Annotated in this window: 39 protein-coding genes and 1 tRNA gene; 16 read left to right on the top strand and 24 right to left on the bottom strand. The window is 59.6% G+C overall.

Annotated features, from left to right (window positions below):
• Both O7A70_RS30705 and cysD read right to left on the bottom strand, forming a co-directional pair.
• The coding region (locus tag O7A70_RS30705) for a GTP-binding protein (RefSeq protein ID WP_337143688.1) at window positions 1-269 on the bottom strand (269 nt) is incomplete at its 3' end.
• Between the two features lie 2 nt (window positions 270-271).
• On the bottom strand, window positions 272-1,177 hold the full coding sequence (cysD, locus tag O7A70_RS30700; protein ID WP_337143687.1) for a sulfate adenylyltransferase subunit CysD: 906 nt from the start codon (window positions 1,175-1,177) through the stop codon (window positions 272-274).
• A 446-nt stretch (window positions 1,178-1,623) separates the two neighbouring features.
• Between cysD and O7A70_RS30695 the strand changes: the two genes are divergently transcribed.
• The gene (locus O7A70_RS30695) at window positions 1,624-2,949 is read left to right on the top strand and encodes an O-antigen ligase family protein (RefSeq protein WP_337143686.1); all 1,326 of its coding nucleotides are present in this window, start codon (window positions 1,624-1,626) and stop codon (window positions 2,947-2,949) included.
• Window positions 2,950-2,966: 17 nt separating this feature from the next.
• Window positions 2,967-3,914: an NAD-dependent epimerase/dehydratase family protein gene (locus tag O7A70_RS30690; RefSeq protein WP_337143685.1), complete on the top strand. Its 948-nt coding sequence runs from the start codon at window positions 2,967-2,969 to the stop codon at window positions 3,912-3,914.
• A gap of 45 nt (window positions 3,915-3,959) precedes the next feature.
• On the opposite strand, the gene O7A70_RS30685 is transcribed toward O7A70_RS30690, so the two are convergent.
• From O7A70_RS30685 to O7A70_RS30675, 3 genes are all read right to left on the bottom strand, one after another.
• A complete protein-coding gene (locus tag O7A70_RS30685; RefSeq protein WP_337143684.1) occupies window positions 3,960-4,499 on the bottom strand; it encodes a sugar transferase in 540 nt (179 codons plus the stop codon).
• Window positions 4,500-4,620: 121 nt separating this feature from the next.
• A complete protein-coding gene (locus O7A70_RS30680) occupies window positions 4,621-5,553 on the bottom strand; it encodes a glycosyltransferase family 2 protein (RefSeq protein ID WP_337143683.1) in 933 nt (310 codons plus the stop codon).
• Window positions 5,554-5,611: 58 nt separating this feature from the next.
• Window positions 5,612-7,600, bottom strand: coding sequence for a nucleoside-diphosphate sugar epimerase/dehydratase (locus O7A70_RS30675; RefSeq protein WP_337143682.1), 1,989 nt, complete (start codon window positions 7,598-7,600; stop codon window positions 5,612-5,614).
• 316 nt (window positions 7,601-7,916) lie between these two features.
• On the opposite strand from O7A70_RS30675, the gene O7A70_RS30670 reads away from it, so the two are divergent.
• The 4 genes from O7A70_RS30670 (at window position 7,917) to O7A70_RS30655 (ending at window position 13,645) form a co-directional block, all read left to right on the top strand.
• A complete protein-coding gene (locus O7A70_RS30670) occupies window positions 7,917-8,804 on the top strand; it encodes an ABC transporter permease (RefSeq protein ID WP_337143681.1) in 888 nt (295 codons plus the stop codon).
• Window positions 8,726-9,511 carry an ABC transporter ATP-binding protein gene (locus tag O7A70_RS30665; protein ID WP_337143680.1) on the top strand — a complete coding sequence of 262 codons (786 nt, stop codon included), beginning with the start codon at window positions 8,726-8,728 and terminating at the stop codon, window positions 9,509-9,511. Before O7A70_RS30670 ends, O7A70_RS30665 begins: the two co-directional genes overlap by 79 nt.
• A gap of 196 nt (window positions 9,512-9,707) precedes the next feature.
• Window positions 9,708-10,628: an NAD-dependent epimerase/dehydratase family protein gene (locus O7A70_RS30660; RefSeq protein ID WP_337143679.1), complete on the top strand. Its 921-nt coding sequence runs from the start codon at window positions 9,708-9,710 to the stop codon at window positions 10,626-10,628.
• Window positions 10,628-13,645: a glycosyltransferase gene (locus O7A70_RS30655; RefSeq protein WP_337143678.1), complete on the top strand. Its 3,018-nt coding sequence runs from the start codon at window positions 10,628-10,630 to the stop codon at window positions 13,643-13,645. The genes O7A70_RS30660 and O7A70_RS30655 overlap by 1 nt, the downstream gene beginning before the upstream one ends.
• 10 nt (window positions 13,646-13,655) lie before the next feature.
• Here the strand turns inward: O7A70_RS30655 and O7A70_RS30650 are convergent, their stop codons facing one another.
• The 12 genes from O7A70_RS30650 to O7A70_RS30595 form a co-directional block, all read right to left on the bottom strand.
• A complete protein-coding gene (locus O7A70_RS30650) occupies window positions 13,656-15,152 on the bottom strand; it encodes a class I SAM-dependent methyltransferase (protein WP_337143677.1) in 1,497 nt (498 codons plus the stop codon).
• Window positions 15,153-15,188: 36 nt separating this feature from the next.
• The gene (locus O7A70_RS30645; RefSeq protein WP_337143676.1) at window positions 15,189-17,012 is read right to left on the bottom strand and encodes a rhamnan synthesis F family protein; all 1,824 of its coding nucleotides are present in this window, start codon (window positions 17,010-17,012) and stop codon (window positions 15,189-15,191) included.
• A gap of 82 nt (window positions 17,013-17,094) precedes the next feature.
• Complete coding sequence (locus tag O7A70_RS30640) at window positions 17,095-18,255, bottom strand: acyltransferase family protein (RefSeq protein ID WP_337143675.1); 1,161 nt, start codon at window positions 18,253-18,255, stop codon at window positions 17,095-17,097.
• Entirely contained in the window at window positions 18,231-19,271 is a 1,041-nt protein-coding gene (locus tag O7A70_RS30635; protein WP_337143674.1) for an NAD-dependent epimerase/dehydratase family protein, read from the bottom strand. Before O7A70_RS30635 ends, O7A70_RS30640 begins: the two co-directional genes overlap by 25 nt.
• Window positions 19,272-19,301: 30 nt before the next feature.
• Window positions 19,302-19,733, bottom strand: a complete 432-nt coding sequence (locus O7A70_RS30630) for a DNA-binding protein (protein ID WP_337143673.1) — start codon at window positions 19,731-19,733, stop codon at window positions 19,302-19,304.
• A gap of 306 nt (window positions 19,734-20,039) precedes the next feature.
• The gene (gene rfbD / locus O7A70_RS30625) at window positions 20,040-20,918 is read right to left on the bottom strand and encodes a dTDP-4-dehydrorhamnose reductase (RefSeq protein ID WP_337143672.1); all 879 of its coding nucleotides are present in this window, start codon (window positions 20,916-20,918) and stop codon (window positions 20,040-20,042) included.
• Window positions 20,915-21,985: a dTDP-glucose 4,6-dehydratase gene (gene rfbB, locus O7A70_RS30620; RefSeq protein ID WP_337143690.1), complete on the bottom strand. Its 1,071-nt coding sequence runs from the start codon at window positions 21,983-21,985 to the stop codon at window positions 20,915-20,917. Before rfbB ends, rfbD begins: the two co-directional genes overlap by 4 nt.
• A gap of 29 nt (window positions 21,986-22,014) precedes the next feature.
• Window positions 22,015-22,569 (bottom strand): dTDP-4-dehydrorhamnose 3,5-epimerase, encoded by a 555-nt coding sequence (rfbC, locus tag O7A70_RS30615; protein ID WP_337143671.1) that lies wholly within the window; start codon window positions 22,567-22,569, stop codon window positions 22,015-22,017.
• Window positions 22,570-22,571: 2 nt separating this feature from the next.
• Window positions 22,572-23,453: a glucose-1-phosphate thymidylyltransferase RfbA gene (gene rfbA, locus O7A70_RS30610; protein WP_140717955.1), complete on the bottom strand. Its 882-nt coding sequence runs from the start codon at window positions 23,451-23,453 to the stop codon at window positions 22,572-22,574.
• Between the two features lie 239 nt (window positions 23,454-23,692).
• Complete coding sequence (locus tag O7A70_RS30605; RefSeq protein WP_337143689.1) at window positions 23,693-24,505, bottom strand: class I SAM-dependent methyltransferase; 813 nt, start codon at window positions 24,503-24,505, stop codon at window positions 23,693-23,695.
• Window positions 24,506-24,606: 101 nt separating this feature from the next.
• A complete protein-coding gene (locus O7A70_RS30600) occupies window positions 24,607-25,632 on the bottom strand; it encodes an NAD-dependent epimerase (RefSeq protein ID WP_337143670.1) in 1,026 nt (341 codons plus the stop codon).
• Window positions 25,633-25,727: 95 nt separating this feature from the next.
• Window positions 25,728-26,318, bottom strand: coding sequence for a biotin transporter BioY (locus tag O7A70_RS30595; protein ID WP_027145919.1), 591 nt, complete (start codon window positions 26,316-26,318; stop codon window positions 25,728-25,730).
• A gap of 113 nt (window positions 26,319-26,431) precedes the next feature.
• Between O7A70_RS30595 and O7A70_RS30590 the strand changes: the two genes are divergently transcribed.
• Window positions 26,432-27,340, top strand: coding sequence for an MBL fold metallo-hydrolase (locus tag O7A70_RS30590; protein ID WP_337143669.1), 909 nt, complete (start codon window positions 26,432-26,434; stop codon window positions 27,338-27,340).
• Window positions 27,341-27,408: 68 nt separating this feature from the next.
• Here O7A70_RS30590 and O7A70_RS30585 read toward each other — a convergent pair whose 3' ends face one another.
• Entirely contained in the window at window positions 27,409-28,194 is a 786-nt protein-coding gene (locus O7A70_RS30585; RefSeq protein WP_337143668.1) for a DUF1499 domain-containing protein, read from the bottom strand.
• An 80-nt stretch (window positions 28,195-28,274) separates the two neighbouring features.
• Entirely contained in the window at window positions 28,275-29,903 is a 1,629-nt protein-coding gene (locus O7A70_RS30580) for a fatty-acid--CoA ligase (RefSeq protein WP_337143667.1), read from the bottom strand.
• A 321-nt stretch (window positions 29,904-30,224) separates the two neighbouring features.
• Here O7A70_RS30580 and O7A70_RS30575 point away from each other — a divergent pair, with 321 nt between their 5' ends.
• The gene (locus O7A70_RS30575) at window positions 30,225-30,578 is read left to right on the top strand and encodes a hypothetical protein (protein ID WP_140510466.1); all 354 of its coding nucleotides are present in this window, start codon (window positions 30,225-30,227) and stop codon (window positions 30,576-30,578) included.
• Window positions 30,579-30,708: 130 nt separating this feature from the next.
• Window positions 30,709-31,098 carry a DUF427 domain-containing protein gene (locus O7A70_RS30570; protein WP_337143666.1) on the top strand — a complete coding sequence of 130 codons (390 nt, stop codon included), beginning with the start codon at window positions 30,709-30,711 and terminating at the stop codon, window positions 31,096-31,098.
• A gap of 94 nt (window positions 31,099-31,192) precedes the next feature.
• Here the strand turns inward: O7A70_RS30570 and O7A70_RS30565 are convergent, their stop codons facing one another.
• The 4 genes from O7A70_RS30565 to ppdK all read right to left on the bottom strand — a co-directional run bounded on the left by O7A70_RS30565 (window position 31,193) and on the right by ppdK (window position 36,005).
• On the bottom strand, window positions 31,193-31,933 hold the full coding sequence (locus tag O7A70_RS30565) for a polysaccharide deacetylase family protein (RefSeq protein WP_337143665.1): 741 nt from the start codon (window positions 31,931-31,933) through the stop codon (window positions 31,193-31,195).
• Window positions 31,933-32,073: a hypothetical protein gene (locus tag O7A70_RS30560; protein ID WP_181166758.1), complete on the bottom strand. Its 141-nt coding sequence runs from the start codon at window positions 32,071-32,073 to the stop codon at window positions 31,933-31,935. Before O7A70_RS30560 ends, O7A70_RS30565 begins: the two co-directional genes overlap by 1 nt.
• 29 nt (window positions 32,074-32,102) lie before the next feature.
• Window positions 32,103-33,203, bottom strand: a complete 1,101-nt coding sequence (locus tag O7A70_RS30555) for a glycosyltransferase family 9 protein (RefSeq protein ID WP_337143664.1) — start codon at window positions 33,201-33,203, stop codon at window positions 32,103-32,105.
• A 123-nt stretch (window positions 33,204-33,326) separates the two neighbouring features.
• Complete coding sequence (gene ppdK / locus O7A70_RS30550) at window positions 33,327-36,005, bottom strand: pyruvate, phosphate dikinase (protein WP_337143663.1); 2,679 nt, start codon at window positions 36,003-36,005, stop codon at window positions 33,327-33,329.
• A gap of 224 nt (window positions 36,006-36,229) precedes the next feature.
• Between ppdK and O7A70_RS30545 the strand changes: the two genes are divergently transcribed.
• The 6 genes from O7A70_RS30545 to O7A70_RS30520 all read left to right on the top strand — a co-directional run bounded on the left by O7A70_RS30545 (window position 36,230) and on the right by O7A70_RS30520 (window position 42,858).
• Window positions 36,230-36,574, top strand: coding sequence for a VOC family protein (locus O7A70_RS30545; protein WP_337143662.1), 345 nt, complete (start codon window positions 36,230-36,232; stop codon window positions 36,572-36,574).
• Between the two features lie 127 nt (window positions 36,575-36,701).
• Window positions 36,702-36,776: transfer RNA gene (locus O7A70_RS30540), tRNA-Gln, on the top strand.
• A gap of 490 nt (window positions 36,777-37,266) precedes the next feature.
• Window positions 37,267-38,715, top strand: coding sequence for a TolC family protein (locus O7A70_RS30535; RefSeq protein WP_027145931.1), 1,449 nt, complete (start codon window positions 37,267-37,269; stop codon window positions 38,713-38,715).
• A gap of 39 nt (window positions 38,716-38,754) precedes the next feature.
• Window positions 38,755-40,887, top strand: a complete 2,133-nt coding sequence (locus tag O7A70_RS30530; RefSeq protein WP_337143661.1) for a type I secretion system permease/ATPase — start codon at window positions 38,755-38,757, stop codon at window positions 40,885-40,887.
• Window positions 40,888-40,937: 50 nt separating this feature from the next.
• A complete protein-coding gene (locus O7A70_RS30525) occupies window positions 40,938-42,227 on the top strand; it encodes an HlyD family type I secretion periplasmic adaptor subunit (protein ID WP_337143660.1) in 1,290 nt (429 codons plus the stop codon).
• The gene (locus O7A70_RS30520) at window positions 42,217-42,858 is read left to right on the top strand and encodes a ribbon-helix-helix domain-containing protein (protein ID WP_140718022.1); all 642 of its coding nucleotides are present in this window, start codon (window positions 42,217-42,219) and stop codon (window positions 42,856-42,858) included. Before O7A70_RS30525 ends, O7A70_RS30520 begins: the two co-directional genes overlap by 11 nt.
• Before the next feature lie 132 nt (window positions 42,859-42,990).
• Here the strand turns inward: O7A70_RS30520 and O7A70_RS30515 are convergent, their stop codons facing one another.
• Complete coding sequence (locus tag O7A70_RS30515) at window positions 42,991-43,944, bottom strand: transglutaminase-like cysteine peptidase (protein WP_337143659.1); 954 nt, start codon at window positions 43,942-43,944, stop codon at window positions 42,991-42,993.
• A 323-nt stretch (window positions 43,945-44,267) separates the two neighbouring features.
• Here O7A70_RS30515 and O7A70_RS30510 point away from each other — a divergent pair.
• A partial coding sequence (locus O7A70_RS30510) for a beta strand repeat-containing protein (protein WP_337143658.1) occupies window positions 44,268-49,668 on the top strand: 5,401 nt, incomplete at its 3' end.

Below are 49,668 nucleotides of genomic sequence, written 5' to 3'. Positions count from 1 at the left end.
TCGCGCTCGGCCTCGAGGCCGTCGACCAAGAGCGCGAAGTCGATGTCGTCGCCCGTCGTGCCGTGCTTGCGCGAATCGCGTTCGAGCGCGGCGAGCTGGTCCTCGAAAATCTGCTTGGTGTCGGACAGCAGGCGTCCGATCAACGTCGACTTGCCGTCATCCACCGAACCGCAGGTCAGGAAGCGCAGCAGCGACTTCTTCTCCTGCGCGGCCAGATAATCGCGGACGCCATCCGTGGGAGCGAGGCTCTTCGCCATGATGTGGCGCATGGTCAGAAATACCCCTCGCGCTTCTTCTTTTCCATCGAACCGGCTTCATCGCGGTCGATCAGGCGACCCTGCCGTTCGGATGTGCGTGCCGTCAGCATCTCGCCGACGATGGCCTCGAGTGTGTCGGCGTCGGATTCGATGGCGCCGGTCAGCGGATAGCAGCCGAGCGTGCGGAACCGCACCAACCTGTCCTCCACGACCTCGCCGGGCAGCAGCTTCATGCGATCATCGTCCTTGAGGATCAACATGCCATCGCGTTCGACAACCGGCCGCTGCTTGGCGAAATAGAGCGGCACGATCGGGATGTCTTCCTGCAGAATGTACTGCCAGATGTCGAGCTCGGTCCAGTTCGACAAGGGGAAGACGCGGATCGATTCACCCTGCGCGATGCGAGTGTTGAAGATCTTCCACATCTCGGGCCGCTGGTTCTTCGGATCCCACACATGCTGGGCATTGCGGAAGGAGAAGATGCGCTCCTTGGCGCGCGACTTTTCCTCGTCGCGGCGGGCGCCGCCAAAGGCGGCATCGAAGCCGTATTTGTCGAGCGCCTGGCGCAACGCCACGGTCTTCATCACATGGGTGTGGGTGTTCGAACCGTGATCGAACGGATTGATGTTGTCGCGCACGCCGTCTTCGTTGACATGAACCAGAAGGTCGAACCCCAGCTTCTGCGCCATCTGATCGCGAAATGCGATCATCTCGCGAAATTTCCAGGTGGTGTCGACGTGAAGAAAGGGGAATGGCGGCTTGGCCGGATAGAACGCCTTCATCGCCAGATGCATCAGCACCGACGAATCCTTGCCGACGGAATAGAGCATAACCGGCTTGGTGAAAGCGGCCGCGACCTCGCGGAATATGTGGATGGACTCGGCTTCAAGCCGCTGCAGATGCGTAAGCGCTGATATCATGGACCGTGAGCGTTCTCTCGTGCCTTGCAACAGAAGTTCCCGCGTCAATCATCGAGCCTTTTTGCGCCCGCTTCAAGCTTCGCTTCTGGACAAAGTGTTTCGTGCGGGCGTTCTAGCAGATCGTCGCGGCCCAGAACAATGCAGGACGAGCCCGGCAGCAGTCGGTTCGGGAATGAATTTTCCATGCTTGTGGCAAAACCCGGAAATTTCTGCTTGAAGGGCCTTCAGCTGGGAAAAGGCAGGAAATATATTGCGTGTGAGAGCGCCGCGGCGGCGCCGCAGGGGTCAACTCGCGGGATTTCGGCGGGCGCACTATCGAAACAGCGACCCAGCCGCTATACGCTTTTCGAGAGTGGGCAAGTGCGTGATGAAGCATGGGCAGTTTCGAGGCGAGCACTTTCGAAGATGTGCCGCATAAAATCTCTCTGGAATAGCAGGTCCGAAAATTGAACCGGCTTTCATCCATTAGGCAGCAATTCACGCCTTCGCGGATCAATATCTACTTCTCCATTCTCTGTTTCTTTTCTCCCCCGGTCCTGGGATCGGTGGTTAGCTTCGTGTTCAATGGCGGCGGCTTGTGGTCCGTCCTGTTGATCGCCTTGAAGAGAAGACGCTTCAATGTCGACCGGGCGATGATGCCGCTGGCGATCGCGATCTATGCCTATTGCGCAAGCAATGTCCTGGCGTCCCTCGTCAACCACGCGATCGTCAAGGACGCGCGGCATCTTATCCCGCTGATCACCTTTCTGTTTTTTCCCATCTCCTATTCGACCTGGAGCATTACGCAAAAGACAACGCTCGTCCGCATCATTGTGCTGGCCAGCATGGCTGCCTGTTTCGGGGCGCTGCTGCTGGCGGTCTATCAGCAGTATCGGCTTGGCATACGCGCCGAGGGCGGGGCCGGGAATGCGATCGTTTTCGCTGAGGTCCTCTGCCTTGCAGTGGTGACCTGCGTGGCTGCTGCCCTGTCCGGCATAGAGAGGTACAGGATCGCCCTCATCTGCGCTGCACTCGGCGGAACGGTCGCCATCATCTACTCCGGTACGCGCATCGTCTGGCTGGCGCTGCTGATTGCCGGTATCGCCGTTCTGCTGATCAACCAGCAGAGGCTGAGAGGGAGAAATGCCGTTCGCGTGCTTTTGCTGCTGGCCGCGATCGGAGTCACAATCGCTTTTTTCGGGTTCCAGACGATAGCGGGGCGTGTTGCATTTCTGCACTCCGACTGGGATGCGCTGGCGGCCCATGGTGACCACACGACTGCTCTGGGATCGCGCGTCGCGCTTTGGGATATCGGCCTGAAGGCATTTCGGGAGATGCCATTTTTCGGACACGGAGTGGGGGCCACTCACGTCTTGATCAAGCAGGGCTTTCAGGACCAGTTCGGGATGGACGAAGGTTTCAGTCATTTCCATAACGGCTTCCTGACCGCCTTGGTGCAAGCGGGAACCCTGGGTGCGGTGACGCTGGCGGCGATCTTTGTGGTTGCCGCCAGAAATGCCGCCCGGGTCCTTCGCGACAGCGCCGATCCGATCGAGCGGTTCGGCGCCACCATGATTGTCGCCGTCGTGATCACCTATCTGACCGCCGGAATGACAGGCATCCTGATCGGCCATGACATTCTGGACTCGGTCTTTATGGTCTTCCTGGTGTCGGGAACATATCTTGCATGTGGGCGCCAGGCCGCGTTGGTGGAAGCACGGACGGTTTCACCAGCAAACAGCCAAGCCGTTCCATCAGTAGAAGGCCTGGCACCCCGGCCAGCCGCTCGATAGCCGGTCCGGGCAAGACAATGAAAGTCCTGGTTACGGGCGCGACGGGCTTCATCGGCTGCCAGGTGGTCCACCGGCTTCGTGAGGCCGGTGTCGAGCTTCGCCTCGCCTCCCGCCGGCCGGAGAGACTTGATGCGGGGTCCGACGCCATGCCGATGCCGGGTTTCGATGCGCCGGCCGCGGCTTTCCTGGCGCTGACCAGGGATGTTACGGATATCGTCCATTGCGCGGGTCTGAACAATGATCGGGGCAATGCCACCGAAGCCGATTTTCGGGCAGGCAATGCGCAATTGAGCGCACGTCTGGCACATGCCGCCGCCACGCAGGCAAGTGGACGGCTCATCCATCTTTCCTCGATCCGGGCCGTGATCGGCGCGCGTGCCAGCGCAACGATCGGCGAAAACACGGTCCCCGAACCGCAAGACGCCTATGGGCGCTCGAAGCGCGAAGCAGAAATCGCGGTGCTGGATGCCTACGCCTCGCATGGCCGTGCCGACGCCGCCATATTGCGGCTGCCTCCGGTCTACGGGATCGGCATGAAAGGAAACCTGGCGACGCTGATGCGGCTCGCCGATACGGCTCTGCCGATCCCGACAGGCGCGTTGACGGCAAACCGCTCGCTGCTGTCATCGCAATCGGCGGCACGGGCGGTGTGGCATCTGCTTTGCCATTCGCAGCCGCTTCATCCGGTCTATACCGCCAGCGACGTGCCGCCGGTTTCCGTCGCTGCCATCATCGGTGCCTTTCGCCGCGGTTTCGGGAGGCCGACGCGCCTGGTGCCAATGCCGGCCGGACCGATGCGGGCGGCCGCCATACTGCTTGGCAAGCGGCCGTTCTGGGACAGCCTGACGGCGACACAGATATGCGACCCTTCCCTGCTTGCCTCGGAAGGCTGGGCACCGGAATCCGGCACACTGGAGAGGCTGACCGAGATAGCGCGGCTCCGAAAGCCCCGGCTTCCCGTTTGACCACGGGTCCAAGGACTGGTTTTTTGCTTCTGGAGCACGGCGCGCTCAGCCGCGATAAAGCGTTCCGAACAAGATCCGAAGGTCGAGCCAGAACGACGCGGTCCTGAGATAGCTGGCATCGATTTCGGCCAGAAGTTGCGGGTTCGACATGTCGATGCCCCTGATCTGGGCCAAGCCTGTCATCCCAGGCAGCACCTGCAAAACCCCCAACCGCTTGCGGCATTCGATCAGTTCCGTCTGGGTCGGCAGGCAGGGACGCGGTCCGACCAGGCTCATTTCGCCGCGCAGAACATTCCAGAGCTGCGGCAACTCGTCGAGCTTGAATTTCCGCAAGCCCTTTCCAACCGATGTCACGGCGCTCACGGGGGTTTCATGCGAGGGCAAGGATGGCGTTCCCTGGTACATCGTCCTCAACTTATGGCAGCGAAAAAGCGCACCTTCGCGGCCAATCCGTGTTTGGGAAAAAATCACCGGACCAGGCGACGATGCGCGGACGGCAAGAATGGCAAGAAACAGAATGGGAGAGGTTGCCACCAGCAGCACAGCCGCGCCGGCGAGATCGAAGATTTTCTTGGCTGTCGTCATGAGTGGCCGATGGGCTCCCTGCCAGGGCTTCACGCGGCAACCGCGAGCGAAACCCGTCAATCCGGTCGGCGTAGCATGAGGTCGCCTTCCTGGCCAAGCGCCGCCACGCGGTCCGCAATATTCAGATACGACCCAGGATGAAGGCGAGATAGAGCCCAAGGGTCCCGGCAACAGTCTGTCGATAAACGCCGCTTTTGTGCAGAGCGCCCAGGCGTTGGAAAAGGCTACCTTGCCGACCCTTCGCGAACAAATCGAGGCATGTCAGCGCATCCGTCGTAAGGAGGTCGCGATTGACGGCAAGGCCGGCGAGATTGAGATCGGTCCAGTCCGCGAACTGGCCCTTGAAGAGGCGGCCGAGCCGCGAGATCCGTGCCTGCCACGATGCATTGGCGCCGACCAGGTTTGCCGCATGCTGGCGGTAGCGCACCAATGGTCGCGGATCGTAGCGGACGACCCCGCCGGCACCGGTGACGATCAGATAGGCCCACCAATCATGGCTGACGAAACCGGTGCGGGCGGAGGCCTTGGCCAACAGATCGCGGGCGGCGCGGTTGAGCAGGATGGTGTTGCCGCCGGCAATGCTTTGCACCAGCGCGTTGCGGAAGGCCGGCGGACGGCTAAACAGCGGCGAATGGCCGACCAGGCTTCCGGTTTCGGTCATGGTCGCGGTTCGCGAGCAGAACATCAGCGGTTGCGCCACGTCAAATGTCCGCATCCAGCCAAGGGCGCTCTCAAGCCTGTCGGGCTCCCAGACATCATCCTGATCGCTGAAGGCGTAACAATCCGCGTCAATGCGCGGGTCGAGGATCATCGACCGGAAATTGGCGGCAAAGCCTTGCCGCGGCCCTTCCACCAAATTTATCCGACCTTTTGTCCAGCGGGGCTTCCAGGTTTCGACGATGGCAACCGTGCCATCGACGGAGCCGTCGTCGGATATCCAGAGGTCGACCAGAGGATGGGACTGGTCGAGCAGCGACTGCATTTGCTCGTCGATGAAGGCGGCGCCGTCCTTCGTGGCCATCAGGACGGCAATGCGCAGATCTGTCTTACCCACTGATGTCAAACGCCTTGCTGCGCGAGGAAAACCGCTACGCACTTTTCCCGGAATTGCTTTAGCTCGCCTGCCCGGCCGTCTTCGGGACCGCGGCCTGCCGCGCGTTCGCCCTTGTCTTCGTCGCGCGGTCGAGATCGGCCAGGATGGTGAGCGAGGCGGCCTTGTCCTGGCTCTTCATGGATTGCTGCAATGCCGCAAGTGCTGCCTGGACATCCGACCACTGCGCCACATCGGTGCTCAGGCCAAAAATCTTGGCAATGCTGAGCTCGACCAATACCTCGTCTTCGCCGTGAAGGGTCTCGTGCAGCTTTTCGCCCGGCCGGATGCCGGTGAAGCGGATCGGAATATCCGTATAGGGGCTTTTTCCCGCCATGCGGATCATCGTTTCGGCCACTTCGACGATCGGCACGGGCTTGCCCATGTCGAGCATGTAGACGGCGTAGTCCTGGTCGGCCGGCCGCGACGCGGCATCGGCCGCCGACATGATGACGAGATCGACGGCCTCGGCGACAGTCATGAAATAGCGCGTCATGCGGCGGTCGGTTATGGTGACCGGCCCACCGGCCTCGATCTGCGCCTGGAATATGGTCGCCACCGAGCCATTGCTGCCGAAGACGTTGCCGAAGCGCACCGCGATGAACTTGGTGGCGGCGCGGCGGCCGCCCGGTTCTCCGGCCGGCGTTTCATGCAGGGCGCTTACGATCTGTTCGGCGGCCCGCTTGGTCATGCCGAGCACGGACGTCGGATCGACGGCCTTGTCGCTCGAAACCATGACGAATTGCGCCACGCCGCATTTGGCGGCGACCTCGGCGCAGACGAGCGTGCCGAAAACGTTGGTCTGGATGGCCGATTCCCAGTTCTCCTCCAGCAGCGGAACATGCTTCAGCGCCGCGGCATGGAAGAGGATGTCGGGTTTGAACTCCGTGACGACGCGCGTCATCTGGCGCCTGTCCGCGACATCGACGATGCGGACCTTGAGGCGGTCATGGTCTTTCTCGTCGACATACTGGCTCAGCTGGAAGATGCCGAATTCGGAATTGTCGGCGACCAGCACGGCCTCGGCTCCAAGCTCCAGCGACCGCTTGACCAGCGTTCGCCCGATGGAACCGGCGCCTCCCGTGACCAGGACGCGCTTGCCGCCGACAAAGGCGCCGATGCGCTCGATGTCGGATGGCACGGTCGGGCGGCGCAGGATCGTCTCCATCTCGACGGCATCGAGAACGAGCTTTCCCTCCTGGCCCACCTGCGAAAGCCCAGCGAACTGCACGACCCCAATGTCGCCGTGACGCGCGACGCGGACCAGCTCGGAATATTCCTCGATCTCGTGTTCGGCGCCGCTGCCGAAAATCAGCAGATCGAGGCTCTTGCTGCCGGTCGCATAGTCCTCCAGGACATCGATCAGGCGCGGCCGGGTCGCCACCACGGGAACCCCTTGAATGCGCGTGCCCAGCGGCGCGCCACGCTCGGTCGCCATGATGCCGACGATGGAATGCTCGGCGGGGTGCGCCGTACGCGTGAAACGAATGATCAGGTCGGCCTCGCCGAGCCGCCCGACGAACAGGGCCTGCTTGGTCCGCGCCGTGTCCGCCTTGCGGTTCAAAATACCCCAGCTCGCGCCGTCACGCAGGAAGCGGTAGAACAGCCGGGGCGCCGAGATGATGGTGAAGGAGACGAGCAGGAAGACGATGAACTGGCGCTCGTTGAGGCCAGCGACCGGCTGGAAGAAACGCACGACCAGCGAAACGGCGTAGAGCACGAAGGTCAGGATCGCGCAGCTCTTCAGGATGTTGAAGAAATCAGGCGTCGAGGCGAAGCGCCAGACCGTGGTGTAGAGGCCGCAATACCTGAACAGAAGATGGCTGATGAGCACGATGCCGGCCCAGGTGAAAAGACCCTCCGTGGAGAGCGCGCCGAACGAAAGATCCGACCGCGACAGGACAAGGCTGAGCGCGACCGCGACCAGGACCATGACCACGTCCTGGACCATGATGAAGGCGCGCCGCATCCCGGGCCTGAGTCCGAACACAGCTTCCAGGGAAGTATTCATTAGGCAGTACTAAACTCCAGACTGTCGGCATGACTACCAGCAAAGTGTGAACACGAGAAATCATTCGTGACCGTCACACTTCCAAGTAGCATCTCCGGCCCTCGCCTGCTGTATCGCATACTGCGGGGGACGAGGCATAGCCAGATGTTTTTTTGGAAGAATGAGGGGCAAGGGAAGCATGAAGCTCGATTCGTGGAAAACTGCCGCGAAGTCCACATTAGCGATTGCTTATAAACAGTGCGTCATCAGCACGTGTGTCCAGTTTTGCCGCAGTTGACTCTGCTCCAGACCTCGCTAGGACGCAATGCGTTGCCATATGTCCATCGAAACGGCTATTAGACAGGGGCTTGGTGGTTCGCTATGGCCAGCGAAGGTCAATGCGCCGAAACAACAGATTGCGATACTCCCAGCTATGATTGCTGCACTAAACGGGGCTTTTGACGACATCTCAAAAGCCATGAAATTACACCGGGTCTGGGTGGCGCTTGCCCATGAAGACATTGGCGACCAGCACAGACGCACGACACTCGGCCCGCTTTGGATGCTGGTCAACTATTTCGCTTTCGTCGGCACGTTTGTCTTTGTTTTCGTCACCAAGGACGCGAGCAACCCCAGCTACATAGCCTACGTAGCCATCGGCATGCTGGTATGGTTCTATCTCAGCGAAACCATCATCGTGAGCGTATCGCTCTTCCAGCGCGAGGTGAGCTTCATTCAAGGCACGACGCTGCCGTTGTTCGTGTACGTGATGCGATTGACGATGCAAAGCGTCATCCGGGCTGGTTATTCGCTGGCGGGATGCGTTCTTATTCTGTTGTTGAGCGGTTACGGCATCAACACGAACTGGCTGCTGTCGTTGCTGGGTCTGCTGCTCATCGTCTGGGCAACGCCTGCATTTATCCTGGTTTTCGCGTTCTTGGGCGCCTTTTTCCCCGACAGTGAGTTCATCGTCGGCAACATGATGCGGGTGGGCATGTTCTTCACGCCGGTCTTCTGGGTCTATAGCGGGCAAGAAGGCATCCAAAAGTATGCCTATCATTGGAATCCGTTCACCTATTTCCTGGCGGGTGTGCGCGAGCCGATCACCGCGGGCATCTTTCCGATGCATGCCTTGGTGGTGACTGGTTGCATCTGTCTCGGCGTCTGGGCTCTTGCGTTGCTGCTGCTGGGCCGTTATCGCAAGCACGTCGTTTTCCTGATCTGAGCCTAATGACCTCCATCAAACTGAACAATGTCAGCCTCGTCTATCGGCTGTTTGAAAAATTGACGCTTTCGGCGCCCGGCCGGCGTCGCAGCGCTCTCGGCGGCAATATAGCCAAATCGGGCACCAAACAGGTCGTGCAGGCGCTCGACGGTGTCAGCTTCGAGCTCAAGGCGGGCGACCGGTTAGGGCTCGTCGGCCCGAATGGCGCCGGCAAGACCACCCTGCTCAAGGTTCTATACGGAATCTACCAGCCATCGGGCGGCACGATGGCCATCACCGGCAAGGTCGACGCGCTGTTCAACATCAGTATAGGGTTTCGCCCCGAGGCCACTGGGCGCAGGAACATCGTGCTGAGGGGATTGATCAGCGGCTGGACGAAGGCCGAGATCGAAGAGAAGATGGAAGAAATAATCGATTTCAGCGAACTCGGTGATTTCATCGACCTGCCGTTCAAGGCGTACAGCCAAGGCATGGCGGCACGCCTGGCATTTGCGGCAGCGACCACGCTTGAGCCTGAAATTCTGCTGATGGACGAATGGATCGGCGCCGGCGACGCGTCATTCCAGGACAAGGCCAAACGACGGATGGACGAACTGGCGGAAAAGGCCGGCATCATCGTGCTGGCCAGCCACGACGATGCGCTGATCCAGCGCGTCTGCACGAAGAAAATGACACTTCGCGCTGGCCGAGTGGAATCGCTTACTTAAAGCGCGTGATAGGTAACGTAATCTCGCTCGCCCGAGCGCGAAAGAGCTACCTCGACACGCGGCACGCCATTAGCGAAGGACGATCACCTCGGTAGAGAACCTAATCTTGCCGTGGGCAGCTCGAAGACGGACTTGCCAAGGTTGCTATGTTTGCGCAAAATTTGGTGGTGCCGCGTGGAATTGGAGATTTTTCTGAATGCGGTACCCTAAATGCGTTGTGCTGGGTGGAGGTGGATTTTTAGGCAGCCACGTTTGCCGAAGTCTATTTCGGATAGGATCGACTGTCCGGTCTTTTGGTCGCGGCCTACCGCTCCATAAAATAGAGGGTGTCGAGTACATTCTAGGTGATTTCACCGATGAGTCTTCGGTCGCAAATGCAATCGCCGGATTCGACGTGGTCTATCATTTAATCCACGCCACGACTCCTGCAACCGCAAACGTCGAGATGGTCGGCGATGTGCAGCGAAGCGTGATGAGCACTATTAAGCTCTTAGACGCGTGCGTTTCGCTAGGTATTAAGAGGGTGATTTTCGTATCTTCTGGCGGGACTGTCTATGGTACTAATGTCAACATACCACTGAAGGAAGACCAACCGACGTCACCAATCAGCGCGTATGGCGCCAATAAAGTTACGATCGAAAACTACCTGCGCGTGTTTTACCAAATTCATGGTTTGCAGTACTACATCGCAAGAGTTTCGAACCCTTTTGGCCCTCTACAGACAGGCTCCAAGAATCAAGGCCTTATACCCACTGTGGCAAAGAGCATTATAAATGGTGATCCGATAAACATATTTGGAGACGGCAGCAATGTCCGAGATTACATATTTGTAGACGATTTGATCCAATTTTTCGAGAAGCTAATTGGGTACGAGAGTAACGAACGAGTTTTCAATGTCGGTGGCGGACAAGGTAAATCCATTCTTGAGATAGTTCACGCGGTTGAAAGGCGATTGGGGAAACCGGCCGACCTCAAGTTTTTGCCTGCGAGGCCGTTCGACGTTCCATCGAACGTGCTTTGTATCGAGCGCGCAAAACAGGAGGTTGGATGGAGTCCGGAGACCGATTTCGATCACGCTTTAGACCTTACAGTCGACTGGATTAAAGAGAATCATTGATGGCGAAGATGATATCTGGCGCAGTCGCATTCGAAATGCCCGAGCGGAAGCCTATCATTCCATGGGACGCGCTCCCAGCAACGATTAAGCCCGACAAATATATTGCAACTCCGGGCGCGAACTTCGGATGTGCCGGAAACTCTCGATATATGAACGAGATATTCGATGACAGCTCGCACACTGAGGTTGTCTGGCAGCCAGATGTCTATCATGAAGCCGCTGACCTGGCCATCACGAACAAATTGAAACGGGTTATAGACTTAGGATGTGGCAATGCTTTGAAGTTGAAAGCTTCTTTTGACGTCAATTCCTTCGAGATTGTGGCAGTAGATTTCAAAGCATCGTTGGCGTCTGCGAAAGAGAACTTTCCCAAGGCCACGTTTGTAGAGTGCGATTTCTCGGAATGGAGCGAAGCGGTCGGCGTGGCCGTTCAACTGTCAAAGATCGATGTGCCCACTGTCATTATCGTAAGTGACGTTATCGAGCATCTCCTTGACCCCCGCCCGTTACTGGCATTGGTGCGCACCATTCTGGCGAGCAATCCATCCAACAGGGTGCTATTCTCTACTCCCGATCGAGGAGAATTGGAGTACGCCGCTCCCAACAGTTTTCCTGCTAATAAGGCTCATGTCCGAGAGTGGACGCTAGAGGAACTGTGCGAATTTCTGACTGCTGCTGGCTTTCATGTTAACCGTGCCGGACACACTCGGCCAAATAAGTTCGATCCTATCTATTCAACCAGCTTTGTTGAATGCTCTTTCCGTAAAAAGGAATATGAGAATTTCTTGGTTGGTATGGGTATCCCGGCCGGAATGGCAACAACTGCGCTCCTCGTCACAACCGAGTATCCGGGGATAAACAGAGCTGGGGGAATCGGAACATTCGTTGCTAGCCAATTCACCCTCGATTCGCAGTCGGCGGTGCTGATAGTAGATGAGAACGCCGATGCCTCGCAGCAACGGCTGCTATTTTCAAAGGCGCTCTTTTCTATTGAAGATCTGAAAGATCTTCCTTCCGAAGACATCGCTCTTAAATGCGTCGAGCAAGTTTTGTTCTTCGTGCCCACGCTACAGTCTGTTGAATTCCAGGATTATACCGGAGTGGGCTGCCGACTTGCGCAAGCGAAATCTAGTGGACTGCTGCCAGACAGCTTGAGAACGATCGTCCATTGCCATGGCAACCTCTACTATATCGAGAACGCCAGCGAACGCTGGTTCAACATCGACCAAGATACGATCGCGGAGCGCGAAAAGATCTCCATAGAGCTCGCAGACAAAATTATTTTTCCTACGACATATCTCAGGAATTTGTATATTGAAAATGGGATTGCTGTAGACAGCTTCCGGGTAGAAATCATCCCATACTGGTACGATACTCCAACCGGTGCCGATATTAACTATTCTGATGTGGATACATTGGTATTCATCGGCAAGCAGAACCGGATGAAAGGGTTCGATCTATTTTGCAACGCCCTGTCGGCTAATATCTGCGAAAAGCTGCAAGAGGCAGGAATCTCGAAAATTGTCATCATCGGCCCTAAGGTCCCTAACGAGGAACCGTGTGATACCGATAGTATCCGCCGCAGCTTTATCGTAGAAGAGCACAACCAGTTCGACCATGCTCGATTGTTGGAGTTTATTGAAGCCAATCGCGAGTCGTCTCTATTCATTCAGCCTTATCGTGCGGATAACTTCCCACTGGCCGTCTATGACGTTGTGGCGAATGGTGGGACGTTGCTCGCAGCAAAGGCAGGCGGGATTCCCGAGATTTTCCAGTCCGACGGTTGGGCCGATTGTCTATTCGATGCTACAAGCGCTAGCCTCGCGGAGAAATTGATTGAGGCGACGGGGTGGCCCACTGGAGTGCGGGCCAACATACATCAGAAACTCATTGCAAACATTATATCAAACAATCAACGTGCCGTCGATTTGAAGGGGGTTGGGCGCGTAACTGCAACCAAACCATCGCGCTTGCTGTCCTCAACCGTCGTCATTCCTTTTTTTAACACCTATCTTGGATATGTTCGTGAACTCTTCTTGGCGCTCAATGAGCAATCGTTGGCACCTGAAGAGGTGATCATCGTCGACGATGCATCGGCGCAGGCAAATGTCGAAGCGCTCAGAAAGTTGGCTGAGGAGACATTGCGGTATCCGTATCGGATCATAAGCCACGAACACAATTTGGGATTGGCCGGTGCGCGTAACACAGCTCTGGCAGAATGCAAAACTGATCTTTTATTGAACATTGATTCTGACGATATTCCACTAACGAATTGGATTAAGAATATCGTCAGGGCACTTAGCAGGAATCCTAAAGCTGCCGTTGCAGTGCCGTACCTGCAGGGCTTCGGCGACGGCGAAAACTTCAATGTTTGGGGAGAACGGGGCAAGTACATCTATCGTGCGATCGGGGACGGGTTTGTTATCTCGCAAGCGCAAAACGTTCTGGGCCATGCCAATTCTGGCGTACGTGTCTCACTCGCCAGGGAATTGGGGGGGTGGGGGCACTCCAACAAGGCCAAATGGGAAGATTGGGCGTTTTACCTCAATACCATAGCCAAGGGACATCGGATTGCGATTATTCCTACTATCGATTGTCTGTATCGGGTCCGTCCCGATTCGATGGTGCGTACCTATACTGAATGGCCTGCCCTAAAAAGAATTGCTCAGGCGAATAGTGTTTTACCGCGGTTCGAATCTATCCAGCTTCAAAGGCAGATCAGAGGCAGCGTCGAAAAAACGGGCAGGCTGTCGTACCTGAACCAACGCATAGCTAGCTTGGAACGGGAGAGGTTTGACCTGTCGAGTCACGTCGAGCTTTTGTTGTTGCACGTTGGCAAGATCGAAGAACAACTCAATACCTTTCGCAATCGTAAGATTATCAGGCTTGTGCACCAGATTTCAGTTCGATTGGCGAGATATCCGAAATTGAGGCGGGTAGTGGTCAAGTCGGTAAGGGCGAGCTGGCGCGCCGCAAGGTGTGCGAAACGTGCTGCCAGTGCTGTTCTGCAGCGCTGACAGTTGAAAGCTATTCTGCAATGGTCGAGGCAAATGCCCCCTGGAAATGAAAGTCAGGACTGTCGTTCTCGACACCGATTCGCAGTTCGCGCAAATCGGTCGATAGCTTATATGCAATTGAGTATGTATCGTGCCATCTCCTGAGACGGCAGTTTTTCAGGCTCGCTAGATCTATGGAGTCAACCTTCGTGCCATTAATAGAAACGGCAAAGCAGGCCCCATCACCGCTGAATACTAGATTGAGTTCATCGACATCCTGAATGTTAGGTCGGGCGGTCCATTCCGACCGGGCTTGTCCTAAGACAACCGAGGGCGAATACCAAAAAACCGGCGGAACAGAGACCCTTATCCAATCGGGCCAATGAGGTGAGATATAGTTAGTCTGTTGGGTATCGGAAGGATTTCCACTAATAACTGTGTCGACCCAGGAACGCGAAAAGCTGCCGGCCGGAATACCATCCACATTCGCTGAAAGATGGCCGAGCAGCGCGATTTCTTGGAACTGCAAGGGCTCCATGTTGAGTGTCTCGCAATTGAATGAGCTAACCGGGAACCCGTACTGAGCAAGCGGTCTTGACAGGCCGAATTGCAAGTCATGGTAACTTACGCCTCGACCGAGGCGATAGAGTTCTTCCTCGCCAGTTTCACTTTCCCATGAAGAAAGATTATCGGCCATTTCTCGCCTGACCATTTCGGCCTTGGCTAGGGCGTGGGCTAGTTGATCGGGAAGCCAGTTAAAGAAATGCGTTCCAGTCGTGTGGGCATCGAAGGGCAGAAGGCGGTTTGGTGCCTCCATCAGTATGACGGTCCCACCGTCGGCGATTACCTGATCCGCCAGGCGCATAATCTGGGGGCGTTCATCAAGTGTCAGATGCTCAACAACAGCGTAGAGGACCAAGACATCGATCTTGCCCGGAAGGTCGTAAAGACCCGGGCTCCGCAGAATCTTCGCAGCGTTATCGCAGATGAACTGGGTGTTATTCGCTCCGATAGATTGAGCTCGCCTCTTTGCGATCTCAATCTGGTCGGGAAGTAGGTCCACTCCGACGTAACGGCCAAAGAGATCGTTCACCGCCAGCGATTTATTGCCGTTTCCACAACCGATTTCGAGTGCAGTTTTTTCGGGTCCGGACAGGTTATGTCGCTGCAACATTGTCCTTAGGTAGAAAATAGCTGTTGAAATTCGGTCAAGATCATAGGCAGTGGCGCCAGCGGATCGCAGCGGCTCGTAAAACTGTCGATATTTATCCAAAGCCGTCTTTCGTATTGAATGCTTATCAAAACTCCAGTTGTCCCCTCGAAAAAAAGCACCTGGGTCGAGACCGCGAAATGAATCAATAACAGGTGGTACAGAGGCAGACTGAGTATCGCGGTCAACCAGGTCGGGTGCGCTTGACGGCTGTTTGTCGGCTGTATTGAATTCTTGACCATCCGCACCAGGTACTCCCAAAGACTGCGCAATTTTGGGCGACTTTTGCGAAGATCGTCTGAATAAGGAAAAAATCACAAGTTCTCCATTGGTATGGAATTGCCACAACTAACCCTAAGGCGGGCTTATCCTCCGCAGACCACGGTAGAGCGGCCTAAGGAGCCTGAACGCCATTGGCGATCTAGCCAAGATTGACCTCTTGATCGAGAAGATGAGGCCACGAAAGGATCTTTTCACTCCTAGATTTCCGAATTCTGCCGGCGATCCATTTGCGCACATTGTTTGCAATTTGGCCTCCAACATTACGTAGTTGTGAGCAGCATGCCTTGCAGTCATCACGTGTCGGAAGGTATATCCGGCGTCGATTGCAACATAGGCTATGATCCGCTCTATGGCATGGACCAGGCTCCCATCCCGATACTGCATGTTAGCAAAACCGTCCCAGCTCCAGCTATATGCGAAAAGCTTCCTCAGAGCGGCGGGGCGGAACCAATACATTCCACCGTAAGGTGCAACGGGACTATTTTCGTCAAGATGTACCATCAGGCCGAGCTGGTTGGCTAGCTTTGCGACATTGGCTTTATTGCCAAACCATGAGTTTCCCATCGTCGGATAGCCAATGTGTATCATTGGCGGCATAACGAGACCAAGCGCCGGGTTGCCAGCAAAAAGCTCAAGCAAATTTTCAACATATCCGGGAGTATGAAGAAGGTTCTCAAAAGTGTGGAGTTTGAATAGTTCTCCCTTTGTGCCATCTTGGGGAGATCGCTTGGAATGAATTCGGCAGATCAGATCGTACCGGTCATCGAGCACGTAGTCTCGGCACCCGATAAGGAGAGCGGAGGTATCCCTACCGTCGTTCTGAACCACCAGAACGGCCACGTTCCTGGCGTTCGCCGCTTTCGCGACTGCTTTTCGGATCAACGCCTGTTTGCTTGCGTCGTCGGTCGTAATGATCAGATCGTAGCCCTTCGGTACGTTTTCGGCGTAGCCCAGAACCTCGTCGATCATGTCCACGTGATACACATGCGCAAGAACAGCTATCCGATAGCTGTCCCAATTTCTTTGCGCGCCAACATGCACATCCGGAAGGACGGAGAGCAACGCGGCGTTGCCATTCAGCGTGCGAGGAGGGCCCAGGCGGCCAACGCTCTTCCATATTAGCGATAAATCATAGTCTGACTGCCTCTCTACGATCTCCAGGGCACGTGGCAAGTTAATGGCCTCGCGCTCGAGAAACAGCGTGTCATGGAAAAAGAGGCGCTTCTTCAGGATCGGGCTTCGGTCCTCAAGCGTTTTGTCTGGCTCCATCAGAACTGGATACGGGGTCTTATACCGTTCCGGATCGAGCAACACCGAACAGGTATAGCCCAAATTTTGAAAACGCTCTGTGAACACCGTTTCGTGCTTCGCAACTGAATCCGTATAGGAGTTAATGGGCGCCATCCGGGTCCAATAGTCACGAAACGCCTTCGACTGATGCAAGGACCGGCGCACTGCGATGAAGTGGGAGTTGAGATGGAAGGGCAGTTCCGACTTTTTGACGTCGATCGGGTTGGGTCTCATCGCCCTGTGGGCGGAAATCCCCCAAAAATCACAGTGACGCTGCCCCATCTCCGAGAACATTTCCGTGAAGGGGAAGATCGGTCCATAGAATGTGTGGTTGAAAAACAAAACCTCATCGAAGTGTGAAAGTTCATCCCACCCGATATGTTCCAGGGCAGCCCGATAGGCCCACACATCGAACCCTTTGTTCTCCCTGATCAGGAAGTCATCGACAGCTTCAGAAAGACGAGATTCGGCTTCTTTGTCTACTCGACCGTTGCAGACCACTACGACGTGCTCGACAAAAGGCCTTATCGACGCAAGCAGGTGAAAATAATACTCGTCCACCTTGCCACGCGGATCATAGTAAAATGCGATTGCCAAACGCTTCATCGATCTTCCTTGCCTTGCGTCCTTGAGCAACTCGCAACGGTCGCCAGGAGAGCCTCAGCCGCGTTTCCGGTGGACTAATTTGTCAGTTCCTGACGGCCTCCGCCACAACCGCTTGGCTGCTCAGCGGTTCGACGTTCTTAAGACCGGCAACTCGGGACGAGAGGCGCTTGCCCCATTTGTTGATTGGATCCTCGACGAAATAGTTCATGAGAAAGGCTGCCGGGATCACTAAAGCCAAAATCATCGCCAAACTGAGAGCGAAGGCAACTGTTTGACTTGCTACCAGTGCCTGGATCGATCGCATGGTCGGAATGAGAGTGACGATGACGGGCGTGTGAAGAAGATAGACGGAGTAACTGATTCTTCCCAACCATGCCGAAACTGGATTGACGATCATGGCAATAGGAGCAAGGCCAAGACCGACCACCAATGCGCCAAACATCACCCCTTCCCAATAGTATTTGTCGAATAGCGCGACCTTGTTTGTAGTGATTGCAAAAAACAGCACAGGCACTGACGCCAGGAGAGCCAAGCCGATCTCTTTTCTGTCCGGGCGCTTTTCCAGCAACGGCAGAGCGTAGAATGCAACGAGACCGAATGTGAAAATTGGAGCTCGATAGAGTATTGAATATAGATAGTAGTTGAATGGATCGTCAACGAACAAGCTTACAGTCATAAAGAACACAGTCGCGACGCCAATAGCAATGAATAGCGCGAAAGTGGCGAGCGCCACTCCTTTCAATCGTCGGTATAACAAAGGGAAGAGAAGATAAAAGAGCATTTCTACTCCTATTGTCCAACCTGCCGGCACGAGAGAGGTTTGGTAACCTGGCACGAGATTGAAGACAAATGTCAGGTTCAGTAGGATTGATTTGCCATCGATCACTACCCCGCTGAAATTGTGAATGCACATGACCAGGATCATCAAATAGAATAGAGGGGCGATCCTGAAAAAGCGACGCAGCGCAAACCCAAGCATTGGATGAGCTTCACGGTCATGAACTGGCATACTGAGGCATAGCGAGAATGCACTCACGACGAAAAACAGTTCCACTCCCATAACGCCATTTACGACAAACACATCGAGAAACGGCGCGACCTGGAGGCGCGGAGACGGGAGCATCGCTACGTGCACAACCACGACCCAAACAGCCGCCAGTCCACGCAGCGCGTCTAGGAAGTGCACCCGTTTTGGAGTTGCGTCGCGAGATGCCCGCATTAGCCAAGCTGAGAATTGATCCATTCGGAAAGGTTCCAGATTCCTTCTTCGACACCCCGCAACGGTCGCCATTCCAGTTCGCGCACCGTCCTGCCAATGTCGGCGACGGCACAGCGTACATCACCGTTGCGGAACATGCCGTTGACGTGCGGCTCGGGCGCCCCATACCGCTTCGCGACGATTTTCGCCAGATCAAGAACCGTGGTCTTGGAGCCCGTGCCGACATCATAGGCGAGCGATTGCGACAGATTCGTTGTCGTGGCCTTGTCGATCGCGGAGGCAACATCGTCAATGAACACAAAATCCCGTCCGATATCGCCATCTTCATAGATCGGGATGCTCTTGCCTTCCTTGGCCATCCTGATGAACAACGACACAATTCCCGTGTAGCTATTCGTCAAGGACTGGCCGGGGCCATATACGTTTTGAAGACGAAGCACGTTGACGGCCGTTCCGAATGACAGGGCCCAGGCCCGCAATATCTGTTCCTGGGTTAGTTTGGTCGCCCCGTAGATACTGGTCGGATTCGGTATCGTTTTTTCCGCATCCATTGGGAGAGGTTCATGGCCGGGAAAATCCCACTCCGCGCGCTCGAGCTGCTGCTTCGATCTCTGGCCCGGATAGGTTACTTGGCCGGTCCCCCTTGAACGCCATGCCCCTTCTCCGTAGACGGCGCGGCTTGACGCCAGGACAAAGCGCTCAGGAACATGCGATGCCGTGGCGAAAGCGTCCAACATGCGGGTTGTGCCAAGGACGTTCGCTATCGCATGGCGAGAGCCCTCTGTGAGTGACTGTCCGGTGCCCGTTTCAGCCGCAAGATGCACCACAACTTCGGGCCGGGCGGTTTCCAACGCCTGCGTCCAGGTGGAAGCCTCGGTCACATCCGCAATCACGAGTTCAACGCGCGGATCAAGTTCGGCGGGACGCTTTCGCTCAGCGTGAATCTGCGGGTGCAAGATGTCCACGACGATTACACGACCGAAACGATTCGCCAATTTGGTGGAGAGCGCACAGCCAATGAAACCGGCTCCGCCAGTCACTACACATGTTTCAGACATTCAGCATACCGGTTATTGATCTGGCTGTTCGTTACCATCGTCGATCTCGAAGTCCTGGTAAATCTCGGTCATCAGCCGATTCTGTTCGTCTTCCTTGGCCTTCAGGCTAAGAACATCCCCGAGCGTACAACGCCTGTGCGTGCCGACGTAGTGGAACGGCAGCCGTCCGTCTTCCATCCGGCGGACGACAAGCGGCCGCGATAGGCCAAGGATCTTGCCCGCCTGGCTGGGAGACAGTTCCGTTCCAAGCGGCCCGTAAGCAACCCCTCCTCGTTCCAGGGCTGTATTAAGAAACCTGGCAAGCACTGAAGCGATCTGCGGATCGAGGGTCACCGGGACACGCTTCCTCGCTCGGCCCAATTCCCGCAACGAACCCAATGCATCCTCCGCTGCCCGGCGAAGCCCGCCGTCAAAGCTCTCAAAATTCAGATGCCCGGTTCCCATGTGATCACCTCATATCTGAAATAAGTGAAATGAGCGCAAAGGTCAATTGCTCTGCGCGAACGCGATTAGGTGACTCATGTGGGGCCGGACCCGCGTCCACGCCTACAAAAAGCTGCACCACAACAATCTCTAACCAGACGCCAAATTTGACGACATACGAGCCGCCCGAATAGGTTTGACATGCGTTCCAAACGCCACAAATCGGCGCTGTCCATGGAATTGTTGAGGCGATCGACTGCTAGCCCGTTCGCCGCTAGAATTCCGGATTCAAGCTGAGATCCCGTGGGTCTTTTCGCGGTGTCCGTGTCAAGAAAGCCGACGCACCACCGCTTCCGTCGACTGCCGCCAGTCCGGCGCGTTCCATCCGAACACACCCGCGAATTTCGCGCTTGATAATCGGGAGTTGGCGGGGCGGCGCGCCTTGGTTGGGTAGTCCATCGTTGTGATATCCCCTACCCGCGCCCAAGGACCACCAGACTTCAGGCTTGTGTCGAGGATATGACGGGCAAAGCCGCTCCAGTTGGTCTCGCCGGTGCCGGCCAGATGATAGGTGCCGAACGCGGCGAAGTCCTTGTCGCGGTGCAGCATGGCGGCCGCATGCAGGATCGCGTCGGCGATATCTAGCGCCGATGTGGGATTGCCCCATTGATCGGCCACCACCGAAATCTCGTCGCGGTCGGCGGCGAGCCGCAGCATGGTTTTCACGAAATTCTTGCCGAACGGGCTGTAGACCCACGCGGTGCGCAGGATCAGGTGGCGCGGGTTGGCGGCCGCTACCGCCTGCTCGCCGGCGAGCTTGGAGGTTCCATAGACACCGAGCGGCGCCGTCGGGTCGGTTTCGACATAGGCATCGACCTTGGTTCCGTCGAAGACATAGTCGGTCGAAAGATGGATGACGGGAACACCGAGCCGCGCCGCGGCCTCCGCCACCTTGCCGGCGCCGGTCGCGTTCACCGCAAAGGCCAGATCGGGTTCGTCCTCGGCCTGATCGACGGCGGTATAGGCGGCGGCCGACACGACGAGATCGGGCTTCGCAACCGCGATGACGTCGATCACGGTGTCGGGTCTTGCCAGGTCGAGCTCCGGGCGACCGAGGGCGACGACCTCCACGCCCGCGCGCGCCTGGCCGGCCTCGAGCAGGCTCGCCGCGACCTGGCCGTCGCGTCCGGTGACGAGGAGCCTCACGCGCCCACCTTGCGTGCTTCGCCCAGCCTTTCGCCGGCATAACGCTGTTCGCGGATCGGCCCCCACCACCATTTGTTGTCGAGGAACCAGTCCACGGTCCTGGCAAGGCCGCTGTCGAAATTCTCCCTGGGCGTCCAGCCGAGCTCGCGGCTTATCTTGGAAGCGTCGATGGCGTAGCGGCGGTCGTGGCCGGGGCGATCGGTGACGAAGGAGATCAGCTCGCGATAGCGCCTGCCGCCGGCGCGCGGGCGCCTGGTGTCGAGCAGGTCGCAGATCGTCTCGACGACGGCGAGGTTGGTGCGTTCCGAATTGCCGCCGACATTGTAGCTCTCGCCCGGATGCCCTTTCGTGGCGACCAGTTCCAGGGCACGCGCGTGATCCTCGACGAACAGCCAGTCGCGCACATTGGCGCCGGCGCCATAGACCGGCAGCGGCTTTTCGTCGAGCGCGTTGAGGATGACGAGCGGGATCAGCTTCTCGGGGAAATGATAGGGGCCGTAATTGTTCGAACAGTTGGAAAGCACGACCGGCAGGCCGTAGGTCTCGTGCCAGGCGCGCACCAGATGGTCCGAGGCCGCCTTAGAGGCGGAATAGGGCGAGGACGGCGCGTAGGGCGTCTCCTCGACGAACATGCCGCCGTCGAAGGGTAGATCGCCGAACACCTCGTCGGTGGAGACGTGATGGAAGCGGAAGCGGGCCTTCCTGTCGTCGGGCAGGCCACGCCAGTATTCGAGCGCGGCATTGAGCATCTTGTAGGTGCCGACGATGTTGGTCTCGATGAAGGCGCCCGGTCCATCGATCGAGCGGTCGACATGGCTCTCGGCGGCAAGGTTCATGACGATGTCGATATCGTCGCGGCGCAGTATGTCGAGCACCGCCCTCTCGTCACAGATATCGGCCTGGGCGAAGCTGTAATTGTGGACATTCTCGATCGGCCGCAGCGAGGCCAGATTGCCCGCATAGGTCAGTTTGTCGAGGTTGGTCACCCGGTAGGCCGGATTGGCGCACAGATGCCGGCATACCGCCGAACCGATGAAGCCGGCACCGCCCGTCACCAGAAAATTCATCCCGCTGTCCTTATGCACCACGCGCTCCATCAGGCGAACACCTCGGCCGCGGCCAGCATAGGCGCCTTGAGGTCCTTGTCGGAAAGCTGGAACCCGCCGGCCAGCGACGGCCATTCTATGCCGATGGCAGGATCGTCGAAACGGATCGACCGGTCATGCTCGGGCGAATAGGTGTCGGTCACCTTGTACAGCACCTCGGTGTCGGGCACGAGTGTGACGAAGCCATGCGCGAAGCCCTTTGGCACCAGGATCTGGTTGCCTTTTTCGGCCGACACTTCGAGGGCGACCCATTTGCCGAAGGTTTTCGAGGCGCGGCGGATGTCGATCGCGACGTCGAGAATACTGCCACGGATAACGCGCAACAGCTTGTCCTGGGCGCGCGGCGCAAGCTGGTAATGAAGCCCGCGCAAGACGCCCGGGGCAGCGGAATAGGAGTGATTGTCCTGCACGAAAGTCAAATCAATGCCGGCCTGCGAAAAGCGCTCGGCATTGTAGGTTTCCATGAAGAACCCGCGTGCGTCGCCATGGCGTTTCGGAACGATTTCAAGCACCCCGTCGATGCCCAGGGATCTCACCTCCAGCATCTCTAGCCCTCCGAAAGATCGACGACACGCCGGCGCAGATAAGCGGCGTATTCATTCTTGCCCAGGCGGGCTGCGCGCTCCAGCACCATGTCCGCCGTCAGCCAACCCTGTTCGAAGGCGATTTCCTCCGGGCAGGCGACCTTGATGCCCTGGCGATGTTCGATCGTGCGTACGAAGGAAGAGGCTTCGTGCAGGCTGTCATGGGTGCCGGTGTCGAGCCAGGCATAGCCGCGTCCCAGCCGGTGAACATGGAGCTGGCCGCGCTCGAGATAGACGTTGTTGACCGCCGTGATCTCGATCTCGCCACGCGGCGAAGGGCGGATGGTCGGGGCGATGTCGACGACATCATTGTCGTAGAAATAGAGACCCGTGACGGCCCAGTTGGACTTCGGTGTTTGTGGCTTTTCCTCGATCGTCAGCGCGGTTCCGGTCGCCTTGTCGAAAGACACCACGCCATAGCGCTCGGGATCCTCGACATGGTAGGCGAACACCGAAGCGCCCCTCTGGCGCGATGCCGCGGCGCGGCAAAGCTGCGACAGCCCGTCGCCAAAATAGATGTTGTCGCCCAGGATCATCGACACGCTGTCCTTGCCGATGAAATCGCGGCCGATGATGAAGGCTTCCGCGAGGCCATTGGGTTGCGGCTGCTCGGCGTAAGACAGTGCCAGCCCAAAATCCGATCCGTCGCCGAGTAAACCACGGAAAGCGGGCAGATCACGAGGCGTCGAAATGATCAGAATCTCTCGTATTCCCGCGAGCATCAACACGCTCAGCGGATAATAGATCATCGGCTTGTCGTAAATGGGAAGAATTTGCTTAGAGACTGCTAATGTTAGTGGATAAAGACGTGTTCCACTGCCTCCAGCAAGGATAATTCCTTTCAAAAAGCTCTCCTTGACATGCCAAAGCCCCCGGCCCTGAGTGCCTGTGCTTAGGTTTCATGCATTGGCTTGTCAATGCGGCACACGACAAATGCATCGACCATGTTGAATACCGTCCATCGACGGGCACCTCCCGCTTCGGCCGAACCCGTCTGATCCCATCATGGCAAAGGCCGAGGCCGTGATCACCGATCGCACTTTCGGCTTTATCGAGGACGGGCTTAGGGCAGATGTATCAACACCTAGGCCACAGCCATGATCACATATGCCTGGATTTTGGCGGCAACTTCGCCGTTGCCATGTCTGTCTGCAATGGCGGATGCCGCGTAGTCGGTCGCGGCGTCCAGTTTTCCAGCGTCCCTGGCCTCGATTTCGCTGCGAAGAACTGTGCCTTGGCAATAAGCGACGGCCGGAAGGCGCGGCGAGGATGCGCGGCTTTGTTCGGCTCTCGTCTCGATCGCGACATCGGAGAAACCCGCGTCCTCCAGATCGCGGCGGATCAGCACCTTGTCGTGGTAGCCGTGCGGCGTGCGTGCCAGGAAGCGCGGCGGATCGTCGGGGAAAATCCTCGCCAGCGCATTGGTCACGTCATCGGCGAACACATTCTCCTCGATGCGATCCCATACGTTGAACAAGAACCGTCCTCCCGGCTTCAGCACCCGCCTGGCTTCGCGGTAGGCGGAGCTGCGGTTTGGAAAGAACATCGCACCGAACTGACAACAGACGAGATCGAACGCCGCATCCTCGAACGGCAGCGCCATCGCATCCGCCTGGCGCCATTCGATGCGGCTGTCGGGTGTCTGCCGCGAAGCGGCGTAGTCGAGCATCGGCTGGTTCAGGTCGGTCACGACATAGCTTGCGTCCGGGGATAGTCTTGGTGCCAATGCGCGGGTGACGACCCCGGTGCCCGCAGCGATTTCCAGGACCGCGCCTGGCGACAGCGCCGCGGCTCGTTGCGCGATATCCACGGCGAACGGCTCGAAAATCAAGGGCACCATGTAGCGGTCGTAGTTTTCCGGAATCGAGCCCGCGAACAGCTTGTCCGTTTCCAACATGGCAATCCCCACCATTTGATGACTTGGGAGACTAGCACATTTTTTTGGTCCCGGTCCTTTTCGACCGAAGGCCGGCCTCTACGCGGCCAAGAGTGCGTTCATCACGCCCGCCCAAAATAACCCTGGTACCACTCGACGAACCGCCCCACCCCCTCCGTGACGGAGGTGCGGGGGCGGTAGCCGACCGCCGCTTGCAGCGCCGAAGTATCGGCGAAGGTGTCGGGCACGTCGCCGGCCTGCAGCGGCAGGAGCTCGATGACGGCCTTGCGGCCGAGCGCATCTTCCAGCGCCTCGACATAGGCGGTCAGTTTCACCGGGTTGCTGTTGCCGATGTTGAAGATGCGCCAGGGCGCGCTGCTGGTCGCCGGATCCGGATGGCCGGAGTCCCAGGCCGGGTTGGCCGCGGCAGGACTGTCGCTGGCGCGAATCACGCCCTCGGCGATGTCCTCGACATAGGTGAAGTCGCGCGTGTGGTTGCCGTTGTTGAACAGCTTGATCGGCTCGCCGGCCAGGATGTTCCTGGTGAACAGGAACAGAGCCATATCCGGTCGCCCCCAGGGACCGTACACGGTGAAGAAACGTAGCCCCGTGGTGGGCAGGCCGAACAGATGGCTGTAGCTGTGCGCCATCAGTTCGTTGGCGCGCTTGGTGGCGGCGTAGAACTGCAAGGGATGGTCGGCCGGGCGATGCTCGGAAAACGGCATGTCGGTATTGGCGCCATAGACACTGGAGGTGCTGGCATAGGTCAGGTGCCCGACACGGTTGCTGCGGCAGGCCTCGAGTATGTTGGTGAAAGCAACGATGTTGCTCTCGACATAGGCGCGTGGGTTTTCCAGGCTGTAACGGACGCCTGCCTGGGCGGCGAGATGGATCACCCGGTCGAAGGCGTGGTCGGCAAAGCAGCCATCGACCACGCTATGGTCGGCGAGATTGCCGTGGATGAAATGATAGCCGGCATTGGTGCCGCGGCTCGCCTCGGCCAGGAGCCGCAGCCGCGCCTGCTTGATCTCAGGGTCGTAGTAATCATTGATGCTGTCGATGCCGACAACCTCGTCACCGCGCTCCAGGAGCCGCCTGGCGACATGATAGCCTATGAAGCCGGCAGCGCCGGTGACCAGAACTTTCATCACAAAGGCCCGTCCGTAACATGCCTGGTGAACAGGCCCGAGCTGACCGCAGGCCAAGCTCCGGCCCGGAGTGATCCGGGTCGGATGATCTCAAATCAGGAGCGCTTCAGCAATGACCAGACGGCCGGCACGAGGCTGGCCGCGAGCGCGACCTTGATCAGGTCGCCGACGATGAACGGCACGACGCCGAACTGCCAGGATTTTTCCGGACCGATGAGCAGCGCCAGCCAGGCGAAACCCATCGCCATCATGACCACTTCGGCAACCAGCATGGCGTTGAAAAGCTTGATCGGATGACGGTCCCAGCCGCGGTCGGCGGCCCAGCCGACAATCGCGGCCATGACCACGAAGCCGGCGAGATAGCCGCCGGTCGAGCCGAGCATATAGGCGATGCCTACGCCTTTTTCCGGCGTGCCCTGGAAGACCGGGAAGCCCATCGCGCCTTCCGCCATATAAAGCAGCAGGGTGGCGACGCCGAGCCGCATGCCGAAGGCGGCGGCGATCAGGAAGACGGCGAGCGTCTGCATCGAGATGTCGACAGGCCCGAGCACTACCTTGGTCTTGGCCGAAAGGGTCAACAGCAGCGTCCCGGCAATCGCCAGGACAAACTGCGTTGCCAGTCGCGCGGCACCTTCTTGCGGCAAGGCCAGAAAAACAAGCGGGCGCGTCGTCGTTGCGGTTGTCATGGTCTTCCCCATTCAATCTTGCCGCGAACCAACAATCGCGGCTTGCGTTTTTCTATATTTGCTTGCGTGCTATGCGGCAATCGGTTTTGCCGTTCTTGGAATAATGTGGCGACATGGCCCTCAAATTCGATACCAGTTTCGACCCCGCTTATGGCCAAGGCGTAAGCATGGCCCCGGACGTGCAACGCGTCACGGCTGGGAATCCCAGTCCCTTCACCTTTCATGGCACCAACAGCTATGTCGTGGGCCGCGACACGCTGGCGGTGATCGATCCCGGGCCGGATGACGAGGCGCATCTTCAGACCTTGCTCAACGTGATCGCCGGCCGGCCGGTCAGCCACATTTTCGTCAGCCACACGCATCGCGACCATTCCCCGCTGGCGGCCCGGCTGAAGGAGCGCACCGGCGCCCAGGTGCTGGCGGAAGGACCGCACCGGCCGGCGAGGCCCTTGCATATCGGCGAAACCAATCCGCTCGACGCCAGCGCCGACACCGCTTTCGTTCCCGACATCGCTTTGCCGGACAGTGAACTGGTCAGCGGCGATGGCTGGGCGATCCGGACGGTCCTGACGCCCGGCCACACCGCCAATCACGCGGCATTCGCGCTGGAAGGCACCGGCATCCTGTTTTCAGCCGATCATGTCATGGGCTGGGCAACATCCATCGTCGCGCCGCCGGACGGGGCAATGGCCGATTACATGGCATCGCTGGACCGGCTGATCGAGCGCGGCGATCGCCTGCTGCTGCCTGGCCATGGTGGACCGGTGGCTGCGCCGCGCGCTTTCATGCGCGGTCTGAAGACCCATCGCAAGATGCGCGAACGAGCCATACTGGAACGGATCAGAGCCGGTGACAGGACTATTCCCGCCATGGTCAAGGCGATCTACAGGGATACCGATCCCCGGCTGCACGGCGCCGCCGGCCTGTCGGTGCTTGCCCATCTGGAGGACCTGGTGGAACGCGGCGTGGTGGCGACGGACACTGCCCCCGCCATGGATGGCGTTTTCACGCCGGGCCGATAGGCCTGCCCGCCCGCCCACGGTGTTCACTCGACCATCGTCGCCGGCGTGCAATTCGCCCGAAAAAATGGCTATTGGGCCGGCGCCGCGCCGACCTGGCCGGCGACTTCCTGATCCAGTTCCGCCAGGAAATCGGTGATGCGCGCGGCATTGTCGCCAAGATCGTGGCGGCCGTAACGCGAGGCAGATCGCATATCAACAATGACCGTGTCGCCGTCATCCCTCACGCGAATGGCGACGTCCGCAGGAAGGCCAAGAACGAAGCTCGAGGCGATGGCGGTAATGGTCACCTCTGTCTGCCCGGCGAATTCGGGATAAGGCTCCGAAAGGTCCCAGCCGCGCCGGTCGAGCACCGTTTCAACGGCATTGACGACGGTCTCGAATGGCAGGTCGTAGGTGCGTGCGGTGACCAATGGATAGCTGTCGGTCTGAAATGTCTGCTCACCCGGCGTCGGCGGGGACAGCACGTTCATGTCCCTGGTCCGGTCACCGACATCGAGCGCGGGCGGTTCATCGAAATCGGTCGAGATGTCGCGCAGTGGCGGATAGATCGTCGCCCAGTAGGCGGCAACGCCGTAGGGGGTGAGCACCAGCAGCGCCAGCAAGGCGCCGACGGTGAGATCACGGCCCCCACGGTCACCAAAATTCCACAGCCTTGCAAAGGCCAGGCCGGCGAACAGCAGCGCCAGCGCCGCCAGCAGGGCGACAATGCCCAGCACCCACAGGAACACCGGCGTTTGAACGAGGCCGAAGCGATGGCCGACAAAGTTCGTCAGCAAAAGCACCATCGAAAAGGCAGCCGTGCGCCGCGACCAGCCGGCAGCCTTCGACGTTTGCCGTTCGGGAATGCTAACCATTATGCTCTGCGCTGCCCCAACCCGGATGGAGGTTTAGTGCCTTTTTGCGGCGGCTTGAAGCCGAAACACGCAACATCCCCTCAATCCGTCGGCAAGCGATAGTCCCTGAACTGCTGACGCAAGGTGATCTTCTGGATCTTGCCGGTGGCGGTGTGGGGTATCTCGTCGACGAAGGCGACGTCGTCCGGCATCCACCATTTGGCCACCTTGCCATCCATGAAATCGAGAATCTCGGCCTTGGTCGGTTCCTTGCCAGGCTTGGCGACGACGACCAGCAAGGGCCGCTCGCCCCATTTCGAATGCTGGACGCCGATCGCCGCCGCTTCCGCCACATCGGGATGGCCGACAGCCAGATTTTCCAGGTCGATGGTCGAAATCCATTCGCCGCCGGACTTGATGACGTCCTTCGCGCGATCGGTGATCTGCATGTAACCGCCGGCATCGATATGAGCGACGTCTCCGGTATCGAACCAGCCATCCTCATCGAACTGCTCCGCGCCCACACCGCCATAATAGGCGCGGGCGACGGCCGGTCCGCGTACCTTGAGCCGGCCAAACGTCTTGCCGTCCCAAGGCTGCGCGTTGTCATCGTCATCGGTCACCTTCATTTCGACGCCGAAAGGCGGGTAACCCTGCTTGCCCTGGACGTCGAGCCTCGCCTCGCCGTCCAGGCCTGCATAGTCCGGCTTCAGGGTGCACAGCGTGCCGAGCGGCGACATTTCGGTCATACCCCAGGCGTGGATGACCTGGACACCGTACTTGTCCTGAAATTTCGCCATGATCGCGCGCGGGCACGACGAGCCGCCGATCACGACCTTGTTGAGATGGGGAAGCGTCTTGCCGGTCTCTTCCAGATATTGCAGCAGCATCATCCACACGGTCGGCACGGCGGCGCTGAATGTCACCTTCTCCTGATCGAGCAACTCATAGATCGAGGCGCCGTCCATTTTGCAGCCAGGCATGACCAGCTTGGCGCCGGTCATCGGCCCGCTCTGGCCAAGGCCCCAGGCATTGGCGTGGAACATCGGCACCACCGGCAGGATCGTGTCACGCGCCGACAGACCCATGGCGTCGGGCATGGCAGCGATCATGGCGTGCAGCACGTTCGAGCGATGGCTGTAGACGACGCCCTTTGGGTCACCCGTCGTGCCGGACGTATAGCACATGCCGGCCGCGGTGCCTTCGTGAAAGGTCTTCCAGGCGAAGTCGCCATCAACCTCGTCAAGCCAGTCCTCGTAGGCAACGACACCGGGCAGGGTCGTTTGCGGCATGTGCGCCTTGTCGGTGAGCACGATCACCTTCTTCAGCGATTGGACGGCACCCGCGATCTTCTCGAGCAACGGGATGAAGGTAAGGTCGACGAAGACGGCCTTGTCCTCGGCGTGGTTCATGATCCAGACGATCTGTTCGGGAAACAGGCGCGGATTGAGGGTGTGGTAGATAGCACCGATGCCCATGATGCCGTACCACGCCTCGATGTGGCGGGCGGTGTTCCAGGCCAGTGTCGCGATGCGGTCGCCTAACGCAAAACCGTCGCGCTCCAAGCGCTGGGCGACCTTGAGGGAACGACGATGGATGTCGGCGTAGGTGGTGCGCACGATCGGTCCCTCGATCGAACGCGACACGATCTCGCGCACACCATGCTGCCTTTCGGCGTTGTCGATCAGCTTGTGGCACAGTAGCGGCCATTCCTGCATCAATCCCAGCATGCCGTTCCCTCCCTCACGCTTTTCACGTCGCGCTTTTGATCGCATTGTGAAGCGAACCGGCGAATTGTCCAGCCACCTACAGGCGCAGCGGACGAAAGTCGGAGTTCGACCTGTATTTGGCAAACGATTGAATCCGGACGCTTTTTGATTTCGTTTGGCGGGCCTTGCTGCCATTCGAGTGACAGGGGCTTCAAATCCATTACGTCGACGCAAACTCTCGTGATCGGACCAACCGCAAAAAAGTGTCATAATCCGGCCATCGTCGGTGTTAAGGTTCGTTAACGGGCAAAGGGGTGCGATTGGCGACTGAGAGAGGTTCGCATGGACGCGCTCGACGATAAGGTTCTCGAGAGTACGCTTGCCGAAAGCCTGGCCGATCTGGTGCCGGACGAAAAGACTGTTTCCGAAGACGAGTTCGTAGAGGTTGTCGGCGGCGCGCTGGAAGCGGTCGGCGGCACGCTGCTGTTCAAGATGTGCGTCCAGAACGAAGGGGAAGGCCAGCATGTCGCGGCGGCATCCGTCGGCGATGGCGGCAATCGCCAGTTCCTGCTGCTCACCTTGCCAACCGGCGGCGGGGCGCTGAAAGTCGAGACCATTTCCAGAAGCAGCAATCCGGTGGCGGGCATCGCGGCCGCCTATGCCGGGCTGATGGATGCCTTCAAAACCGCCGCCTGAATTTCCGCGGCCACGAGAAGGCAATCTTCGCGCCACGCACGGGCGCATGGCGTCTGTTTTGTTTGTGACTACGGGTCTTGCGCAATCCGGCCGTCCACCACACTTAAGGTCGGGGCAAGGAGGAACCAGCATGGACAAGATCGCCAACCCGGCACCCGGCTTCCAGCGCAATCCCGACAAGATCATCACGATAGAGCCCTATTCCGGCACCGTCACGGTCCGCGCCGGCGATACCGTCATCGCGTCGTCCGCGAGGGCGAAGGTGCTGACGGAGGCCCCCTACCCCGCCGCCTTCTACATTCCGTTCACCGACATCGATTTCGACAAGCTCAGCCGAACGGACCACGCGACCCACTGCCCCTATAAGGGTGACGCCAGCTATTGGAGCGTGCTGCCGGCGGGCGAAGCGGGCAATGACGCGATGTGGGCCTACCGCCAGCCGTACGACGAGATGACCGAGATCCGCGACCACGGCGCGTTCTATGCCAGCAAGGTCACCATCGAAGCCAAGCCGGACTGAACGCTTCGGCCCGACGCACTTAAGGGTGCATTGAGATTCAGATCAGGCCCAGTCGTTAGAGCGGTTCGGCGGTTCTATCAAACACTGAACCGCCCTACTCAGTGGTGCCATGATCGCCCGTCCCGTCGGCGTCGTCGAGCCGCACGAAGGTCATGCCCTTGTCCTTGAGTGCCAGCAAGCCCTGCACCACGCCCTCGCCGGCGGCGTGGGTCGGCTGGTTGATGTGCGAGATAATGACGTCGCCATCCTTGGCAGCGGCGATACGCCTGGCGGTTTCCTTGGCGCCGAGCAGCGAGCCGCCGTCGCCATTGATCGAGAAGCCGGCAATCTTGAAGCCCAGCTTGCGGATCATCGCGATGGCCGAGGGGCTGTATTCGGCGGTTGCGCCACGGAACCATTTCGGCGCCGGCTCGCCGGTCGTGGCCAGAGCCGCGGCCCCTGACTCGACCTCGGCGAGCACAGCCTCCGGGCTGCCGGCGCTGCTTATGCCATAGATCTTCCGTGGCGTGTCGACCGCCGGAACATGGCGGCCGCCGTGATTTTCCAGTTCGAACAGGTCGGGATGCGCCCGCATGATCGCGACGGCCTCGGCGTTGCGCTTCAGCCAGATGCCGGTGACGAAAATGGTGGCCGGTATCTTGTTGTCCACCAGCGCCGAGAGAATGCGCGTGTCGGTCTTGCCGCCGCAGGCATCGAGCGTGAGCGCAACGCGCCCGGTTCCGCTTGCAGCCGGCTTGATGTGCAGCGTGGGTTCGACCAGCGGCGCGGCATGGGCACCGGATATCAGCGCCACCGACATGGCGATCGTGCAGAGATGTTTTTGCAGCAGACGCATCAAACCAAATTCCCGAAACCAAATTCCCGGCTGGCGACTTCAAGCCGCCATCCCAAAAAACCTGCATGAAGGCGGAAATCGGACGAGGGATAGCAGAAAAACGCCTGGCGCGGCAATTTGACTTCCGGCTTGGTGAACATTCGGCGACAGTCTTGCGGACCCATCGCCCTCAGACAACGCGTTCCTTTTTCAGATCGGTGCGTGCGAGGATCTCGCGCACGGCGTCGACGACCGGCTTCACCTCCAGACGCCAGACACAGCAAGCCTTGCTGGGGTCGGACCGGCGACACAAATCCCTGGCCACGCAATCGCAGGGCATTGACGGCCGAAGCGCGATGCTGGGCACGCCGACAGGTCCCCAGCGCGACGGATGCGTCAGGCCGAAAAGGCCGACAACCGGGGTGCCCGCGGCAGCGGCCATGTGCATCGGGCCGCTTTCGTTGCCGAGAAACAGCCGGGCCTGTTCCAGGACCGCCAGCAGGCTCTCGAGCGAAAGCGCTCCGACCAGGTCGACCACCGGCGTCGCGGTCCCGGAAACGATCCGCGCGGCGGTTTCACGTTCGCCTGGCCCTCCCACCAGGACGACGCCCAGTCCCGTTTCGGCCGCAACCTGGTCAATCGCCTCGGCAAACCGTTCCGGCTGCCATTGCCGGCCCTTGAAACTCGCGCCCGCATGGACGGCGACGAAGGCGTTCGGGTGGATATCGTGCGTGCGCAGAAGCGCCAGGGCTTTCGTGGCCTCGAATGTCGGCGGCTGGATGCTCGGTACCGTCACGCGCAAATCGATGCCGAGTGCTTCAAGAGGGGAGAGATAGCGATAGACAAAATGCTGCCCGCCAAACCCGTATGGTTTGGCAAACACATTGGCGGGCTGCCGCTCGAGCAGCTTCAGCGGCCTCTCGGGAGGATTGTAGCCAACACGCTTCCTGGCGTTGACGAACCCGCTGACGACCCGAGAGGTCTTGGAATCGGTCAAATCGATCGTCAGATCGAAGTGGAAGCGGCGCAGCGCCCGCACCACGGCATAAAGCTCTTTTCCACGCTCCAGCGGGTTGCCCCGCATGCGGGCCCGCCTGAACGTAACCACCTCGGAAGCGATGCCATGCGCAACCACGAAGCTCTCGAAGTGGGCTTCGCAGAGGAACACGATCCTGGCACCGGGAAATTCGAGCTGCAGGTTCCTGGCGAGCGTCGAGGCGAGGACGATATCGCCTATGAACTTCGTTTGAATAATCAGGATCGAGCGGAACGGAGCGGGTGATATCTGCAACGTCTGTTTCCGGAGACAATTGGCGGTCATCCGCAAATTGGTCGCAAACAATGTCGAGATTACGCTCATGTCGCCAGCACGTTCGCGTGAGTTTTCATACAAAACCGTAAGCTTCGTACCGGTCTAGCCGCGTCCTGTCTTTGCCGCGTGCACCGCGGCCTGCGCTGCCGCCAGCCTGGCGATCGGGACGCGATAGGGTGAGCAGGAGACGTAGTCGAGCCCGACATCCTCGCAGAAGCGGATCGACGAGGGATCACCACCATGTTCGCCGCAGATGCCAAGCTTGATGCCAGGCCGCGTCGCCCTGCCCTTTTGCGCCGCCATGCGCACCAGTTCGCCGACACCGTCGATATCGAGGGAGACGAACGGATCCTGCTCGATGATGCCCTTCTGGCGGTAGGTTTCCAGGAAGGAGGCCGCGTCGTCGCGCGAGATGCCGAAGGTGGTCTGGGTGAGGTCGTTGGTGCCGAAGGAGAAGAACTCAGCCGACTCCGCGATGACATGGGCACGGATCGCCGCGCGGGGGAGTTCAATCATCGTTCCAGTGAGGTAATCGATCTTGACGCCGCTCTCGTCCATGACGCTCTTGGCGACCGCATCGATACGCGCCTTCACATACTCGAGTTCCTTCACCAGGCCGACCAGCGGCACCATGATCTCGGGCACCACCAGCGCGCCGGCTTTCCTGCCGGCCTCGACGGCCGCCTCGAAAATGGCGCGCGCCTGCATCTCGGCGATCTCCGGGTAAGAGACGGCGAGCCGACAGCCGCGATGGCCGAGCATCGGGTTGAATTCGTGCAGCGCCTCGGTGCGCTGTCTGAGCTTGTCGGGCGATACGTTCATGGCGGCCGCGACTTCGGCGACTTCCGCTTCCGTCTTGGGCAGGAATTCGTGCAGCGGCGGATCGAGCAGGCGGATCGTCACCGGCAGGCCGGCCATGATCTCGAACAGCTCCAGGAAATCCGAGCGCTGCATGGGCAGAAGCTTGGCCAGCGCGGCGCGCCGGTCCTTCTCGGTGTCGGCCAGGATCATCTCGCGCATGGCGACGATGCGGGCGCCGTCGAAGAACATGTGCTCGGTGCGGCAAAGGCCGATGCCCTCGGCGCCGAAAGAACGCGCCATGCGCGCATCGAGCGGCGTTTCGGCATTGGTGCGCACCTTCATGCGGCGCACCGCGTCCGCCCACTCCATGATCGCGGCGAAATCGCCTGACAATTCCGGCTGCAGCATCGCCACGGCGCCCTTGAGCACCTGGCCGTTGCCGCCATCGATGGTGATGATGTCGCCCTTGCGGAAGGTTTGTCCCATCGAGAGCAGCGTGCCGGCCCTGTAGTCGACACGCAGCGAGCCGGCGCCCGAGACGCAAGGCTTGCCCATGCCGCGCGCAACGACGGCGGCGTGGCTGGTCATGCCGCCGCGCGTGGTCAGGATGCCTTCGGCCGCATGCATGCCGTGGATATCTTCCGGACTGGTCTCTATGCGCACCAGGATCGCCTTGCGTCCTTGCGTCTTCAGGTCCTCGGCATCGCCGGAGGAAAAGACGATCTCGCCGGTGGCGGCTCCCGGCGACGCCGGCAGGCCGACGCCGATGACGTCGCGCGCGGCTTTTGGGTCGATAGTCGGGTGCAGCAACTGGTCGAGCGAAGCCGGATCGATGCGAGCGACCGCCTCCTCCTTGGTGATCAGCCCGTCCCTGGCCATCTCGACCGCGATCCTGAGTGCTGCCTTGGCGGTGCGCTTGCCGGACCTTGTCTGCAGCATCCACAATTTGCCGCGCTCGATTGTGAATTCGAGGTCCTGCATGTCGCGGTAGTGCTTTTCCAGGCTGTCGGAGATGGTGACGAAGGACTGGAAGGCGTCCGGCATCAGCTTCTGCAGTGACGGCTTGTCGGAACCCGCCGCGATGCGCGCCGCCTCGGTGATGTTCTGCGGCGTGCGGATGCCGGCAACGACATCCTCGCCCTGCGCGTTGACCAGGAACTCGCCATAGAGCTGCTTTTCGCCGGTCGACGGGTTGCGGGTGAAGGCAACGCCGGTGGCCGAGGTCTCGCCCATATTGCCGAACACCATGGCCTGGACATTGACCGCCGTGCCCCAGCTTTCGGGAATATCGTGCAGGCGCCGGTAGGTGATGGCGCGGTTGTTCATCCAGCTCGAAAACACCGCGCCGATCGCGCCCCAGAGCTGCTCGTGCGGATCCTGCGGGAACGGCTTGCCCAGCTCTTCCTCGACCTTGGCCTTGTAGAGCGCGATGACGCCTTGCCATTCGATGGCCGTCAGCTCGGTGTCGAGCTCATGGCCGAGGCTGGCTTTCTGGTCTTCCAGGATTTCCTCGAACACCTCGTGATCGAGCCCCATGACGACATCGGAATACATCTGGATGAAACGGCGGTAGCTGTCATAGGCAAAGCGCGCATCGCCGGAATCGGAGGCCAGCGCCTCGACCGTCTCGTCGTTCAATCCGAGATTGAGCACGGTGTCCATCATGCCGGGCATCGACGCCCGGGCGCCGGAACGCACCGAAACCAGGAGCAGCTTCGACGGGTCGCCGAACCGGCGGCCAGTCAGCCGGCCGATATGGTCGAGCGCGACGGTGACGTCGGCTTCCAATCCCGCCGGGTAGGCACGGCCATCGGCATAGTAGGCATTGCAGACCTCGGTGGTGATCGTGAAGCCCGGCGGCACCGGCAGGCCCAGGCTGCACATCTCGGCCAGATTGGCGCCCTTGCCGCCCAACAGATTCCTGTCGCCGGCACGGCCTTCCGCCGCACCATCGCCAAAGGTGAAAACCCATTTGGTCATGCTTTGCTCTCCGGTTGCAGGAGATTGGAAAGATTGGCGAAACGGAAAGCTCCGCCCGTGTCCCACTTCGAGCGATATGATGCTGCAGTGCGAAACGCAAGCGCCGGGCAAGTCGTCGGGTCGCTACAATCGATTAAGAAAAAGCCATCGCCCGGGATGCGTCAAAAAGACTTGCCACCTGATGGTTCGATGTCTAGAACATAAAGGGAACAACGAGGTGCCTCATGAAACAGCCTGGAAAACTGGACTATCTGGAAATGCCGGCGACCGGCGGCACGTTGGACCGGATGAAAGGCTTCTACAGTGCCGCCTTTGGCTGGTCGTTCACCGACTATGGGCCAACCTATTCGGCCTTTGCCGAGGGGCTGGACGGAGGTTTTCAAGCCGATGCGGAAGAAGCGCCGGCCAAGCCGCTGCCTGTGCTTTACAGTGAGAATCTGGAAGAAACCCTTGGCGCCGTCGAAAGCGCCGGCGGAACGATCGTCAAGCCGATATTCCCATTCCCAGGTGGTCGACGCTTCCACTTTGTCGACCCAGCCGGCAACGAGTTGGCTATGTGGTCCGTATGATCCGTTGTGGATCGTCTGGCGGCCATCGCGCTGCTGGTCAGCCGGGTGCTTTCGCGGTCGCTCATAAGCATTGTGCTTTTCGGCTGCTCTGCTAATAACGCGCCCGCACAGCGACTCTGACGGCTATTGGGGCGTCGCCAAGTGGTAAGGCATCGGTTTTTGGTACCGACATTCCCAGGTTCGAATCCTGGCGCCCCAGCCAAACACAGACTTCATTGAGACCGAAGCACGCACCGAATCGACCCTGCTCACCCAAGAAATGTCCGCTCGGCCGTGCCTCGGCGATCTCGCCAGCCACGTAGATGTCAAAGCGCGACCAGAACATGCTGGCAATGGGGGTGGCCGGACAAAACCCTCCTTCGCCTGAGTTTGTTAAGGGTGCCCTTATTGCCTGCGAGAGCAATTTTATTTGCAGACGGGCGTACTCGTCAGCATGTTGTCAGAACAGGCTTGCTGTTTGCCATCGCTATATCTTGTTGCGGTGCTTCAAGTTTCGACACCGGCACTTGATCCCGCCGACATCTCAAATGTGTGCTATTTTTGCTACATTTTTTGGCCGTCTGCCCAAAATCTATCGTTTAGTCACAGCTTAATAATGAAACGTCCACGTTAATTTGTAAGATAGCGAACAAAGCCAGGCGCCGAGCCCGGCTGGGGCGCTCTTGAAAGAGCGGGGAAACGTGGGTGGGAAAATGAAGACGACAGGTCTGTCGACCAAGGTCATGGGCGTTGGCCTCTTGATGACGGCTACCATGCTGAGCTGCTGGGGCGCGCATGCATTGACGCTCAAGGAGGCCATGGCGGTTGCGGTGGAATCCAACCCGGAAATCGGCCAGGCCATCGAAAACCGTGAGGCGATCGAGTTCGAGCTGCGGCAGGCGAAAGGGCTTTATCTCCCAAGCGTCGACCTGCAGGCATCTACTGGTGCTCGGCGCCTGGACAACTCCTCCCGCCGAGCGCTTTCGATCGAGCACGATGCGCTTTATCCCGCGGAGACCGATCTGACGGTTTCACAAACGCTTTATGACAGCGGCGCAAGGCGAGCCGAACTCAACCGTCAGGCCTCGCGAGTCGATGGCGCCTCGTTCCGCGTGCTGGAGCGATCCGAGTTCATCGGGCTGTCGGTTGTCCAGGATTACCTGGAATACATGCTTCAGGGCTCGATCGTGGCAGAGGCAAAGAAGAATCTGGGCTTTCATCAAGCGATTCTCCACGACATCAGGGAAGGCATCGCAGGCGGCGGGTTGAACGAGGCCGACCGGCAACAGGCCGAGGAGCGCTTGTTTGCGGCCAAGGCCCGCATGCAGGAAGCCTCCGAGGAACTCGAGGCCTCGAGGATACGCTTCTTCAAGACAGTCGGGAAACCGCTGACCAATGCTTCGCGGCCTGGCGATGTTTCCTCCGCGCTGCCAAGGTCCCTAGATGACGCACTGGGCATTGCGCGGGAGAACAATCCGCGCGTCCACATGGCCAATAGCGATATTGCGGCCGCGGCCTCGCAGGTTGACGCCGCTCGGGCGAAATACGGCCCCTCGATCGTCGCCGAAGGCACCGCCCGGGCCGGATATGACATTGACGGCGACAATGGAGACACGTCCGATTTGCAGGCACGATTGGTGCTGCGTTGGAACCTGTACCGCGGCGGCATCGACAAAGCGAATGAGCAGGAGCAAATCCGCCGCGCCAGCGAGCAGCGGCTTGGGCTGCATCAGGTTCTGCGGGAGATCGAAGAGGCCGTTCGCACGTCTTGGGATCGCCGCTTCCGGCAAGCCGATCTGGCAAAGACCTTGAAGCTGCAAGCCGCTTCCAGCGAGAAGCTGGTTGCCTCTTATCGCGAGCAGTTCAAGGTCGGACAGCGCTCGCTGCTCGATGTGCTGGATGCGCAAAATACACGGTTCAACACAGCGACGCTGGCGGACACCGCGTCCTACGCATCCCTCTTTGCCCAATATCGGCTTCTGGCAGCGACCGGGCAGTTGCTGAAAACGATGGACATCCATCCGCCAAAGCAGGCCACGGCCTACGCCAAGGACGAATTTGCTGTTCCGGCGAACGCGGACACCGAAACCTATGCACGGACCCCGTCGGAACAGACGAACGATATACCTTTCGACATCCTTGCCCCGGTCAGGAAGAAGTGAGCCGGTGTAAGGGGGGTTGAGGGTCCTGGCGGGCGGGTCGTGAATCAGCAGCCACATATTCTGTCGCCCAAGGAGGCATTCAAGGCCTGCTTTTCGGCGGTTGCCGCCTATCTCGGCAGGCCGAGCGCGGAAACCGTGCTGTTTGCCGGGGTACCGATTTCGGACACGCGCATCGAGGTCACCGAGATCAGGCATCTTGCCGAACGCATCGGTCTCGAGACCCACGAATTCAACCATCGCGACTTCTTGCGCGGTCGCGTCGATCTTCCGGCAATTCTCTTCCGTGTCAGCCAGTTGCCGATCGCCCTGCTGGCGGAAATCGACGGCGACGGGTATCTCACTGCCCCGCAGGAAGACGGGCGCACGACTGTCGGCAAATCCGAGCTGGCCGCAAGTTACATCAGCGGCGGCGTATCCTTCTCGATCACCTATGCCAACGCCACCGAGGGCATGAAGGTCGGGTCGGCGCAGCAGATCGAACGGCGCCATTGGCTGACGGGAACGATGGGCGCTTTCTGGCGCACCTATTCGAAGGTCGTGCTGTCGGCGATCTTCATCAACCTGTTGGCCATCGCCTCGCCGATCTTCACCATGAACGTCTATGACCGCATATTGCCGAACAAGGCGATATCGACGCTCTGGGTGCTGGCGATCGGTATCGGTGCCGTCATTCTTTTCGACCTGCTTCTGAAGACGGCGCGGGCCTCGCTCATCGACTATGCCGGGCGCAAGGCGGACCTGCGGATATCGTATTTGCTGTTCGAGAAGGTGCTGAATTCATCCTTGTCCGCGCGTCCGGGCTCGACCGGCGAATATGCCAACCGTGTCACTCAATATGAGTTCGTCAGGGAGTTCTTCACCTCCAACACCATCAGCGTCTTCATCGACACGGCCTTCGTCTTCATCTTCCTGCTGGTCATCTACGCGATCGGCGATTGGTTGGTCGTCATACCGGCCTTGGCATTCGTGGCGTCGGTGATAGTCGGCCTCGTCACGCAACGCCGCATCGGCAAACGGGTCGCCGCGTCGATGAACGAGGCATCCCAGCGCCAGGCCTTGCTGGTCGAGTCCATCTCCACGCTGGAAACAATCAAGTCCCTGCGTGCCGAAGCCTACTTGCTGAGGAAGTGGGGCGAGCATTCGAAGAATGCGGCCAACACCTCCGAGAAGATCAAGCAGCTCTCGGCGGCGGCCGGCAACATCACCCAGGCCATCCAGCAGCTTGTGACGGTCGCCCTGGTCGTGGCCGGAGCCTATGCCTTTTCGGAAGGGCACGTTTCGACAGGAGCCATTATCGGCACGGTGATGCTGGCGAGCCGGGCCGTGGCTCCGCTCGGCCAGATCGCGATCACCTTGTCGAGATTTCGGCAGGCCATGCTCTCCTTGAGAATGGTGAATTCCATCATGGCCCAACCGGAAGACCGGCCGGACACGGTGGGCTTTGTCAATCGCCCGATCCGCAATGGGGCGATGACGTTCAAGAATGTCGGCTTCGTCTACCCCGGCTCGGAAAACGAGGTTCTGTCCGGCCTGAACTTCTCGGTGAAGCCGGGGGAGCGCATCGGCATCATCGGCCGCATCGGGTCAGGCAAGACGACGATGGGACGCCTGATCGGCAGGCTTTTCCTGCCGAGTTCAGGCGAGCTGCTGCTGGATGGCATCGACATCCGCCAGTATCACCCGTCGGAGGTGCGCGCCGCCGTGGGAATCGTCGCGCAAGCCGGCGATCTGTTTTCGGGCACCGTGAAGGAGAACCTGCTCATGGCAGCTCCCGAGGCGACCGACGAACAGATCATCGAAGCCGCAAAAGCCGCCGGCGTCGACGAGTTCGTCTCTCGCCATCCACGCGGCTACGACATGAATGTCGGCGAGCGGGGCACCAATCTTTCCGGCGGGCAGAGACAGACGGTGGCGATTGCACGGCTGCTTTTGACCAAGCCGAAGATCGTCTTTCTGGATGAACCGTCCGGCTCGATGGACCTGGCTTCGGAACGACAGCTGATCAAGCAACTCAAGACGGCATTTGACCGCAACACGACGCTGATCGTCTCGACGCATCGCTTCAGCATGCTCGAATTGGCTGATCGCCTTATTGTGGTCGAGCAAGGAAAGATCGTTGCCGATGGGCCAAAAGAACAAGTCATTCAGGCGCTGCAGAGAACAAATACCTGAATGAACAAATTATATCGGGCTGAAACCGATATAATAACGGGGCGTAGGAAATGCTTGCCAGAGAAGACCGCCCGCCGCTTTTTGCGACGGCGTCCATATTCATCATAGCGGCGCTCTTCGTCGCCTTTGTCGCTTGGTCATCATTCGCCGAGGTCGACGAGATCGCGCGTGGCGACGGCAAGGTCATACCGGCCTCCAAGACCCAGGTCATCCAAGCCAGCGAGCCGGGCGTCGTTCAGGAAATCGCCGTTAAGGTGGGGCAGGTCGTCAGGAAGAACGACCTTATCATTCGTCTCGACAACACTTTGAACACGTCCAGCCTCGGCGAACAGCAGGCCAAGGCGCGGGCCCTGCAAACACGGATCGCCAGGCTCAAATACGAACAGAGCGGCAGCATCACCGGATCGTTTCCGTGTCCGCAGGACATTCAGGCGGTGGCACCGGAAATCTGCGACAACGAGCAAAATCTCCTCGTTGCCCGGCGCGAAAACTTCGACAACAAGCTGTCGGTGCTCAAGTCGCGCCTCGACCAGCGCGAAAAGGAACTCGACGAGGCGAACGCCAATGTCGACCGATTGACAAAAAACCTGGCTGTGAGCGACCAGCAGGCGAAGCTGGTCGAGGCGATGGTCAAGAAAGGTCTGATGGCAAGGACCGAGCAGCTCAAGGTCGAGCAGGAGCAAACCGAACTCAACGGCCAATTGAACCTGGCCGGCGAGACGATAAAGAAAGCCAAGTCGGCGATCACCGAGGCGCAGCTTCAGGTCGAGGAACTCGGGCTGCAGTTGAAGCAGGAAGCGCTCGATGACCTGACGCAGGCCTTGGCCGATCTTTCCGTGGTGGACGAAACCATTCGCGGCGCGACCGACAAGGTCGCGCGAACGGATATCCGTTCTCCGGTGGACGGGATCGTCAACACGATGGAACTGAACACCGTCGGCGCCTTCGTCCAGCCCGGAACTGTCGTAGCCGGCATCGTGCCCACTTCCGAGACATTGCTGGTCGAAGCACGTGTTTCGCCCCGCGATGTCGCCTTTATCCGCCCCGACCAGGATGCCTTGATAAAGGTCACGGCTTACGACTTCTCGATCTTTGGCGGCATCGAAGGCAAGGTTTCCAACATTACCGCGGACAGCCTGGTCGATCAGAAGACGGGCGAGCCCTATTACCAGGTGCGTGTTTCAACCGACAAATCGACACTGGAGCGAGACGGAAAGGCATATTCGATCATCCCCGGCATGATCTGTTCCGTGGATATCAAGACCGGACGCAAGACGATCCTGAGCTACCTGCTGAAGCCGATCAACAAAGCACGTCAGGAGGCAATGAGTGAGCGCTAGCGCCATCTCTCCCCCGCCCCCCGAAGACCGTTTGCTTCTGCCGCTGCCGACAGAAGATTTCGAGCTCGAGTTCCGCGTCGTGGCGCGCGGCGGCACAAGGCGCGGCATCCGTCTGGAACGGGCTTTCTGGCTTTCGCTGAAACAGATGGCCGAGAGCCGCAAATGCACCATCGGCATGCTGGTCGACGAGATCGCCGAAAGTCACGCGGAGAACGGAAACCTGACCTCGGCAATTCGGGTGGCCTGCATTCGCGCGTTGGGACACGAGAACCTGAATTTGCGCAGGCTTGCGTCGATCAGGACGGTAAACGCCATTCTGCTTGCCTGTCCGTCGCCGGCTTTCGCCTTGGCATCGACCAAGAAGATCGTGACGTTCAATGCGCCATTCCAGCAATTGGTCAAACGGCAGTTGCCGACGGCATTCGACGGAGACACGCGGCAGGATCTGAAGCTGGCGCTGGATCTCAACGTGGCGGATATATTCGCGCGCCTCGACACCAACGGTGACGTTGCCGTTGCGAGCGGATTTGTGATCGGCGCCGGCGAGCGCCGTTACCGGGGCCAGCTGAACGTGGTGCGCGCGCCGGTGCTGGACCTGGAATTGCTGATGGCTTTTGTCTTCAACGGCTAGAGCCGCTCATCGTTTCGCGGAACCGTTCTATCTCTTTGTCTTGATGCAATTTGCCCAAGCAAAGCGCTACGCACTTTTCCTTGAATTGCTCCGAGCATTCAGCCGGGGACAAACAGCGACCGCGCTTTGCCTTTACTTGACTTCCATCTGCGCGCCTTCGCCAGGCGCGACGGTTTCGAAGCCGCCCTTGACGTCGGCCATCTGCGCGGCCCCCGGTTTGGACCCATGGATCCATGCCCGGTCGGTGCTGAACGAGTACAGTGGCTGATAGTCCGGAAGCGAGCTGTCCTTGAGCACCGTATTGTTGAGACTGTCGAGAATGTAAGCGCCGCTTGCAGTGCTCACCGAAAGCACGGCGTGGAAGAAACCTCGCTTGCGGTCCTGGAGAACGACGAGCGACATGCTGCGCGCCGGAATGCCGGCCCTCAGCAACGCCGTCATCTTGAGGATGGCGAAGTCCTCGCAGTCGCCGGCGCGATTGGCGAGGATCTCCGAAGGCTTCGCCCAATAGTCGAGCTTGCCGTAAACGACGCTGTCCTTCCTGTAGGCGATCAGGTGGTTGATGCCGCTGTTGATGAACGACAGTTTTTCGACAAACCCCTTGCCTTGGGCAGCCGAAACCATGGCCGCGAAGGCCGGGCTCTTGTGGTCGCAGGGACTGCCGGCGGTGCAAGCGGTTATGGCCTGGTAGACCGGTGCCCAGCGCGCCGAAACCGGAAAATTGCGCATGGACAGCGCAACCGACCCGAACACGCCCGGGATAATCGACGCAGTCTGCATCGGGTCGATATCCCTACCTTCTTGCGCCATCGAGGCGCTGGACCGGTCTTGCGCGGAAACGGGATTGTAGCCGTTCAGGACGAGGCTGATCTGGTAGGCGGCGGCCGGCTGCCAGGGCTGGTACCTCCGCAGCGAAATGCCGCCGAGACCAGGCGGCGCCTGGACCGTCCCAAGCAGTGCTGTTTCGGGCAGGAAATCCCTGATGACCGGCCCGGCAAGGGCTGGCTGCGTCGCGCCGGCTATCCCCAGTGCCAGCAGAAGCAACTCGAGTTTTCTCTTCCCCGGAGCATTCTTTTGTTTTTTCATGACGCCCACCTTTGACCGTGGACGCTACCAATCTTGTCTCAAATTACTGGAAATGAAGGTGGATAACTTTCCCGCAAAGTGATTTTGCTATTTTGTGTAAAATTTTATACGTATTTATACTTCTATTTACCAAGTTTTTCGCGCTAGTCGTGGCAAAGCGCCGCGCATTCCAAGCAAGATATAACTGATTATATGCTCACAGTTTACCAAGCGTAAAAAAAGTCATCGAACGCATATCCAAATATATAGAATGGATTGACGGACCGTTGCAAAGTCGAGGCGCCGCCTGTCTCTTTCCGGGAAATGCCGGAGGGGTTAAAGCTATGACGACCAGTATTGAGTTGGACAACGTTTCGAACTCGTGGGACGAGCATTCCGTCTCCAACGATCACCACGACCTGACAGCGCCGATCCAGTTGGTGGCGCAGGCCGCGCCGGCCGAGCAAGCAGCGGCGCCGGCTCAAACAGCGCCGGCAGCGGCCGAGCCTGTGCCGGTCGATGTCGGCGGCGGCGCGCCAGCGGCTGCTCCGCCAGCGGCGAATGCCCCCCACGAATACGTGGCTGACGCAAGCAACGTCGTAAAGCTTCCCGCCAACGTCTCGATCGACAACATCAAGGTCGACGGCCACAACCTCGTGCTCGAGCAGGCGGACGGCTCGGTCATCGTCATCAAGGACGGTGCCCTGAATGTGCCGACCTTCATCATCGGCGAAGTCGAAGTGCCGCGTGTGGCCTTGATCGCCGCGCTGGAAGCAAGCCATGTCGATGTCGCCTTCGGCGCGGACGGCTCGATATCGGCGGGCCCGGGAGGTTCGACCTCGAGCGCCGGCGGCAATTTCGAACAGCCTGCCGGCGGGATCGGCGACGGCTTCGGCCTGTCGGCCCTCCTGCCACCAACGGACCTGCAATTTGGGCAGCCGGATCATCGCGAATTGTTCCCGAGCCTCCTGGAGAACGATTCCACTCCCTCCATTGGCGCCATAGGGGAAGCGACGGTCCATGAGGCCGGCCTTCCGGCCCGTGGTGGCGAGTCGGCCGGCTCGGATGCAGCGTCGGATTCCGAGACGATATCGGGCACGATCGGGTTCACCTCGCCGGACGGCGTGTCGGAAGTGACGCTGGGCGGCCATGTGCTGACCGGTGCCCCGCAGACCTTCAGCGACGCTACCGGCTCGCTGACCGCAAGCTATGTCTTTGATGCTGCCTCGGGCGTTGGCACGATCAGCTACTCCTATACTCTCGGCGACAACACCTCGGGCGACAATACGAGCGTGAATTTTGCGGTTGGAGTGACGGATGGCGATGGCGACACGGCTCCTCCCGGCAACCTGGTCATCAACATCATCGACGATGTGCCGACGGCCCATGCCGACAGCAACGACGTGACCGAGGGTGTCCTGCTCACCGTCACGGCCGCGGCCGGCGTGCTGACCAACGACGTTGCCGGCGCCGACGGCGCCACCGTCAGCGGCGTGCGCGCCGCTGGTGCGGACACTTCAACCGCTGTGACCGGCGGGGTCGCCACCGACATAGCCGGCCTGCACGGCACGCTACATCTCAACGCCGACGGGTCCTACACCTATCAGTCGACCGCCAACAACATCACCTCGGCGACGACCGACGTCTTCGTCTACACGATCAAGGACGGCGACGGCGACCTGTCGACCACGACGCTGACCATCAATCTCAGCGATGCCGGGCTGGTCGCTCCGGCCGACAGCGACGTCACCGTCAACGAAGCAGCACTCGACCTCAACAAGGATGGTGCCGATCTCGCCGCCGGTACCGTCACCGGCTCGCTGCCGGGATCGACCGCCGAGACCGACGCGACCAACCAGCTCAACGCCTCGGGCGGCGTCGGCGCGCTCACCTATACGGAGCAGACCACCGTCGGCACCTACGGCACCATCCATATCAATACCGATGGCAGCTATGTCTACACGCTGACCAGCAACCATCTCAACGCCCAGGCCGATGACGGTGCGCAGACCATCTCGGGGCTGGAGAACTTCACCTATACGGTCACCGACAGCGTCGGCAATTCCACCACGGGCACCATCACCGTCAACATCATCGACGATGTGCCGACGGCCCATGCCGACAGCAACGACGTGACCGAGGGTGTCCTGCTCACCGTCACGGCCGCGGCCGGCGTGCTGACCAACGACGTTGCCGGCGCCGACGGCGCCACCGTCAGCGGCGTGCGCGCCGCTGGTGCGGACACTTCAACCGCTGTGACTGGCGGGGTCGCCACCGACATCGCCGGCCTGCACGGCACGCTGCATCTCAACGCCGATGGGTCCTACACCTATCAGTCGACCGCCAACAACATCACCTCGGCGACGACCGACGTTTTCGTCTACACGATCAAGGACGGCGACGGCGACCTGTCGACTACGACGCTGACCATCAATCTCAGCGATGCCGGGCTGGTCGCTCCGGCCGACAGCGACGTCACCGTCAACGAAGCAGCGCTCGACCTCAACAAGGATGGTGCCGATCTCGCCGCCGGCACCGTTACCGGCTCGCTGCCGCTCCTGACCACCGAGACCGACGCGACCAACCATCTCGACGCCTCGGGCGGCGTCGGCGCGCTCACCTATACCGAGCAGACCACCGTCGGCACCTACGGCACAATCCATATCAATACCGACGGCAGCTATGTCTACACGCTGACCAGCAACCACCTCAACGCCCAGGCCGATGACGGTGCGCAGACCATCTCGGGGCTGGAGAACTTCACCTATACGGTCACCGACAGCGTCGGCAATTCCACCACGGGCACCATCACCGTCAACATCATCGACGATGTGCCGAAAGCCATCGGCACGGCCCAGCTCACGGCAAATGTCGATGAGGACGGCCTCCACAATGCCCAGTCTGTCGGCAATGTCGACAATTCCCAGCCCGGCGAAGTAGCCGGGACCAACTCGGCCATTGCCACAGGCGCCGCCGGTGCCTTGAATCTTCTCGTCGATTTCGGTGCGGACGGTCCGAACCCGACATCGGCCTTTGGGCTGGTCACGCAAGCTGCTCCTTCCGACTCCGGCATCGACTCGAAGGGCGCTGATGTCCTGATTGTCTCCGACGGCACCACGCTCACCGGCTATGTCGATATCGGCGGCGGAGCCGGCTACCAGGCGGGCACGGACAGACCGGTGTTTACGCTGACTGTCGGCGCCGACGGCTCATACGTCTTCACGCTGATCGATCAGATCGATCATCCGACGCTGAACGGCGCCGTGGGTGACAATACGGAAAACACGCTTGCGAATGGCGGGATCGATTTTTCGTCATTCATCATTGCCAAGGATGGCGATGGCGACACCGTCGAACTGGCGGCCGGCACGTTCAAGGTCCAGGTACTCGACGATGTTCCGCAGATCACCGCGCGGGATGCCGCCACCACGACGACCACCACCACGGAAACGATCGTCTACACGCTGCAGGCCGGTAACACCGATGTTCGCGGCATGGACGGCGCCGGCAATCACGACATCAAGCTGTCCGGCGTCGACGTCAATGAGGGCGACAATTCCGTCAACACCACCGGCACCAAGATCGGCGTCGGCGACGGCCAGATCATCGATGGATACGAGACCCATCCAGGTGTGACCGGACCTGAAATCCTGACCATGGATTTCGTCAACAACATCGTGGTCACGGCCAACAATCCAAATCCGCCGACCATCACCGATAGCGGTTCCTATGATGTGTCATCCGTCGCCTTCACCATAGACGTCGCCGAAGCCAAGGGCATCGAGAGTGCGGTCCTGTTCATCGGCGCTAAGGATGGCGGCGTGTTCGAGCCGTTCACCGTGACGGTCAATGGCGTGCTCACAGCCGGCACCGCCGTCTTCGAAGGCGGCGTGCAGGTCGGCTACGCCTTCGCCGGGGTACCGGATGGCGCTACCGTGGAAGTCGTGGGCAGCACCCCATTCGACCAGCTCAAGGTGGGCAACTACAACAACTTCACGTTCGATTCCAATGCGGGCGGCACCGATGCCACCTTGAGCGGCGGGAATCCGTTCAAGATCTTCGGCATCGAGGCGAAGATCACGACGGTCACCACACAGACCGAGGTCTTCCGGGTCAGCCATGACGAATCTGCCGGCGTCAACAATTCCGCCGACCCCAATCCGGCCAACGATACGGCCCTGCCCCCGCCGGCTCTGGTCCAGGAGGCTGACGCGCTCGGCTATGCGAAATCGTCGGCAAGCGCGCTCGGGCTCTTCAACGCCTCGGTCGGCGCCGACGAAAATGCCACGTTCTCCTTCGCGGTGACCGATGCCAACGGCAATGCGCTCGTCAATGTCGATTCCGGACTGAAGACGATCGGTGGCGCCACAATTCTGCTCTCGACGAACGCCGACGGCGTTCTCGTGGGGTCGGCCAACGGCGTCGACGTATTCAAGGTCTATGTCGACCCGACCGGCGCGGTCTGGATCGGCCAGTATCAACCGATCGCGCACAGCATCGACGGCGGCAGTGCGGCTGCCTTCGACGACATCGCGACCATCGCCGCCGATCTGCACGTCAAGGCGACGATCACAGATTTCGACGGCGATTCGACCACCGCCGTTTCCCATGTCGCCCTGAGCGTCGAATTCCAGGATGACGGCCCGGCGGCCGTCAATGATCAGGATTCGGTGACCGAGGACGGACCGACGACGGCTGACGGCAATGTCGTTACCGGCACCGGCGGCAGCGACGCCAATATCACCGACGGCCACGCCGACCATCTTGGCAGCGACGGCTTCGGCGCGATCGCCTGGGATGGCGCTGTCACCAACCACGTCAACGGGATTTACGGCCAGCTGACAGTTGGCGCCGACGGCAGTTACAGCTACGCGCTCTATACGCAGGCCCAGAATCCGGCTGCCTATGCCGCGGTCCAGGGTCTTTCGGCGAGCCAGAGCCTGAGCGAAAGCTTCGGCTACACCGTGACGGACGGCGACGGCGATACTTCGCCGGCGTCCCTGACGATCACCGTCAATGGTGCTGATGACATCACCACCATTTCAGGCCTGACTTCTCAGGCGGATGGCGGCGACGCGACGGTCGACGAGAAGGGACTGCCGCCACACGGATCCAATCCCGCAGGGTCGGGAGAATTGTCCGACAGCAATCCAAACAACAATTCCGACCATTCGGAAACCGCCGTCGGCACATTCGCCTTCACCTCGCCCGATGGCCTGGGATCGCTGCAGGTCGGCACGACCAGCATCACCTATGCCGCTCTGGCCAATTCCGGTTCGGTTCCGGTCGTCATTACCGGCGGCCCGGCCTATGGCACACTCACGATCACGGGCTTCAGCGGAACAAATGCCGGCGGCACTGTCATCTACAGCTTCACGCTGACCGACAACGTTGCGCATCCGGGCGTGGGGATCACCGGCGCAGCTGACCAGCTTTTCGCCAACTATGGCGTTGTCGTCACCGACGAAGATGGCAGTGCATCGAACTCGACGCTGTCGATCGCCATCAATGATGATGGACCCACCGCCCATGTCGACAGCGGCAATGTCAATGAAGGCGCGTTGCTCAGCGTTGCCGCCGTTGCCGGCGTGCTGGTCAATGACATCGCCGGTGCCGACGGCGCCACCATCGACGGCGTGCGCGCCGCAGGCGGCAACACAACCACCGCCGTATCGGGTGGCGTCAACACCGACATCGCCGGCCTGCACGGTACGCTGCATCTCTACGCAGACGGCTCCTACACCT

The sequence above is a fragment of the Mesorhizobium sp. Cs1299R1N1 genome (assembly GCF_037179655.1).
GTDB classification, from domain to species: domain Bacteria; phylum Pseudomonadota; class Alphaproteobacteria; order Rhizobiales; family Rhizobiaceae; genus Mesorhizobium; species Mesorhizobium salmacidum.
This window is presented reverse-complemented; position numbering and strand designations above follow the sequence as displayed.

What these genes read in the sequence shown, in the direction of transcription:
- O7A70_RS30605 (WP_337143689.1), bottom strand. Translation starts at nt 24,505, where the DNA reads ATGTTGGAAACGGACAAGCTGTTCGCGGGCTCGATTCCGGAAAACTAC.
- O7A70_RS30560 (WP_181166758.1), bottom strand. Translation starts at nt 32,073, where the DNA reads ATGTTCACCAAGCCGGAAGTCAAATTGCCGCGCCAGGCGTTTTTCTGC.
- O7A70_RS30670 (WP_337143681.1), top strand. Translation starts at nt 7,917, where the DNA reads ATGTCCATCGAAACGGCTATTAGACAGGGGCTTGGTGGTTCGCTATGG.
- O7A70_RS30690 (WP_337143685.1), top strand. Translation starts at nt 2,967, where the DNA reads ATGAAAGTCCTGGTTACGGGCGCGACGGGCTTCATCGGCTGCCAGGTG.
- rfbB (WP_337143690.1), bottom strand. Translation starts at nt 21,985, where the DNA reads ATGAATTTTCTGGTGACGGGCGGTGCCGGCTTCATCGGTTCGGCGGTA.
- O7A70_RS30575 (WP_140510466.1), top strand. Translation starts at nt 30,225, where the DNA reads ATGGACGCGCTCGACGATAAGGTTCTCGAGAGTACGCTTGCCGAAAGC.
- O7A70_RS30655 (WP_337143678.1), top strand. Translation starts at nt 10,628, where the DNA reads ATGGCGAAGATGATATCTGGCGCAGTCGCATTCGAAATGCCCGAGCGG.
- O7A70_RS30645 (WP_337143676.1), bottom strand. Translation starts at nt 17,012, where the DNA reads ATGAAGCGTTTGGCAATCGCATTTTACTATGATCCGCGTGGCAAGGTG.
- O7A70_RS30685 (WP_337143684.1), bottom strand. Translation starts at nt 4,499, where the DNA reads ATGACGACAGCCAAGAAAATCTTCGATCTCGCCGGCGCGGCTGTGCTG.
- O7A70_RS30570 (WP_337143666.1), top strand. Translation starts at nt 30,709, where the DNA reads ATGGACAAGATCGCCAACCCGGCACCCGGCTTCCAGCGCAATCCCGAC.
- cysD (WP_337143687.1), bottom strand. Translation starts at nt 1,177, where the DNA reads ATGATATCAGCGCTTACGCATCTGCAGCGGCTTGAAGCCGAGTCCATC.
- O7A70_RS30660 (WP_337143679.1), top strand. Translation starts at nt 9,708, where the DNA reads ATGCGGTACCCTAAATGCGTTGTGCTGGGTGGAGGTGGATTTTTAGGC.
- O7A70_RS30675 (WP_337143682.1), bottom strand. Translation starts at nt 7,600, where the DNA reads ATGAATACTTCCCTGGAAGCTGTGTTCGGACTCAGGCCCGGGATGCGG.
- O7A70_RS30600 (WP_337143670.1), bottom strand. Translation starts at nt 25,632, where the DNA reads ATGAAAGTTCTGGTCACCGGCGCTGCCGGCTTCATAGGCTATCATGTC.
- O7A70_RS30580 (WP_337143667.1), bottom strand. Translation starts at nt 29,903, where the DNA reads ATGCTGGGATTGATGCAGGAATGGCCGCTACTGTGCCACAAGCTGATC.
- O7A70_RS30565 (WP_337143665.1), bottom strand. Translation starts at nt 31,933, where the DNA reads ATGCGTCTGCTGCAAAAACATCTCTGCACGATCGCCATGTCGGTGGCG.
- O7A70_RS30525 (WP_337143660.1), top strand. Translation starts at nt 40,938, where the DNA reads ATGCTTGCCAGAGAAGACCGCCCGCCGCTTTTTGCGACGGCGTCCATA.
- O7A70_RS30535 (WP_027145931.1), top strand. Translation starts at nt 37,267, where the DNA reads ATGAAGACGACAGGTCTGTCGACCAAGGTCATGGGCGTTGGCCTCTTG.
- O7A70_RS30640 (WP_337143675.1), bottom strand. Translation starts at nt 18,255, where the DNA reads ATGGATCAATTCTCAGCTTGGCTAATGCGGGCATCTCGCGACGCAACT.
- O7A70_RS30595 (WP_027145919.1), bottom strand. Translation starts at nt 26,318, where the DNA reads ATGACAACCGCAACGACGACGCGCCCGCTTGTTTTTCTGGCCTTGCCG.
- O7A70_RS30630 (WP_337143673.1), bottom strand. Translation starts at nt 19,733, where the DNA reads ATGGGAACCGGGCATCTGAATTTTGAGAGCTTTGACGGCGGGCTTCGC.
- ppdK (WP_337143663.1), bottom strand. Translation starts at nt 36,005, where the DNA reads ATGACCAAATGGGTTTTCACCTTTGGCGATGGTGCGGCGGAAGGCCGT.
- O7A70_RS30515 (WP_337143659.1), bottom strand. Translation starts at nt 43,944, where the DNA reads ATGAAAAAACAAAAGAATGCTCCGGGGAAGAGAAAACTCGAGTTGCTT.
- rfbC (WP_337143671.1), bottom strand. Translation starts at nt 22,569, where the DNA reads ATGCTGGAGGTGAGATCCCTGGGCATCGACGGGGTGCTTGAAATCGTT.
- O7A70_RS30590 (WP_337143669.1), top strand. Translation starts at nt 26,432, where the DNA reads ATGGCCCTCAAATTCGATACCAGTTTCGACCCCGCTTATGGCCAAGGC.
- O7A70_RS30585 (WP_337143668.1), bottom strand. Translation starts at nt 28,194, where the DNA reads ATGGTTAGCATTCCCGAACGGCAAACGTCGAAGGCTGCCGGCTGGTCG.
- O7A70_RS30545 (WP_337143662.1), top strand. Translation starts at nt 36,230, where the DNA reads ATGAAACAGCCTGGAAAACTGGACTATCTGGAAATGCCGGCGACCGGC.